41 protein-coding genes and 3 pseudogenes are annotated in these 46888 nt (G+C 72.1%); 37 read left to right on the top strand and 7 right to left on the bottom strand.

The features are described 5' to 3' along the window. The 3 genes from ABD323_RS16505 to ABD323_RS16495 form a co-directional block, all read left to right on the top strand. Positions 1-769: ACT domain-containing protein (locus ABD323_RS16505; RefSeq protein ID WP_344442351.1), on the top strand; the 769-nt coding region annotated here is incomplete at its 5' end. A gap of 89 nt (positions 770-858) precedes the next feature. After that, positions 859-2424: a signal recognition particle protein gene (ffh, locus tag ABD323_RS16500; RefSeq protein WP_344442350.1), complete on the top strand. Its 1566-nt coding sequence runs from the start codon at positions 859-861 to the stop codon at positions 2422-2424. Positions 2425-2586: 162 nt separating this feature from the next. Further along, on the top strand, positions 2587-3111 hold the full coding sequence (locus ABD323_RS16495) for a GNAT family N-acetyltransferase (RefSeq protein ID WP_344442349.1): 525 nt from the start codon (positions 2587-2589) through the stop codon (positions 3109-3111). A 93-nt stretch (positions 3112-3204) separates the two neighbouring features. On the opposite strand, the gene ABD323_RS16490 is transcribed toward ABD323_RS16495, so the two are convergent. Next, a complete protein-coding gene (locus ABD323_RS16490; protein ID WP_344442348.1) occupies positions 3205-4029 on the bottom strand; it encodes a class I SAM-dependent methyltransferase in 825 nt (274 codons plus the stop codon). Positions 4030-4228: 199 nt separating this feature from the next. Between ABD323_RS16490 and proS the strand changes: the two genes are divergently transcribed. From proS to ABD323_RS16375, 23 genes and pseudogenes are all read left to right on the top strand, one after another. Next, the gene (gene proS, locus ABD323_RS16485) at positions 4229-5641 is read left to right on the top strand and encodes a proline--tRNA ligase (protein WP_344442347.1); all 1413 of its coding nucleotides are present in this window, start codon (positions 4229-4231) and stop codon (positions 5639-5641) included. Between the two features lie 303 nt (positions 5642-5944). Continuing rightward, positions 5945-6568, top strand: coding sequence for a hypothetical protein (locus ABD323_RS16480; RefSeq protein WP_425556023.1), 624 nt, complete (start codon positions 5945-5947; stop codon positions 6566-6568). Positions 6569-6801: 233 nt separating this feature from the next. Then, complete coding sequence (rpsP, locus tag ABD323_RS16475) at positions 6802-7233, top strand: 30S ribosomal protein S16 (protein WP_344442345.1); 432 nt, start codon at positions 6802-6804, stop codon at positions 7231-7233. A gap of 2 nt (positions 7234-7235) precedes the next feature. Further along, entirely contained in the window at positions 7236-7475 is a 240-nt protein-coding gene (locus tag ABD323_RS16470; RefSeq protein ID WP_344442344.1) for an RNA-binding protein, read from the top strand. Between the two features lie 88 nt (positions 7476-7563). After that, the gene (gene rimM, locus ABD323_RS16465; protein ID WP_344442343.1) at positions 7564-8112 is read left to right on the top strand and encodes a ribosome maturation factor RimM; all 549 of its coding nucleotides are present in this window, start codon (positions 7564-7566) and stop codon (positions 8110-8112) included. An 83-nt stretch (positions 8113-8195) separates the two neighbouring features. Then, positions 8196-9014, top strand: a complete 819-nt coding sequence (gene trmD, locus ABD323_RS16460; RefSeq protein ID WP_344442342.1) for a tRNA (guanosine(37)-N1)-methyltransferase TrmD — start codon at positions 8196-8198, stop codon at positions 9012-9014. A 153-nt stretch (positions 9015-9167) separates the two neighbouring features. Beyond that, positions 9168-9518: a 50S ribosomal protein L19 gene (gene rplS / locus ABD323_RS16455; protein ID WP_035846055.1), complete on the top strand. Its 351-nt coding sequence runs from the start codon at positions 9168-9170 to the stop codon at positions 9516-9518. A 65-nt stretch (positions 9519-9583) separates the two neighbouring features. After that, positions 9584-10495: a signal peptidase I gene (lepB, locus tag ABD323_RS16450; RefSeq protein WP_344442340.1), complete on the top strand. Its 912-nt coding sequence runs from the start codon at positions 9584-9586 to the stop codon at positions 10493-10495. Then, positions 10479-11525, top strand: a complete 1047-nt coding sequence (lepB, locus tag ABD323_RS16445; RefSeq protein ID WP_344442339.1) for a signal peptidase I — start codon at positions 10479-10481, stop codon at positions 11523-11525. Before lepB (ABD323_RS16450) ends, lepB (ABD323_RS16445) begins: the two co-directional genes overlap by 17 nt. A gap of 240 nt (positions 11526-11765) precedes the next feature. Continuing rightward, positions 11766-12857 (top strand): signal peptidase I, encoded by a 1092-nt coding sequence (gene lepB, locus ABD323_RS16440; protein ID WP_344442338.1) that lies wholly within the window; start codon positions 11766-11768, stop codon positions 12855-12857. Between the two features lie 163 nt (positions 12858-13020). Beyond that, entirely contained in the window at positions 13021-13791 is a 771-nt protein-coding gene (lepB, locus tag ABD323_RS16435) for a signal peptidase I (protein ID WP_344442337.1), read from the top strand. A gap of 94 nt (positions 13792-13885) precedes the next feature. Continuing rightward, positions 13886-14371 carry an NUDIX hydrolase gene (locus ABD323_RS16430; RefSeq protein ID WP_344442356.1) on the top strand — a complete coding sequence of 162 codons (486 nt, stop codon included), beginning with the start codon at positions 13886-13888 and terminating at the stop codon, positions 14369-14371. Positions 14372-14428: 57 nt separating this feature from the next. Continuing rightward, positions 14429-14755 carry a DUF2469 domain-containing protein gene (locus ABD323_RS16425; protein ID WP_184935368.1) on the top strand — a complete coding sequence of 109 codons (327 nt, stop codon included), beginning with the start codon at positions 14429-14431 and terminating at the stop codon, positions 14753-14755. 456 nt (positions 14756-15211) lie between these two features. Continuing rightward, positions 15212-15655 (top strand): YraN family protein, encoded by a 444-nt coding sequence (locus ABD323_RS16420; protein ID WP_344442355.1) that lies wholly within the window; start codon positions 15212-15214, stop codon positions 15653-15655. A gap of 1 nt (position 15656) precedes the next feature. Then, positions 15657-16631: pseudogene (locus tag ABD323_RS16415) on the top strand (YifB family Mg chelatase-like AAA ATPase); the annotation flags it as partial. A 187-nt stretch (positions 16632-16818) separates the two neighbouring features. Next, entirely contained in the window at positions 16819-17952 is a 1134-nt protein-coding gene (locus ABD323_RS16410; protein WP_344442335.1) for a site-specific integrase, read from the top strand. Beyond that, positions 17949-20561: a tyrosine-type recombinase/integrase gene (locus ABD323_RS16405; protein WP_344442334.1), complete on the top strand. Its 2613-nt coding sequence runs from the start codon at positions 17949-17951 to the stop codon at positions 20559-20561. The genes ABD323_RS16410 and ABD323_RS16405 overlap by 4 nt, the downstream gene beginning before the upstream one ends. Continuing rightward, on the top strand, positions 20558-21166 hold the full coding sequence (locus tag ABD323_RS16400) for a DUF6262 family protein (protein ID WP_344442332.1): 609 nt from the start codon (positions 20558-20560) through the stop codon (positions 21164-21166). Before ABD323_RS16405 ends, ABD323_RS16400 begins: the two co-directional genes overlap by 4 nt. A 182-nt stretch (positions 21167-21348) precedes the next feature. Continuing rightward, positions 21349-21930 (top strand): hypothetical protein, encoded by a 582-nt coding sequence (locus ABD323_RS16395; protein WP_344442331.1) that lies wholly within the window; start codon positions 21349-21351, stop codon positions 21928-21930. A 110-nt stretch (positions 21931-22040) separates the two neighbouring features. Further along, positions 22041-22688 (top strand): annotated as a pseudogene (locus ABD323_RS16390) (ATP-binding protein); the annotation flags it as partial. 42 nt (positions 22689-22730) lie between these two features. After that, positions 22731-23903, top strand: coding sequence for a DNA-processing protein DprA (gene dprA / locus ABD323_RS16385; RefSeq protein WP_344442330.1), 1173 nt, complete (start codon positions 22731-22733; stop codon positions 23901-23903). An 820-nt stretch (positions 23904-24723) separates the two neighbouring features. Then, complete coding sequence (gene whiG / locus ABD323_RS16380) at positions 24724-25524, top strand: RNA polymerase sigma factor WhiG (RefSeq protein ID WP_344442329.1); 801 nt, start codon at positions 24724-24726, stop codon at positions 25522-25524. A gap of 105 nt (positions 25525-25629) precedes the next feature. Further along, complete coding sequence (locus ABD323_RS16375) at positions 25630-26214, top strand: TetR/AcrR family transcriptional regulator (RefSeq protein WP_344442354.1); 585 nt, start codon at positions 25630-25632, stop codon at positions 26212-26214. Positions 26215-26411: 197 nt separating this feature from the next. Here the strand turns inward: ABD323_RS16375 and ABD323_RS16370 are convergent. Next, positions 26412-26927, bottom strand: a pseudogene (locus ABD323_RS16370) (peptidoglycan DD-metalloendopeptidase family protein); the annotation flags it as partial. A 520-nt stretch (positions 26928-27447) separates the two neighbouring features. On the opposite strand from ABD323_RS16370, the gene rpsB reads away from it, so the two are divergent. The 6 genes from rpsB to rlmN all read left to right on the top strand — a co-directional run bounded on the left by rpsB (position 27448) and on the right by rlmN (position 33057). After that, positions 27448-28359 (top strand): 30S ribosomal protein S2, encoded by a 912-nt coding sequence (rpsB, locus tag ABD323_RS16365; RefSeq protein ID WP_344442328.1) that lies wholly within the window; start codon positions 27448-27450, stop codon positions 28357-28359. Positions 28360-28489: 130 nt separating this feature from the next. Beyond that, positions 28490-29326: a translation elongation factor Ts gene (gene tsf / locus ABD323_RS16360; protein ID WP_344442327.1), complete on the top strand. Its 837-nt coding sequence runs from the start codon at positions 28490-28492 to the stop codon at positions 29324-29326. Positions 29327-29528: 202 nt separating this feature from the next. After that, positions 29529-30293 (top strand): UMP kinase, encoded by a 765-nt coding sequence (gene pyrH, locus ABD323_RS16355; RefSeq protein ID WP_344442326.1) that lies wholly within the window; start codon positions 29529-29531, stop codon positions 30291-30293. A gap of 75 nt (positions 30294-30368) precedes the next feature. Next, positions 30369-30926: a ribosome recycling factor gene (gene frr, locus ABD323_RS16350; protein ID WP_344442325.1), complete on the top strand. Its 558-nt coding sequence runs from the start codon at positions 30369-30371 to the stop codon at positions 30924-30926. Then, the gene (locus ABD323_RS16345; RefSeq protein WP_344442324.1) at positions 30926-31885 is read left to right on the top strand and encodes a phosphatidate cytidylyltransferase; all 960 of its coding nucleotides are present in this window, start codon (positions 30926-30928) and stop codon (positions 31883-31885) included. Before frr ends, ABD323_RS16345 begins: the two co-directional genes overlap by 1 nt. Before the next feature lie 71 nt (positions 31886-31956). Then, positions 31957-33057 (top strand): dual-specificity RNA methyltransferase RlmN, encoded by a 1101-nt coding sequence (gene rlmN / locus ABD323_RS16340; protein WP_344442323.1) that lies wholly within the window; start codon positions 31957-31959, stop codon positions 33055-33057. A 93-nt stretch (positions 33058-33150) separates the two neighbouring features. On the opposite strand, the gene ABD323_RS16335 is transcribed toward rlmN, so the two are convergent. The 4 genes from ABD323_RS16335 to ABD323_RS16320 form a co-directional block, all read right to left on the bottom strand. Continuing rightward, positions 33151-34308, bottom strand: coding sequence for a hypothetical protein (locus tag ABD323_RS16335; RefSeq protein WP_344442322.1), 1158 nt, complete (start codon positions 34306-34308; stop codon positions 33151-33153). A gap of 11 nt (positions 34309-34319) precedes the next feature. Continuing rightward, the gene (locus ABD323_RS16330) at positions 34320-35045 is read right to left on the bottom strand and encodes an ABC transporter ATP-binding protein (protein ID WP_344442320.1); all 726 of its coding nucleotides are present in this window, start codon (positions 35043-35045) and stop codon (positions 34320-34322) included. Positions 35046-35335: 290 nt separating this feature from the next. Continuing rightward, positions 35336-36730: an aspartate aminotransferase family protein gene (locus ABD323_RS16325; RefSeq protein WP_344442319.1), complete on the bottom strand. Its 1395-nt coding sequence runs from the start codon at positions 36728-36730 to the stop codon at positions 35336-35338. Then, positions 36727-37200, bottom strand: a complete 474-nt coding sequence (locus ABD323_RS16320; RefSeq protein WP_344442317.1) for an Lrp/AsnC family transcriptional regulator — start codon at positions 37198-37200, stop codon at positions 36727-36729. The genes ABD323_RS16325 and ABD323_RS16320 overlap by 4 nt, the downstream gene beginning before the upstream one ends. A gap of 332 nt (positions 37201-37532) precedes the next feature. On the opposite strand from ABD323_RS16320, the gene ABD323_RS16315 reads away from it, so the two are divergent. Continuing rightward, on the top strand, positions 37533-38978 hold the full coding sequence (locus ABD323_RS16315) for a gamma-aminobutyraldehyde dehydrogenase (RefSeq protein ID WP_344442316.1): 1446 nt from the start codon (positions 37533-37535) through the stop codon (positions 38976-38978). 161 nt (positions 38979-39139) lie between these two features. Continuing rightward, entirely contained in the window at positions 39140-40498 is a 1359-nt protein-coding gene (locus ABD323_RS16310) for an aspartate aminotransferase family protein (RefSeq protein WP_344442315.1), read from the top strand. 59 nt (positions 40499-40557) lie between these two features. Here the strand turns inward: ABD323_RS16310 and ABD323_RS16305 are convergent, their stop codons facing one another. After that, complete coding sequence (locus ABD323_RS16305; RefSeq protein WP_486327151.1) at positions 40558-42201, bottom strand: PucR family transcriptional regulator; 1644 nt, start codon at positions 42199-42201, stop codon at positions 40558-40560. 226 nt (positions 42202-42427) lie between these two features. Between ABD323_RS16305 and ABD323_RS16300 the strand changes: the two genes are divergently transcribed. From ABD323_RS16300 to ABD323_RS16290, 3 genes are all read left to right on the top strand, one after another. Then, positions 42428-43948, top strand: a complete 1521-nt coding sequence (locus ABD323_RS16300; RefSeq protein WP_344442353.1) for a gamma-aminobutyraldehyde dehydrogenase — start codon at positions 42428-42430, stop codon at positions 43946-43948. A gap of 133 nt (positions 43949-44081) precedes the next feature. After that, entirely contained in the window at positions 44082-44540 is a 459-nt protein-coding gene (locus ABD323_RS16295) for a hypothetical protein (protein WP_344442313.1), read from the top strand. A 226-nt stretch (positions 44541-44766) separates the two neighbouring features. Then, positions 44767-46320, top strand: a complete 1554-nt coding sequence (locus ABD323_RS16290) for a CoA-acylating methylmalonate-semialdehyde dehydrogenase (RefSeq protein ID WP_425556020.1) — start codon at positions 44767-44769, stop codon at positions 46318-46320. The last annotated feature ends 568 nt before the right edge of the window (positions 46321-46888 follow it).

Raw genomic sequence — 46888 nt, 5'->3', positions numbered from 1 at the left:
CACCTGGCGGGCCTCGCTGGTGGCCGGCCTGGTCGAGCGGGTGGCCGCCGTGCTGGCCGGCGCCGCCGCCCCGGGGGCGGTGGCGCCGGTGACCTTCACGGTGGACGAGGAGCGGCTCGCGGTGGAGGCGGCCCGCACCGGGGAGCCGGCCCTGTCGCTGCGCGCCGTGCTCGCCCCGGAAGCCCACGACCCGGCGGCCGGCGAGCCGATGGGCGTGGAGCTGGCGCTCGCCCTGGTGGACCGTCCGGGCCTGCTGGGCACGGTCGCCGGGGTGCTGGCGCTCAACCGGCTCACCGTGCGCTCGCTGACCCTGCGCGAGCTGGACCCGATCGGCGCGGGCCCGGTGCTGCTGCTCTCCTGGCGGGTGGCGGCCGAGTTCGGCGAGCTGCCGCAGGCGTCCCGGCTGCGCGCGGACCTGCGCCGCGCCCTGGACGGCTCGCTGGACACCGGGCGCAAGCTCGCCGAGCGGGACGCGGCCGCCCCGCGCCGGCGCGGGATCGCCACCCCGCCGCCGGTGGTCTCGGTGGCGCCGGGCGGCGCCTCGGCCAGCGCCACCGTGCTGGAGGTGCGCGCCCACGACGCCCCCGGCCTGCTGCACCGGATCGGCCGGGCGCTGGACGCGGCGGGGGTGCGGGTGCGCACCGCGCACGTCAGCACGCTGGGCGCGGAGGCCGTGGACGCCTTCTACCTGACCGACGCGGCCGGGCTGGCGCTGGCCCCGGAGCGGGCCCTGGAGGTGGCCGCGGCGGTGCGCAGCACCCTGGGCTGACCGCGGTGGAGACCCGCACGTGGCCGGGCGGATACCCTGGTGGGCGACGACCGTACTCATACCGATGCCGCAAGGGACCCGCGACCGACGTGTTCGACACTCTTTCCGACCGCCTCGCAGCGACGTTCAAGAACCTCCGGGGCAAGGGCCGCCTCAGCGAGGCGGACATCGACGCCACCGCCCGTGAGATCCGCATCGCCCTGCTGGAGGCGGATGTCGCGCTGCCGGTGGTGCGGGCCTTCATCAAGCAGGTCAAGGACCGGGCGCTGGGGTCCGAGGTCTCCGGCGCGCTGAACCCGGCGCAGCAGATCGTCAAGATCGTCAACGAGGAGCTCGTCAACATCCTCGGTGGCGAGACCCGCCGGCTGCGGTACGCCAAGACCGGCCCCACGGTGATCATGCTGGCCGGTCTGCAGGGTGCGGGCAAGACCACCCTGGCCGGCAAGCTCGGCCACTGGCTGAAGACCCAGAAGCACACCCCGCTGCTGGTCGCCTGCGACCTGCAGCGCCCCAACGCGGTCACCCAGCTGAACGTGGTGGCCGACCGGGCGGGCGTGGCCTTCTACGGTCCCGAGCCGGGCAACGGCGTCGGTGACCCGGTCAAGGTCGCCCGGGACGCGATCGAGTACGCCAAGCAGAAGCAGTACGACGTCGTCATCGTCGACACCGCCGGCCGCCTGGGCATCGACGCCGAGCTGATGCAGCAGGCCGCCGACATCCGGGCCGCGGTCAACCCGGACGAGGTCCTGTTCGTCGTCGACGCGATGATCGGCCAGGACGCGGTCACCACCGCGCAGGCCTTCCTCGAGGGCGTCGACTTCACCGGTGTGGTGCTCTCCAAGCTCGACGGCGACGCCCGCGGTGGTGCGGCCCTGTCGGTCGCGCACGTCACCGGCCGGCAGATCATGTTCGCCTCCAACGGCGAGAAGGTCGACGACTTCGACGCCTTCCACCCCGACCGGATGGCCTCGCGCATCCTGGGCATGGGTGACGTGCTCTCGCTGATCGAGAAGGCCGAGCAGACCTTCTCGCAGGCCGAGGCCGAGAAGATGGCCGCCAAGCTGCAGGGCGGCGGCAAGGACTTCACGCTCGACGACTTCCTGTCGCAGCTGGAGCAGGTCCAGAAGATGGGCTCGATCTCCAAGCTGCTCGGCATGCTCCCGGGCATGGGCCAGATCCGCGAGCAGATCAACAACATCGACGACAAGGACGTCAACCGCGTCGGCGCGATCATCAAGTCGATGACCCCGGCCGAGCGGACCGACCCCAAGATCATCAACGGCTCGCGCCGGCTGCGGATCGCCAAGGGTTCGGGCACCGGCGTCGGCGAGGTCAACAACCTGGTCGAGCGGTTCTTCGACGCCCGCAAGATGATGACCGCGATGGCCTCCGGCAAGGGCATCCCCGGGATGCCGGGCATGCCGGGCATGGGCGGCGGCAAGAAGTCGACGAAGAAGGCCCCGGCCGCCAAGGGCCGCAAGAAGTCCGGCAACCCGCTGAAGCGGGCCCAGGAGGAGGCGGCGGCCGCCGAGCGCCGCGCGCTGGGCCCGGGCGCGGCCGAGCAGGCCCCCGCCCAGGGCGGCGCCTTCGGGCTCGGCGCCGGCCGTGGGCCGGCCGACTTCGAGCTCCCCAAGGAGTTCAAGGACCTGCTCTGACCGGTCCTGGCGGCGCTGCGCGGCGCCGCGCAGCGCGCGATCCGGCGACGGCCCGTCGCCCCGGCTCACCGGGGTGGCGGGCCGTCGCCGTGCCGGCGCGGGCCCGCGCCCGCCGTGGCGCCGCCTTGGCGGGGCGTTCGCGTCATGCCCGATGATGTCCGGATGACGCGAGTGACCATCCGTGCCCCCCGGCCCAGTGACGCCGGACCGTACGCCGAGGCGGTACAGCGCTCCGCCGCGCACATCCGTCCGTGGAACCCGGTCGAGCCGGACGGTCTGCCCGACCTGATGCAGCGTCAGGGTCCGGGGCTGCGCAGCTTCCTGATCGTCGACCTGGCCAGTGGCGGGCTGGTCGGCAAGTGCAACGTGGCCAACATCGTGATGGGCCGGTACTGCAACGCCGCGCTCGGCTACGACAGCTACGTGCCGTTCCACGGCACCGGGCGGATGACCGAGGGGATGCGGCTGGTGGTCGGGCGCTGCTTCGCCGACCAGACGGCCGGCGGGCTGGGCCTGCACCGGCTGGAGATCAACGTCCAGCCGGAGAACGAGCGTTCGATCGCGATGGCCAGGCGCCTGGGCTTCCGGCACGAGGGCTTCACGCCCCGGATGCTCTTCCTCGGCGGCGCCTGGCGCGACCACGAGCGGTTCGCCCTGACGGCGGAGGAGTGGCCGGCTCCGCAGTAGTCGCAGCGTTGTTGACGGAAGGTCGTATTCGGTCCGCAGGGTGCCTGCGCGCCCGGCGCCGGCCCGGCCCGGCCCGGGCCGGCGCACCGGTGCTCAGCGCGGGCCCGGCCGGCGCGGCCGGTCGGCCAGCAGGTACCGGAAGACGTTGGTCATCCGCACCGTGCCGTCCGAGTGGGTGAACGGGTGCAGCGCCTCGATCACTTCCTTGGTCACCGGCACTTCACCCGAGTAGCCGATCGCCGCGTCGTAGCACCCGGTGGAGAGCAGCCCGCGCACCGCGCTCTCCAGGTCCGGGTAGGCGAACGGGCAGCTCACCCGGCCGCTGCCGGCCGGCCGCAGACCGGCGGTGGCGAGGAGCTCCTCCAGCGCGCCCGGCCGGCTCAGCGCGAACGGGTCGGGCGCCGGGCGCGGGCCGCTGCGCCGCCGGGCCACCTCGAGGACCGCCGCGCTCTCGCAGCGCTCGGGCGGGCCCCAGCCGGCCAGCACCACCTGTCCGCCCGGCAGCGTCAGCCGGGCCGCCTCGCGCACCGTGCGGCGCGGGTCGGCGCAGAGCCGCGAGGGGTCGAAGACGGTGACCAGCGCGTGGGCCGTCGGGGGCGCCGGCAGCGGGCCGGCCCCGACCGCGCCGACCCGCAGTCCGCGGGCCCGGGCCAGCTCGCGCAGCTCCTCGCGGGGCTCCACCCCGGCGACCTGCGCCCCGCGGGCGGCGGCCAGCAGCAGGGCCAGGCCCGAGCGGCAGCCCAGGCCCAGCAGGCTGGTGGCCGGCCCCACCTCCAGCCGCTCGTGGACCGCCTCGTAGAGCGGTACGAGCATGCGCTCCTGGATCTCCGCCCAGTCGCGCGCCCGGGCGCCGGCCCGGGGCGTGACCAGCCCCGGTTCGGTGTCCGGAGCCTGGACTGTGCCGTGCGCTGAAGCCATCCTGTGGCCTCCCATCGGGTCCGTGGACGTACCGCGAATGCTCCCCCCGACTCTTCCGCCCCGCCTCCAGCGAACAGCGGCCCGGGCGCGCCGTCCAGACGGAGTGCACCGGAGCATCCGCGCGGGGCGGGCGTGCGCCCCCCACTCGCCCCTTACCGCCGATTCACACTCGGCAGGGCGGGCACCGTACGATTCGCCCATGGCTAAGGCTCCCGTTCTCACCCCCCAGGCGGACGACTTCCCGCGCTGGTACCAGGATCTGATCAACAAGGCCGAGCTGGCCGACAACGGTCCGGTGCGCGGCACCATGGTGATCCGACCGTACGGCTACGGCCTGTGGGAGCGGATGCAGCAGGAGATGGACGCGCGGATCAAGAAGGCCGGCGCGCAGAACGCCTACTTCCCGATGTTCATCCCGCAGTCCTACCTGACCAAGGAGGCCGAGCACGTCGAGGGCTTCGCCCCCGAGCTCGCGGTGGTCACCCACGGCGGCGGCAAGGAACTGGAGGAGCCGGTCGTCGTGCGGCCGACCTCCGAGACGATCATCAACGAGTACTTCTCCAAGTGGGTGCAGAGCCACCGCGACCTGCCCCTGCTGATCAACCAGTGGGCCAACGTGGTCCGTTGGGAGCTGCGCCCGCGCGTCTTCCTGCGCACCACCGAGTTCCTCTGGCAGGAGGGCCACACCGCGCACGCGACCTACGAGGACGCCCGCGCCTACGCCTCGATGATCCACACGGACGTCTACGGCGACTTCATGACCAACATCCTGGGCATCGACGTGGTGCTCGGCCGCAAGACCGCCAAGGAGCGGTTCGCGGGCGCCATCAACACCCTCACCCTCGAGGGCATGATGGGCGACGGCAAGGCGCTGCAGATGGGCACCAGCCACGAGCTGGGCCAGAACTTCGCCAAGGCCTTCAACACCACCTACCAGCTGCAGGGCGCCGAGCGCGAGCACGTCTGGCAGACCTCCTGGGGCGTCTCCACCCGGATGGTCGGCGGCCTGATCATGTCGCACGGCGACGACAACGGCCTGCGGGTGCCGCCGCGGCTGGCGGCCACCCAGGCCGTCGTGCTGGCGATCAAGGGCGACGACGCGGTGATCGCCAAGGTCCGCGAGATCGGCGCCCAGCTGGAGGCGGCCGGCATCCGCGCCGTGGTGGACGACCGCACCGACACCCCGTTCGGCCGCCGCGCGGTCGACTGGGAGCTCAAGGGCGTCCCGGTGCGGATCGAGGTGGGCCCGCGCGACCTGGAGAACGGCACCGCGATGCTGGCCCGCCGGATCCCCGGCGGCAAGGAGCCGGTGGCGATCGACGGACTGGCCGCGCTGCTGCCGGGCATCCTCGAGGAGGACCAGGCGCTGCTGCTGCGCCAGTCCCGCGAGCGCCGCGAGTCGCGCACGGTGGACGTGAAGACCATCGACGAGGCCGTCGAGGCCGCCGCCACCGGATGGGGCCGGATCTCCTGGGCCGACCTCGGTCCGGAGGGCGAGGCCAAGCTCGCGGAACAGAGCGTCTCGGTGCGTTGCATCATCGCCGCGGACGGTTCGGTGCCGGCCTCCGACGATCAGGACGGCAATATCGCGATTGTCGCCCGCGCGTACTGATTACCCCGCCGAGTCGCCTGCCGAGTAACCAGTAGGTGACAGCATCTCGCCTACTGGCCAGTCAACTCCCAGTGCGGGCGAACTAGCGGTACGGTGTACGGCCCGTGGCCCTGTCAACTCGACGGGTCCCGGGCCGGATGCCTTGGCACGGCAATTCGCCGTGCCCCGGAACGGTCGCCCCGGCGAGGAACGACGGGTGCAGACACCGAGGGGGTTGGTCTTGCGTCAGATATCGAACGCTCAAAACAGCCATTGTCACGCGCAGCTGGGAGTTTGCCGGGAATTCCCGATGGACTCCCAAGAATGGAACGCCGGAACCTACTCCCTCGTTGGCATAGCGTGAGCACGACACAGCCCCTCGTCCTCGCGGCCGAACTGGCCGCCGCCTGGAGCGACATCCAGGCCCACCATCGCGACCTGCCCGACCTCGCCTCACCCGAGGCGTTGATCGGCGAGTCGTCCTCGGCCTGCGGCACCCGGCTCGGCTTCGAGCGGCTGCTGCACGAGGCCGCCCACGGTCTGGCCGCCGCCCGCGAGATCCGGGACACCTCCCGGGCCGGGCGCTACCACAACCGCCGCTTCCTGCTGCTCGCCTCCGAGCTCGGACTGGCGCACCCGGTCGAGCCGCATGCCAGCAGCGGCTTCTCGCAGGTGACGATGCTCACCGAGACCGAGGAGCGCTACGCGGCGACCATCGAGCGGCTCGAGCGCGCGCTCGGCGCCCACCAGCAGGCGGTCGCCGGCTCCGTCGACGGCGGCGTCCTGCGGGCCTTCCGCGGGCCGGCCGCCCGGCACGGCTCGTCGGGCGGCGGGGTCCGGGTGAAGGCGGTCTGCGGCTGCGGACGCAACGTCCGGGTCGTGCCGTCGGTGCTCGCGCAGGCCTCGATCGTCTGCGGCGCCTGCCAGCAGCCGTTCAAGATTGCGTGACCGGGCGCGTTCCGAAGCGGGGCTCCGCCCGCCGCGGCAGTGCTTCCTCCCCCGGCCGGGTCCGCCCGGTTCGGGGGAGCCGCACGTCGTGTGGCACAATCGATAGCTGATACCCGGCAGCCGAGCAGGACCCCTCTCTCCTACGGCTGGCGTGTCATTCGAACGGCTGACCCCGCAACCCCACGCGGGAGCGCGGCCGCTCACCCACGTCAACTCCTGGAGAATCCACTCCCGTGGCAGTCAAGATCAAGCTCAAGCGTCTCGGTAAGATCCGCTCCCCTCACTACCGCATCGTCGTCGCCGACTCGCGCACCAAGCGTGACGGCCGCGCGATCGAGGAGATCGGCATCTACCAGCCGACGTACAACCCCTCGAAGATCGAGGTCGACACCGACCGCGCCCAGTACTGGCTGTCCGTCGGCGCCCAGCCGACCGAGCCGGTCCTCGCGATCCTCAAGCTGACCGGTGACTGGCAGAAGTTCAAGGGCCTGCCCGCCCCGGCGCCGCTGCTCGTCGCCGAGCCCAAGGTCGAGGACTTCTCGCACCTGTTCGCGAAGGCCGTCGCCGGCTTCGAGGACGCCACCACCGGTGTCGCCATCACCCCGAAGGCCAAGAAGTCGGACAAGGCCGAGGCCGAGGCCGACGCCGCTTCCACCGAGGCCTGACCGTGATCGAGGACGCCCTCGATCACCTGGTGAAGGGCATTGTCGAGCACCCCGACGAGGTGCAGGTGCGCTCGCGCAACCTGCGTCGGGGCAACACCATCGAGGTGCGGGTGCACCCCGATGACCTCGGCAAGGTGATCGGCCGTGGCGGCCGCACCGCGCGTGCACTGCGCACCGTGGTGGGCGCGCTCGGCGGCCGCAACATCCGGGTCGACCTGGTCGACGTGGACAGCATCCGCTGACGATCACCGTCGTCTGCTCGGGACCGGCCGGGACGCGTGAAGCGTCCCGGCCGGTTCTTTTTCCTTTACTAGCGCTCAGGAGTGCACCGTGCAGCTCGTCGTCGGCCGGATCGGTCGCGCCCACGGCATCAAGGGGGACGTCTTCGTCGAGGTCCGCACCGACGAGCCGGAACTGCGGCTCGGCCCCGGCGCGGTCCTGCTCACCGACCCGTCCTCGGCCGGCCCGCTGACCGTCGAGTCGGGCAAGGTGCACAGCGGCCGGCTGCTGATCCGCTTCGCCGGGGTCAAGGACCGCACCGACGCCGAGGCGCTGCGCAACACCATGCTGATCGCCGAGGTCGACCCCGAGGAACGGCCCGAGGACGAGGACGAGTACTACGACCACCAGCTGATCGGCCTGGACGTGGTGCTGCTGGACGGCACCCTGATCGGCGAGCTCACCGAGGTCGTCCACCTGCCCTACCAGGACCTGCTCACGGTGACCCGGCCGGACGGCACCGAGGTGTTGATCCCCTTCGTCTCCAAGATCGTGCCGACCATCGACCTGGAGAACCAGCGGGCGGTCATCGACCCGCCCGGCGGCCTGATCGACCCGACCGAGGCCGAGAGCGACGGCGGACCGGAGACCTCGCGGTGACCGGCCTGCCCGAGGCGTCCGCGCCGGCCCCGTCCGCGCCCGAGGGGTCCCGGGGATCCCAGGGCCCCCAGGGGAGCGACGGGATGCGGATCGACGTCGTCACGATCTTCCCCGAGTACCTGGAGCCGCTGAACGTCTCGCTGGTCGGCAAGGCCCGCGCCCGCGGCCAGCTCGACGTCCACCTGCACGACCTGCGGTCCTGGACCCACGACGTGCACCGCACCGTGGACGACACCCCGTACGGCGGCGGCCCCGGCATGGTGATGAAGCCCGAGCCGTGGGGCGAGGCGCTGGACGCGGTGCTGGCGGCCGGCCCGGCCGGTCAGGTGCCGACCCTGGTGGTGCCCACCCCCAGCGGCGTGCCGTTCACCCAGGAGCTCGCCCAGGAGCTCGCCGGCCGCCCCTGGCTCGCCTTCGCGCCGGCCCGTTACGAGGGCATCGACCGCCGGGTGATCGAGGAGGCCGCCACCCGGATGCCGGTGGTCGAGGCCTCGATCGGGGACTACGTGCTGGCCGGCGGCGAGGTCGCCGTGCTGGTGATGGTCGAGGCGATCGCCCGGCTGCTGCCCGGCGTGCTCGGCAACGCCGAGTCGCACCGCGACGACTCCTTCGCCCCCGGCGCGATGGCCGACCTGCTGGAGGGCCCGGTCTACACCAAGCCCGCGGAGTGGCGCGGGCGGGAGGTCCCCGAGGTGCTGCTCAGCGGCAACCACGGGAAGATCGCGCGCTGGCGGCGCGAGCAGGCCTTCGCGCGCACCCTGGGCCACCGGCCCGACCTGGTGGCCCGCTGGCAGGACGGCGCCTTCGACAAGAAGGACCGCGAGGCGCTGAGCATCCTGGGCCTGCTCTGGGACCGGGAACTCGGCCGATTTCGGTCGAGCGCCGACCCTGTGGAAGAATAGGCGGCTGTTGTCTGTCGCTGGGACCCCCTCGGGGGTCCGGTGGCCGGGTGCCCCCGCCACGGGGGGTTCACCGCCGGTCGATGCGACCCGCAGCACACCCCATTGTGACGAACTTTCCGTGGGCGGCCCGTGGCGCCTGCGATGGAGAACATCATGAGCAACAAGCTCGCTGCCGTCGACGCGCCTTCGCTGCGCACCGACATCCCGGCCTTCCGCGCCGGTGACACCCTGAAGGTCCACGTCCGGGTCATCGAGGGCAACCGCTCCCGTGTCCAGGTCTTCCAGGGCGTCGTGATCCGCCGCCACGGTGCGGGCATCGGTGAGACCTTCACCGTCCGCAAGGTGAGCTTCAACGTCGGCGTGGAGCGCACCTTCCCGGTGCACACCCCGATCGTCGAGAAGATCGAGGTCGTCACCCGCGGTGACGTCCGTCGCGCCAAGCTGTACTACCTCCGTGACCTGCGCGGCAAGGCCGCGAAGATCAAGGAGAAGCGCGACCGCTGATCCGCTGCCCCCGGCTTCGGCCGGGGGTGCGGCACGCTCAGGTGGGAGGGCTAAGCTCAGCCCCGATGAGCACGTACGAACCGATCGCGGACCGCGACGGCACCACCGCACCCACGGGTGCGGGACCGCCGTCGCGGTCCGCGGCCGTTTCCGGGCCGGAGCCGGCGGGCGGGCCGGGGGCCGAGGACGCCCCCGAGGACAGCCCCGGCGCCGAGCCCCCGGTCGCGGATCCGGCGCGGCCGCCGGCCGGGGAAGGGACCGACCAGGGCTGGCGGGTCCGGGACCTGGTGAAGATCGGCGCGCTCTGCCTGCTGACGCTCTTCCTGGTCAACGCCTTCGTCGCCCAGCCGTTCGTGGTCCCCTCGGCCTCGATGGAGAACGCCCTGCGCCCCGGTGACCGGCTGCTGGTCGACAAGCTGGCCTACCAGTTCGGCGGCTCGGTCGAGCGCGGCGACGTGGTGGTCTTCGACGGCACCGACTCCTTCGTCCCGGGCGGCGACACCGCGCCGGGCCTGGGCGAGGACCTGCACAGACTCGGCTCGGCGCTCGGGCTGGCCCCCTCCAACGGCACGGTCTTCGTGAAGCGGGTGATCGGCGTGGGGGGCGACCGGGTCACCTACCGGGCCGGCGACCAGCACCTGACCGTCAACGGCGTCCCGCTGGCCGAGTCGGACTACCTCTTCCCCGGCGAGGCGCCCTCCACGGTCGGCTTCGACGTGCTGGTGCCGGCCGGCAAGCTCTGGGTGATGGGGGACCACCGCGCCGACTCCAGCGACTCGCGCGACCACCTCGGCGACCCGGGCGGCGGCTTCGTGCCCGAGCGCAAGGTGATCGGCCGGGCGGACTGGGTGGTCTTCCCGGTCGGCCACTGGAGCAGCCTGGAGCGGCCGGCCGGCTTCGCCGCCGTCGCGTCGGCCACGCCGGCCACCGCCGCGGCCGCGGCAGGGGGGACCGGTGGGCATGGGCACCAGGGGTAGGAGCGGTGGGCCCGGTCCGTCGGCGGCCGCCCCGCGCGGCGGTCCGCTGCTGGACGAGCCGGCCGGCGGACCCGGCGGCGAAGGGGCCGGTCGCGGGCGGGCGGAGCGCCGCCGGACGGCCAAGCGGGCCGCCCGCAAGGGCCGCCGCTCGCTCCTGCGCGAGGTGCCGCTGATCGCCGTGGTGGCGCTGCTGATCGCCCTGACGCTGAAGACCTTCTTCGTCCAGGTCTTCGTGATCCCCTCGGGCTCGATGGAGCAGACCATCCGGATCGGCGACCGGGTGCTCGTCGACAAGCTCACTCCCTGGTTCGGCAGCGAGCCGCAGCGCGGCGACGTGGTGGTCTTCAAGGACCCGGGCGGCTGGCTGGAGAACGAGCCCCACAGCACCGGCGACGGACCGCTCGCCAAGGGCTTCAAGCAGGTCTTCAGCTACGTCGGGCTGCTGCCCTCGGAGAACGAGCAGGACCTGATCAAGCGGGTCGTCGGAGTGGGCGGCGACACCGTGGCCTGCTGCGACGACCGCGGGCGGATCACCGTCAACGGCAAGCCGATCGAGGAGCCGTACCTGGCGCCCGGCAACCCGCCCTCGCGCAGCCCCTTCCAGGTGACCGTGCCGCCCGGCCGGCTCTGGGTGATGGGCGACCACCGCGACCTGTCCGCCGACTCGCGGTACCACATGGACAAGCCGGGGCAGGGGACGGTGCCGCTCTCCGACGTGGTCGGCCGGGCGTTCCTGATCGGCTGGCCGCTGGACCGCTTCCAGTGGCTCGACCGGCCGACCACCACGGCCACCACCGCTGCCACCACCGCCACCACCGCCACGAGCGCCGCCGCGCTGCTGCCCGCGGATCCGGGCGAGGAGCCGCAATCCGTCGACTTCAGGCCGGATCCGCTGGAACCCTCACTCGTTATGGGGGTGTTGGGTGTCTCCCCGGCCCTGCTGCGGCGGTGGTACGGGACGCGGCCGGCCGGTCCACCACCGGCCCGCCGGCGGTGGCGGGCCGCCCGACGCGGCGCGGGAGCGGACTGACGGTCCGTCCGGCTCCTGCGCCGCCGTGTGGGAACCCCCGGGCGCACGGCCCGGGGTGATAGAGAAGTGCAGAGCGCCCGCGCACCGACGCGGGCCGGTTCCAGGCTGTGCTGGTGTCAGGGTGTCCCGTTGCGGGCACTCCTGAGGCGGGTTCACGGTTGATCACAGAGCGTGGTGCCCGCTGTGCGGCACTGGTCAGCGCGGACGAGGAAGTCGTCCGCACAGCAGGGAGGAGATGTCGTGGGGGATCTGGTGATCGGTGCCCGCGGTGCCGGCGAGCCCGAGGGCTCCGGCAGCCGTACGGCCCAGTCCACCGAGTCCGCACAGCCTTCGGAGCCCGCCGATGACGGCTCCGGCGGTCAGGGTGGTCATGGTGCCGGCGGCCCGGCCGGCGGAGGTCCCGCAGGCGCGGGCGGTGCCGGCGGCCCGGGTGGGTCGGACGGTTCCGGTCCGCACGACGGCCTGGGCGGACCGGGTGACGACATGATGTCGCACGCGGTGCCGCCAGTACCGGACGAGGTCCAGGAGAAGCCCTCCGGCGAGCGCAAACCGCGCTCGTTCTGGAAGGAACTGCCGATCCTGATCGGCATCGCGCTGGTCCTGGCGCTGGTCATCAAGACCTTCTTCGTCCAGGCCTTCTCGATTCCCTCGGAGTCGATGCAGAACACCCTCCAGGTCGGGGACCGGGTCCTGGTCGACAAGCTGACCCCCTGGTTCGGCGCCGAGCCCGACCGCGGCGACGTGGTCGTCTTCCACGACCCGGGCGGCTGGCTGGCCGGCGAGGGGAGCCAGCAGAGCTCGAACGCGGTGGTCCGGGGCTTCCAGGACGTCCTGAGCTTCATCGGCCTGATGCCCTCGGCGAACGAGAAGGACCTGATCAAGCGGGTCATCGGGATCGCCGGCGACACCGTCGAGTGCCAGGGCAACGGCCCGCTCAAGGTCAACGGCGTCGCGCTGAACGAACCCTACGTCTACACCGGCGAGACGCCGCCCAACCCGTGCGGCACCAAGCCGTTCGGCCCGATCAAGGTGCCGCCGAAGAGCATCTGGGTGATGGGCGACCACCGGGACGACTCGCTCGACTCGCGCTACCACATGGACCAGCCGGGCGGCGGCAGCGTCCCGGTCTCCGACGTGGTCGGGCGGGCCTTCGTGGTGGCCTGGCCGGTGAACCACTGGGCGACCCTGCCGGTGCCTTCCACCTTCGATCAGAAGGGCCTCTCCGCGGCCGGGCTGGTGCCGCCGGCGCTCGGCCTGGTCGGCACCCTGCCGGTCGCCTGGTGGCTGCGCCGCCGTCGCGGACCGGCCGGGGACCCGGAGCAGCAGGACTGACCGGCTGTCGTGGTGGGCCCAGGCTCTTGCGCGGGCCGTGGTACCGACGAGTAATCTGCTCGGACGTGCCACGGCCCGCCGCCGTGTCCGGCCCCTCGCACCCAGGACGGTCCCGATGAGCAGGCTCACCGAAGATTCCACCGGTCCCGCTTCTGGTTCCGGCGTGCCTGCCGCTCCCGCTCCTGCGCCCGCTGTGGCGGCGGGTGGCCCGGCCGGGCGCTCGCGGGGCGGGCGGCTGGGCGGCGTGCTGCAGGCGGTGCTGCTCGTCGTGGGCCTGGGGCTGCTGGTGGGCGGCTTCGGCCTGGCCGCCGTGGACTACCGGCCCTACTCGGTGCCGACCGGGTCGATGGCGCCGACCATCGCCGCCGGGGACACCGTCCTGGCCCGCAAGGTCGACGGCGGCGCGGTGGGGCGCGGTGACATCGTGGTCTTCCGCGACCAGGCCTGGGGCGGCGAGACGCTGGTCAAGCGGGTCGTGGGCGTCGGCGGCGACACGGTGGTCTGCTGCGACGCCCAGCACCGCCTCACGGTCAACGGGACCTCGATCGACGAGCCCTACCTGGCCCCGAGCACGGTGCCGGTCTCACCGTTCTCGGCCGTGGTGCCGGCCGGGCGGCTCTTCCTGCTCGGTGACAACCGGATCGGCTCGCAGGACTCCCGGGTGCACCTGGACCAGGTCGCCGGCACCGTACCGGCCACCGACGTGATCGCCCGGGTGGAGGCGGTCGCGCTCCCCTCGGACCACACCCGGCTGGTCGGGCGTACGGTGGCCTTCGACGGCCTGGGCGGGCCCGCGGCGAGCCGGCCCGGACCCCTGGAGCCGGCGGTGTGGGCCTCGGTGGGCGGCGCGGTGCTGATCGTGCTGACCGCCTCGGTCGCCTCGCTGGCGTCGCTGGTCAGGCGCCGGCGGGTGCGGATGCGGCCCACCGGCTGACGGCGGGCCGCCGACCGGCCCGCGCGATGGGGTCGGCGTAGGGAGACGACCGGTACCCGGGGCGGGTGCCGGGCAGGACGGGGGAGTGAGCACGATGGTGGTACGCGAGCGCAAGGCCGCGCGGGTGCTGTTGCTGGACCGGTCCGACCGGCTGCTGCTGTTCCGCGGCTTCGATCCGGCCGAGCCGGAGCGGACCTGGTGGGTGGCCCCGGGCGGCGGACTCGATCCGGGTGAGGACCCGCGACAGGCCGCGCTGCGCGAGCTGCGCGAGGAGACCGGACTGACCGAGGCCGAGGTGGAGCTGGGGCCGGTGGTCGCCGAGAACCTGGCCGTCTTCTCCTTCGACGGACGCCACTACGAGCAGCAGCAGTGGTTCTACCTGGCCCGCACCGTGCGGGACCGGACCCACCTGGACAGCTCGGGATGCGAGCCGGGCGAGCGCGATCAGCTGACCGAGGCGCGCTGGTGGAGCGTGGCGGAGCTGCGGGGCACGACCGAGCAGCTCTACCCGCAGGGCCTGGCCGACCTGGTCGCCGGGCTGCTGAAGGACGGGCCACCAGTCCTTCCGGTCCGGCTCTGAGGACAGGCCCCGTGGTCCACAATGGGGAAGGACCTGACGAGCTGAGGGGACGCCTGGATGAGTGCGGAAGATCTCGAGAAGTACGAGACCGAGATGGAGCTCAAGCTCTACCGGGAGTACAAGGACGTCGTCGGGCTCTTCAAGTACGTGATCGAGACCGAGCGCCGGTTCTACCTCACCAACGACTACGAGCTCCAGGTGCACTCGGTGCAGGGCGAGGTCTTCTTCGAGGTCTCGATGGCCGACGCCTGGGTCTGGGACATGTACCGTCCGGCCCGGTTCGTGCGCAAGGTGCGGGTGCTGACCTTCAAGGACGTGAACATCGAGGAGCTCGCGAAGAGCGACCTCGAGCTGCCCTCCGACGAGGCGGGGTTCGGCAACTGACCGTGACATCGGGGCCGGGCTGACAATCGGCTTGCTCTCTCCCTCGTGTGGGTGAGCTGGTTGTCCACAATCCCCTGGTTGTCCACAGCTTGACGATGGCCGCTGGGCACGGCCCTGCTCCGCTGGCAGCCTCCGTGTCCGGAGGTGATCGGCATGCAGCACGCACCCGACCCGAACGTTCCCCGCACGTCCCAGGTGGCCGACCGACCTGGGGCCGATCCCCGATCGCTCGACCCGCCCGCGCTCGACCCGCCCGCGCTCGATCCGGCCGAGCCCGACCCGCCTCAGCTCGACGCGCCTCAGCTCGACCGGGCCGATTCCGACCCGTCCGACTCCGACCCGTCCGACTTCGAGCCGTCCGACTTCGACCCGGCGGGGTCCGATCCGCAGGGGGCCGCCCGGCCCGCGGCGGACCCGCGGCCGCCCGGTCGTGGCCCGCGCGGCGCTCCGCGCGTGGTGGCCGCGCCCCGCGCCGGCCCGGCCCCCAACGCCCACACCGCCCTGGGCCGCTACGGCGAGGAGGTCGCCGCCCGTCGGCTCGGTCAGGACGGCCTGCGGGTCCTGGAGCGCAACTGGCGCTGCCGGGAGGGCGAGCTGGACATCATCGCCCTGGACGGCGACACGGTGGCCGTCTGCGAGGTCAAGACCCGCTCCGAGCACGGCTTCCAGCAGCCCGCGGAGGCGGTCGGCCAGGTCAAGGCGGACCGGTTGCGGCGGCTCGCCGAGCGCTGGCTGACCGAGCGCTGGCCGGTGCACTTCGCCCGGTTGGCCCAGGGGGCCGGCCCACCGCCCGGCGCGGCGGTCCCGCTGCCCCCGGGCGGGGTGCGGATCGACCTGGTCTCGGTGGTCAGCCGGGCCAGGGGCGCCGCACTGGTCGAGCACCTGCGGGGGGTGCTCTGAGATGGCCTTCGCCCGTACCTGCTCGGTGGCCCTGGTCGGGGTGGACGGCGTGGTCGTCGAGGTGCAGGCCGACCTCGAACCGGGCGTCGCCGCCTTCACCCTCGTCGGCCTGCCCGACAAGGCGCTCAGCGAGGCGCGCGACCGGGTCCGCGCCGCCATCGTGAACAGCGGCGAGAGCTGGCCGCAGCGCAAGCTCACCGTCGGGCTCAGCCCGGCCTCCGTGCCCAAGAGCGGCAGCGGATTCGACCTCGCGGTGGCCTGCGCGGTGCTGGCCGCGGCCGAGCGCCTGCCACCGCCCGCCATCGCGGACCTGCTGATCATCGGTGAGCTGGGGCTGGACGGCCGGGTCCGCCCGGTGCGCGGGGTGCTGCCCTCGGTGCTGGCCGCCGCGGACGCCGGCTACCGGCAGGTGGTCGTCGCCGAGCAGACCGCGGCCGAGGCGGCCCTGGTCCCCGGCATCTCGGTGCTGGGCATCCGCAGCCTGCGCCAGCTGATCGCGCTGCTCACCGACGCGCCGGTACCCGACGAGCCGCCGGACCCGGTCGCCGGCACGCCCGACCCGCTGATGGCCGGACTGCTGCTGCCGGGAACCGCCGTGCGCGGCACGGCCGCCGACCCGCGGTTCGCCCCCGACCTGGCCGATGTGGCCGGGCAGTACGAGGCCCGCCAGGCGCTGGAGATCGCGGCCGCGGGCGGTCACCACGTCTACCTCAAGGGCCCGCCGGGCGCCGGCAAGACGATGCTGGCCGAGCGGCTGCCGGGTCTGCTGCCACCGCTGACCCAGACCGAGGCACTGGAGGTCACCGCGGTGCACTCGGTCGCCGGCCTGCTGCCGGCCGGGCGGCCGCTGGTCGACACCCCGCCCTACTGCGCGCCGCACCACTCCACGACCATGCCCGCGATCGTCGGCGGCGGCAGTGGCCTGCCCCGGCCGGGCGCGGTCTCGCTGGCCCACCGGGGAGTCCTGTTCCTCGACTTTACCGATCACGCATGGGGTGACCAGGTCACACGTCTGGGTGCTTCGTAGCCGCTTCGCGTTCGGCTTTACCGAGCGTGGGCAGTTCGTCGGTCGCGTGGTTCGTGGCGTGATGAGGTGCTCAGTGCGAAGCGGAATGGTTCTGAACGATCTCCGCGTCCAGTCGTTGAAGCGGGCTGGTGGCGGGTTGTCGTACACGGTGGTCTGGCCGGACGGGTCGGTGGAGGAGGAAGCCGACAGCTACCTGCGCATGTTCGAGGGATCGGGCACGCAGAAGACGTACGCCTACGCCCTGGTTGATCACCTGCGGTGGCGGGTCCGCGAAGGGGTGACGACCGAGAGCGTGACGTTCCTGGATCTCCAGCGCTACATGGGGGCGGTCGGTGCTTACGTCCCGATGCCCTTCGGCCGGCCGTGGCGGGTGCCGCCGCAGCGACCCTACGGCCAGTCGGCTCTGGACGTGGCGGCGGCCTGTCTCAAGGGCTTCTACCTGCACCAGTTCGCCAGGACCGGCACCAACTCGGAACTGCGGGCCGCGCTGGATGTGAGCCGGATCCCGACTCAGCGGGACCGAAGCCGGGCCTTCCTGGGACACACGCTGACCTCGATGCCAGCCAATCCGCTGGCGACCGGCAAGAACAAGGGCCGCCGTCGGCACCCGAAGATGCTGCCGGAGGGCACCCGCCCGAGCCTGCTGAAGGCGGTGAACACCGCCCGCGACGCCATGGTGGTGACCTGGCTATCGGACACCAGCCTGCGGATCGGCGGCCTGACCGGGCTACACCTGGTCGACCTCCACCTGCGCGAGAACGCCGCCTGCCAGGAGTGCCGAGACCCGCACCTGCATGTCTGCCACCGACCGGGAAACCCGAACCGGTCCGCCGCGAAGATCAAACCGGACTGGCGGATGATCGACGGCGTCATCACCGGCGGCGAGATCTACCGCGTCAGCCCCGCCATGATCAGCACCTACTTCACCTACATGACCACCGAGTACGCCAAGGTCGCCACAGGCCACGGCATGCTGCTGATCCAGCTCGCGGGACCCAGTCGGGGCGAACCCTGGAGCGCGGACGCGGCCCGCGGGATGCTCAAGCGGGCCGGCCGGCGGGCGGACCTGCCGGGCCGGATCCTGCCGAAGGCGTTCCGCCACCAGTTCACCAACGACGTCCTGGACGCCAGCGACGGCGACCCCTTCGTGGCCAAGGCGGTGGGCAACTGGGCGTCGGCCAAGATGGTCGACGAGGTCTACGGGCATCCCGACCTGCACTCCCCGCAGTTCAGCAGGGCCCTGGAGGCTGTCTGGGGTGAGGACCAGTGACGATCGCGCTTCAGCCGCTGCCGCTGGTCGCCTCCGGCAGCAGCACCACGCGCACCGCCGGGGACCGGCTGGAGATCCTTACCGCCCTGATGGCGGCCCCCGACTTCGACCCGATCTTCCGCGGCGACGTCATCCAGATCCCCGGCGACCACCCCGTCTACGGCTGGGTCTGCAGGGTCACGGAATGCGAGCGTTCCTCCGAGGACACCAGTGACTACTGCCAGAGCCACCGGACCCAGTGGTCCGCGATGATGAAAGAGGGCAAGACCCTCGCGGACTTCCTGCGAGTGGCCGAGCCGCTGAAGCCCCGGTCTTGGCACAGCCCGCCGCCCTGCATCATCTGCCCCGAGGTGCCGGCCTGGGCCAGCAATGGGCTGTGTTTCCTGCACAAGACGCGCTGGGTGAAGTACACGTACTACCAGCGGCACACGCACGGGCGAACCCCGGACCTCGACGCATGGATCGCCAGGCAGCCCCCGCTGCCCGGCTTCGGGGACTGCCACGTCGTCAGCTGCCCGGACAGGGCCCATCATCCGTTGGGATTGTGTCACCGGCACCTGACCCGCTACGAGCGAGACGGCCGCCCGGGGCGGGCCACCCTGCCCAAGGCCTGGGCAGTGCGGAAGTGGCGGGCGGCGATCCCCGTCGAGTACGAGGACCCGAAGGCGTTCGACCGGTGGTGTCTGGAGACCGGCACCGCCCGGCGCTCGAACGGGAAGGTGTCGCTTCTGGGCTTGCGGCCGCTGGTCAAGGCCGAGGTCCAGTGGACGATGTTCCGGCACTGCAACGAGCCGAGCGGCGAAGGCCGCTGGCCGCTGCTCTGGATCGAGAACCTTCTCGACCTCTGCCGCAGCCAGAAGGTCGACTCCCTGGCCGACCTGGACCTCACCGCCTGCCCGCGGTTCCCGAGCCAGGTCGCCAACCGGATGCTCGTCTACCTGCGGTTGGTCTACTTCTCCCGCCAGGACACCAAGGACGCCGGCTACATCGAGACCGACCACTTCGGAATCCGCTACCGCAATGCTTCGAGCCTGTTCGACCTGACCGACATCTCCCAGCGGTGGCTTCGCGACATGCTCTGGGACTTCCTCGCCGCGCGGCTGTCCACGAGCCCGGGCCGCAGCCGCAACCCGATCGACGAGGTGCGGCGAGGCATGGTCGAGCTGTCCGCATTCCTCGAGGCCCGGGCGCCGGGCGGGGGCCACGACCCAACTGTCCTGACGGCCGACCACATGACCGACTACGTCGCGGACCACCGCCACCGCGGGGAGAAGGGGCTCCCCTCCCTGGGCATCTACACGACCGGCCGGGGACTTCGCCGAGGTCGCGGCGGAGAGCCCGTGACGTTGAACAAGGACAGCGTCGCCCGGAACCTGGGCGCCGCCCGGCGGGTCCTGCGCGACCGGCTCGACACTGGAGACGTTGAGCGGATCGGTCTGGACCGCGGGTTCGTCATCGCGATCCCGCACGGTCACGCAAGCAGCCGGCGCCGTCGGCCCTTCGCGGACGACGCCGCCCGGGCGCTCGCGAACGAGGAGAACCTTCAGCAGCTGGCCGGTCACGACCCGGACGACCGGGGACTGCGTGACCAATGGGAAACCCTGGTATTCACCGGACGCCGCTGCCGAGAGGTGCTGGAACTCCGCCTCGACTGCCTGGGCCGGTTCAACAACCTTCCGGTCCTCTGGCACGACCAAACCAAGGTCGGCAACTACGACGAGGCCATCAGAATCCCCGAGCGGCTCTACGAGCGGCTTCGCGAACGCCAGAACAAGACGGTCGCCCGATTCGAGCAGCGCTTCGGGCGCCCGCCCACCGCTCTGGAGCGGACCCGGATCGCACTGTTCCCGCGCAGAAGCGCCAACCGACAGATGCTCCACGGCGTCAGTTACGCCTGGTTCCATGGCTTCTTCCACGCCTGGGTCAACAGCCTGGCCATCGGGCGGGCAGTTCCGCATCAGGCTCGCCACACGCTGGCGACCAACCTCCTGCGCAACGGCGCCAACCTCTCCCAGGTCAAGCGCTACCTCGGCCAGGTCTCCGACAGCATGGCCGAGCACTACATCCACATCGCCAGCACCGACCCGAAGCTGACCGACGCGCTCAACGCCGTCTGGGTCGCTGGCCCCGGCGCCGCCGAGCCCGGCCTGGTGCTGTCCTCCGGCGAGCCCATGACCCGCGAACACGCCCAGGCCCTGGCCATCGACCTCACCCGGCGCTCGACGCCGGCCGAAGGCGGGTTCTGCACCTTCCAACCCGTTGTCAATGGCGACGCCTGCCCCTGGAACCTGGACTGCCACAACTGCGACAAGTTCGTCCTCTCCGGCGCCGACCTCGTCTACTGGCACCGCAAGCGCGAGCAGTGGCGCATGCTCGCCGAACGAGCCCCCGACCCCGCCACTGCCGACTTCCTCCATGACGCCTTCGAACCCACGGCCCGAGCCATTGACGGCTTGGAGAAGGCACTGGCCGCCGTCGACCTCCTCGACGAGGCCCTCACCCTGGACCTGCGTCGACCGCAGGACTACTTCGGCCGCATCTGGGCCACTGCGTTCCGCGCCCAGGAGCTCGCCAGCCACGACGCCCGGACCGATGAGGAGGCCGCGTGAGACCTGAGAGTACGGCGGCGGCCATCGTGGCCCGTCGACGCCAGAGCCAGGACAAGCTCGACCAGGTTGCCACCGCGATCGGCCAGCTCCGTCGGGAACGCGGTCGCCTGACCGTCCGCGCCATTGCTCAGCGCGCAGGCGTGTCCGCCACGTTCCTCTACGAGAACGCCGACGCCCGCGCCCTCGTCCAGAACGCGGTCACTGACAGCCGCAGCCGCCACGACCACCAGGCCCAGCGGCAGCACGACCAGATCGAGGCAACCTGGCGCGAGCGCGCTCTGAACGCCGAGGCCGAGCTCACCCGCGCCCAGAAGGAGGTCCTGGCCCAGCGGCAGCGGATCGGCGAGCTCATGGGCCAGATCCGGGACTTCGACCAGATGGCCCCCGGCGAGTCAATTCAGACACTGACCACCGAGAACACCACCCTCAAGCATCGCGTCCAGCAGCTCACCCGAGAGCACCGCACGCTGCAGGAACGCCTTGAGGGAGCTCGTTCCAACCTTCGCTTCGCCGACAAGCGCATCGCCAACCTCGAAGTCCAGGTTCTCGAGGCTTCCCGCCAATCAGGAGGTGGACAGGGGGCTTCCTCACCCGGGCAGACCTAAGCGGATCGCGACGCCGGAGTTTGTCCCCGAGGCTGGCCTAGACGAGAGGAAGATCTCGGGATCGCCTGTCCACTAGAAGGACTGTCATGCTTCCGGCTCCAGACCTCAATGAAGTTGTGCACCGGCTGAGACGTGTCCCATTGGATCCGTGGGGGCCCGATGGAGTTCGCTACGTCTGCTTCTTGTTCTGGGACTATCGCGGCTACCGCCATCTCACGAACCAGATCGCTGGAGAGGCGTGGAGCCGGTGGCACCATTCAAGCGGTGACTTCTGGGACCTCTTCCTCGCGGGCTGTTATGCCTATGGCTCCGACGACTACTACGGGGACCGGGGACTGCCGCTCACCCCTGGAACGGAGTACAACGAGGACTGGCGGACCACAGGAGGGCAGTACGCCTTCCCGCAGATGCTCTGGAGCGAACGGCAGTCGAACAAGCTCGCGCGAGAGCTAAGTGCTGAGGCGCGTCGGGCCGGGGCCCCCGCATGGGACCTGAGTGGGCCGCTGGAACTGGTCGCTGTCGGTGCCCGACGGGACGGAGAGGAAGTCGACATCGACTGGGCCAGCCTCCGTTCAGCACCGGTCTCGACGAGCGCACTGGGTGCCGCGGTCAGCGATTACACAGAAGCGCACATCGGCATGAACGCGGACATCCTGCCTGGTGATCTTCCGGTTCCGGGGAGCTTTGAGGACTGCCTGCCACGCGAGATCTGGTGGGAGCTCGTCAAGAAGGTTGGTCTACTCAAGTTCCTCTTCCACCACTGACGGGTGTCGGACCGCACCACTTCGAGAGCCGCACGCGTCCCGGACACCCACGCGACGCATCGTCGCAGTTCAGGACCATCACGCGCACTCTGACGTTCGGAAAAGACAGCGAGGCACCGGAGTTCCCCAGCCGGGTGCTGGACGCGCTGCGCCAGCCGCTGGAGTCGGGCGAGGTGGTCATCGCCCGCTCCGCGGGCTCGCTCCGACTCCCCGCCAGTTTCCTGCTCTGCCTGGCGGCCAACCCCTGTCCCTGCGGGCGCTACTCCCGCCGCGGCGAGGGGTGCGAGTGCACGCCGGCCATGGTGAGCCGGTACCAGGGGCGGCTCTCGGGGCCGCTGTTGGACCGGGTGGACCTGCGGGTCCAGGTCGACCCGGTGACCCGGGCCGAACTGCTGGAGCGCGACAGTCCGGCCGAGAGCACCGCGGTGGTGGCGGCCCGGGTCAGGGCCGCGCGGGAGCGGGCCGCGACGCGCCTGGCGGGGACGCCCTGGCGCACCAACGCGCAGGTGCCCGGCCGTGAGCTGCGCTCCCGGTGGCGTCCCGAGGAGGGCGCGCTGGCGGAGGCGGAGCGCGAGATGGAGCGCGGACTGCTCACGGCGCGCGGGCTGGACCGGGTGCTGCGGGTGGCGTGGACCGTCGCCGACCTGGCCGGGCGCGCCGAGCCGGGCCGACTCGAGCTGCGCACCGCACTGACGCTGCGTCGCGGCTTCCCCACCGGGACGGCCCTCCTCGGCCCGGCCCCCGGCGCCCGGTCCTGACGCCCCCTCACCCACCACCCCTGCTCAACTCCGGAGGAGTTCATGGAAGCTACGCAGACCGTGCTGGACCTCGGCACCGCGCTGACCCGGCCGTCCGAGGGCGAGCAGGAACGCCTGGCCCGCGCCGCGCTCACCCGGCTCGTCGAACCGGGCAACCCCGCGATCGGCCGCTGGCTGCTCACCGGCTCGGCCCGGGCGCTGATCCAGCGGGTGCGCGGCGGCGCCGAGCACCCGGAGCTGAGGCTCGATCAGGCCCGCCTCGCGGCGATGCGCGAGCGCCTCACGACCGTCGACCCGCACGCCGACCTCGAACGGATCCGCTCGGTGGGCGGGCGCTTCCTGATCCCCTCGGACCCGGAGTGGCCGAGCCAACTCGCGGACCTGGCGGCCACCGCCCCGGTCGGGCTCTGGGTCCTGGGCACCGGTTCACTGCGACTGCTGGCGCTGCGCTCGGTGGCGATCGTCGGCGCCCGGGCCTGCACCGCCTACGGGGCGCACGTCGCGGGCGAGCTCGCCGCCCAACTCGCCGAGCGCGGCTGGGTGGTCTTCTCCGGCGCGGCCTACGGGGTTGACGCGGCGGCCCACCGGGGCGCGCTGGCGGTCGGCGGCATGACAGTGGGCGTGCTGGCCTGTGGCGTGGACGTCGCCTACCCGCGCGGCAACAGCGAGCTGATCGGCCGGATCCGCGGGCAGGGCCAGCTCGTCAGCGAACTCCCACCGGGTGAGCACCCGAACCGCTTCCGGTTCGTCCTGCGCAACCGGGTGCTGGCGGCGCTGACCCGCGGCACAGTGGTGGTCGAGGCCGCCCTGCGCAGCGGTGCGTTGAGCACGGCCCGGCGCGCGCTGGAGCTGAACCGTCAGACGATGGGTGTCTGCGGACCCGTCACCTCCGAGCTCTCCGCGGGCGTCCACGCCCTGCTGCGCTCCGGTGGCGCCACCCTGGTCACCGATGCCGCCGAGATCGTGGAGCAGGTCGGTGCGATCGGCGAAGACCTCGCGCCGCTGCGCACCTGTGCGGCCCGGCCACGTGACCTGTTGGGCCCGGCGGCCGCCCAGGTGCTGGAGGCGATCCCGGCGGGGCACGCGGGCGCGGGCGTCGGCTCGCTGGCCGTGCGCACCGGATTCTCGCCCGACAGTGTCCTCAAGCAGCTCTACGAGTTGTGCTCGCTGGGCTTCGTCCAGCGAGTGGGATCGCACTGGAGGGTGATCCCCTGACCGGTGCCGTCACAGCGCACGCCGGTGGAGCGCCGACCCGGGCTCGGGCGCTCACCCGCGTGGGTGGCGTCCCGGTTGCGCCGGACGACCGCTCCCGGTGTCCCGACCGGCGCGAAGGCGCCGATCAGGGCGCGTGCGTTCCCGCTACGGAGTGAACGCCACCGGAACGAGCGACGGCCGAGTGGTGGTAGCACAGCGCAGCGACTTGGTCACGCTACGCTCGCTATGGCTTCCCTATCAGCACATGACTCGGCAGAACGGCTCAGACCCACGTATGCCCACACACATTCCCGGACACAGGGCGACCAGTGCCGGTCGGCCCTTGGGGGGCTCCGGTACCGAACCGCGTTCCGGCAACGACGCGCAATCCTCCGTGCCGCCCTCGGCGACCGGTCTGTCGAGCGCCACGTCCGCGAGCCTGCCGCTGACGCCGTACCCGCGCAGCCGCGCGGGCGGTGCCGCGTCCGCCGCCGGACCGCCGGGTCCGGCGGGCCGCGGGGCGAAGGTCAGACCCGTCAAGCCGGTCGGGCTGGTCTCGGTGCCCCCACCCACCCGCGGTCCGACCTCGGCCGCGCCCGCCGCCCCGACCCCGGGGGCGCTGACTCCCGGACCATCGACCCCCGGACCGTCGACCCCCGCCGCGCCGGCCGCCGTGCCCGGCCCCAGCCCGGCCCCCACGGGCACGTCCGGTCCCTGCGGCCCCGCTGCTCCACCTGCCCCCGCCGGCACCCCGGCATCCGCGCCCGCCCCGCCGCTCCCCACGACCGGCGCGCCGGCGGCCCCCGCGTCCACGCCGGGCGACCCCGTCACCCCCGCCGCCGTGCCGGGCGCGGCCACACCCGCGGCGCCCCGGGAGGCGCAGCGCAGTGCCCTTGACTCGCTGTGGCGGTCCTACAAGAGCACCGGTGACCCCAAGCTGCGCGAGCAGTTGATCCTTCACTACTCCCCCCTGGTCAAGTACGTCGCCGGACGGGTCGGGGTGGGCCTGCCCGCCAACGTCGAGCAGGCCGACTTCGTCTCCTCGGGTGTGTTCGGTCTGATCGACGCGATCGAGAAGTTCGACCCCGACCGGGCGATCAAGTTCGAGACCTATGCGATCAGTCGGATCCGCGGGGCGATCATCGACGAGCTGCGGGCCCTCGACTGGATCCCGCGCTCGGTCCGGCAGAAGGCCAAGGCCGTCGAGCGGACGTACGCGGCGTTGGAGGCCCGGCTGCGGCGCACCCCGCACGAGCCCGAGGTCGCCGCCGAGATGGGCATCGCGCTCGAGGACCTGCACGCGATTTTCAGCCAACTCTCGCTCGCCAACGTGGTCGCCCTGGACGAGCTGCTCCATCCGGGTGGCGAGGGCGGTGACCACCTCAGTCTCATGGACACCCTGGAGGACACCGGAGCCGCCAACCCGGTCGAGGTGGCCGAGGACCGCGAACTGCGCAAGCTGCTGGCCGGGGCCATCAACACGCTCCCCGAGCGCGAGAAGACGGTGGTCACGCTCTACTACTACGAGGGCCTGACGCTGGCGGAGATCGGCCAGGTCCTGGGTGTCACCGAGAGCAGGGTCAGTCAGATCCACACGAAGTCCGTCCTGCAGTTGCGGGCGAAGCTGTCCGACCTCCGCTGAGCCCCGCGTCCGGTGGCCGTGACCCGTGCCCGGACGCGTGCCACCGTTCCGGCCGAGCCGGCCGCTCCGTACAGTGGCAGGGTGCCGAAGATCCGAGCCGCCACCTTGGTCGAGCATCGCCAGCTGCAGCGCGCAGCCCTTCTCGATGCCGCGCGCTCCCTGCTGGCCGAGGGCGGGATGGAGGCCCTCACCTTCCCCGCGCTGGCCGGGCGGACCGGGCTGGCCCGCTCCTCGGTCTACGAGTACTTCCGCTCGCGCGCCGACGTCGTGGAGCAGCTCTGCGAGGTCGACTTCCCGCTCTGGGCGGCCGAGATCGAGGCCGGGATGGCCGCCTGCGACACCGCGGCGAGCCGCCTGGAGGCCTACATCCGCGGACAACTGACGCTCGCCGGCGACCCGCGGCACCGGGCCGTGGCCGCCATCCCCGCCCTGGAACTGGACGACGCGGCCCGCGAACGCATCCGCACCGCCCACGCCGAGCTGGTGGGCCTGGTGGTCAGCGCCCTCGACGAACTCGGCCAGCAGGAGCCCCGGCTGACCGCGGCGCTCCTGCAGGGCGTCGTGGAGGCTGCGGTGCGGCGCTCCGAGGGAGCCCCGCCCCACCAGCGCCGGCGGATCGCGGACGCGGCCGTCGCACTGGCCCTGCACGGACTGGCCCCCGACCCGCAGGGGTCGACGCCCGCCGGGTGACCACTGGGCGCGGTGGCGGCGGCACCCGTGCCGATGACCGAGCCGCCAGTGGTGGCCGCGCCGCCGGTGGTGACCGAGCCGGTGGCGGCTGCGCGCATCGGCAGCAGGCGGGCCCGCCCGGCGCCGAGCAGGGCGAGCGGGTCGAGGTAGTGGTCGCCGCGCAGGAGCCCCCAGTGCAGGCAGCCGGCCGCACAGTGCCCGGCGCCCGCTGCCAGTGGACCGAGCGGCTCGCCGGCCGCGACCGCCCGGCCCACCTGCACGGTCGCGGCCACCGGCAGGTAGGTGGTGCGCAGTGGGGGAGTGCCGGTGCCGGGGTGGAGGACCGTCACCACCGGCCGCCCGGCGACCGTGCCGGAGAAGGCGATGACGCCCGCCGCCGCGGCGCGGGCCTGCTCGCCAAGCACACCGGCCAGGTCGACACCACGGTGGCCGGCGGCCCAGGGGGCGGGCGGCGCGTCGAAGCGGCGCAGCACTCCGCCCGGTCCACCGATCGGCCAGGCCCGCCCGGGCCCGGACCCCGCGGCGGGCAGGGCCCACCCGCGCGGTGCGGCCCGGGCCGGCGCGGCCGCGGCGAGGACGAGCAGCACGGCGGCCAGCCAGCAGGCCGCCAGCGCCGCGCAGCGGGTCGGAGCCGCCCGGCGGGGAGGCGTCGTCCGGTGGGGCGGCGTGGCCGCGGGAGCGGCTGCGGGAAGGGGGAACGGGCGTGGTCTCATGACCGAGAGGGTCCGCCCGGTCGCCCGCCCCGGGCGAGCCCCTTTCCGGTTCCTGTGGACAACCCGGCCCCTGGGGACAGATCGTTCACCCGTACGAGTGCACAGGCGTACGAACGGATGACGGGCGGTGCGTCCGTCCGGGCCCGGGGGTGATCGGCGCTGATCATCCGTGATCAGCCCGCTGCCGCTCCACCGCGCAGAGTCGCCGGTCGCGCGGCGCTTCCCGTACACTTCACACGCGACCTGTCCATCAGGTCGACTTCGCACGCCCCGCCACCCGCGATCCCGTGAGGGGACCGGTGCCCTCGAGGCCCTGTCCGCCACCGTCGCGCGGTGCGAGTGCCGCTCGGTCCAGCCGAGCCCGTCGCGGTTTCCGCCGCCCGGGCCGGTCGGCTCGGCACGTCGGGGCGTCAGGCGTGACGGTCACCCGACCGGCACGGACAACCGAGCTGACCCGGTCGTTGCCGAGTGCCGTCAGGCAGCAACGACGAGCCGGGCGTAACACCCGAGGAGCACGGCCATGGCCGTCGTCACGATGCGGGAGCTGCTGGAAAGCGGCGTCCACTTCGGTCACCAGACCCGCCGCTGGAACCCCAAGATGCGCCGCTTCATCATCACGGAGCGCAACGGCATCTACATCATCGACCTGCTGCAGTCGCTGAACTACATCGACCGCGCGTTCGAGTTCGTCAAGGAGACCGTTGCCCACGGCGGCAGCGTCCTCTTCGTCGGCACCAAGAAGCAGGCGCAGGAGGCCATTGCCGAGCAGGCCGGCCGCGTGGGCATGCCCTACGTCAACCAGCGCTGGCTCGGCGGCATGCTGACCAACTTCCAGACCGTCTACAAGCGCCTTCAGCGGATGAAGGAGCTCGGCGAGATCGACTTCACGGATGTGGCCGGTTCCGGTCTCACCAAGAAGGAGCTCCTGGTCCTCGAGCGCGAGCACACCAAGCTCGAGAAGACCCTCGGCGGTATCCGCGACATGCAGCGCGTGCCCAGCGCCGTCTGGATCGTGGACACCAAGAAGGAGCACATCGCGGTCGGTGAGGCCCGGAAGCTCAACATCCCGGTCGTCGCCATCCTGGACACCAACTGCGACCCCGACGAGGTCGACTACAAGATCCCGGGCAACGACGACGCGATCCGCTCCGTCACGCTGCTGACCCGTGTGATCGCCGACGCCGTCGCCGAGGGCCTCAAGGCCCGTGCCGGTGTCGCCAAGGGCGACGTCAAGGCCGAGCCGGGTGCCGACCAGCCGCTGGCCGACTGGGAGCAGGACCTCCTGGCCGGCGACAAGGCGGCCGACGAGGCCCCCGCCGCTGAGGCCGCTGCCGAGGCCCCCGCCGCCGAGGCCGAGGTCGTCGAGGCTCCGGCCGCTGAGGCCGCTGCCGAGGTCGTCGAGGCTCCGGCCGCCGAGGCCGAGCAGGCCTGACGTACCGAGAGTGAGGGGTGCTCGTCGGTCACCACCGGCGGGCGCCCCTCTCTCCACGTGCCGGGACAGCTCCACCAGCTCCGGCGCACCCACCCCGCAGACACGCGAGACGCGAGAAGAGATTCACACCATGGCGAACATCTCCGCCGCGGACGTCAAGAAGCTCCGTGAGCTCACCGGCGCCGGCATGATGGACTGCAAGAAGGCGCTCGACGAGGCCGAGGGCGATGTCGAGAAGGCTCTCGAGATCATCCGTATCAAGGGCCTGAAGGGCGTCGCCAAGCGCGAGGGCCGCACCGCCGAGAACGGCGCCGTCGTCGCCGTCATCGCCGAGGACTCGGCTTCTGGCGTCCTGGTCGAGCTCAAGTGCGAGACCGACTTCGTCGCCAAGAGCGAGAAGTTCGTCGCGGTCGCCGACGCGATCGCCGCGCACATCGCCAAGGCCGCCCCGGCCGACCTCGAGGCCGCGCTGGCCTCCGAGATCGAGGCCGGCAAGACCGTCCAGCAGTTCGTGGACGAGGCCAACGCCAACCTGGGCGAGAAGATCGTCCTGGACCGTTTCGCCCAGTTCGCCGACGGCTACGTCGCGGTCTACCTGCACCGCACCTCCCCCGACCTCCCGCCGCAGGTCGGCGTCCTGGTCGAGCTGGACAAGCCGAACGCCGACGTCGCCAAGGACGTCGCGCAGCACATCGCCGCCTTCGCGCCGAAGTTCCTCTCCCGCGAGGAGATCCCGGCCGAGGTGCTGGAGAACGAGCGCCGCGTCGCCGAGGCCACCGCTCGCGAGGAGGGCAAGCCGGAGGCTTCCCTGCCGAAGATCGTCGAGGGTCGCGTCACCGGCTTCGTCAAGGAGTCCGCGGTTCTGGAGCAGGCCTTCGCCAAGGACAACAAGAAGTCCGTCGCCAAGGTTCTCGAGGAGAACGGCGTCGCCCTCAAGCGCTTCGCCCGCTTCCGCGTCGGCGCCTGAGCGACGTTCACCCGGTTCCCGCCTAAGGTAGGAACCGCCGCCGCAACTGCCAGCCAGTGAGTCGGCACCAGAACGACGAGGAGGCCATTGCCGTGCAGGACACCGTACCGGTTCCCGCGGCAGTGGCCTCCTCGCGTGTACGTGCAGGTCTGGGCTCCGCATACCCGGCCCTGTGAACCAGCAGGTGCAGAAGGAGAAGTCCATGCAGGAGACGCAGGAGTCCCCCCAGTCCACGCGGGAGGGCGGGCGTCGTCGGGTTCTGCTCAAGCTGTCGGGTGAGGCGTTCGCCGGCGGTGGCGCCCTCGGCGTCGATCCCGACGTGGTCCACAAGATCGCCCGTGAGATCGCCACCGTGGTCCGGCAGGGCACCGAGGTCGCGGTGGTCATCGGCGGCGGCAACTTCTTCCGCGGCGCCGAGCTGCAGGTCCGCGGCATGGACCGGGCCCGCTCGGACTACATGGGCATGCTCGGCACGGTCATGAACTGCCTGGCGCTGCAGGACTTCCTGATGAAGGAAGGGATCGAGACCCGGGTCCAGACCGCCATCACGATGGGTCAGGTCGCCGAGCCGTACCTGCCGCTGCGCGCGATCCGGCACCTGGAGAAGGGCCGCGTGGTGATCTTCGGCGCGGGGATGGGCATGCCCTACTTCTCCACCGACACCACCGCCGTGCAGCGCGCCCTGGAGATCCACGCCGAGGTGCTGCTGATGGGCAAGAACGGCGTGGACGGCGTCTACGACTCCGACCCCAAGACCAACCCGGACGCGGTGCGGTTCGACGCACTGGAGTACGCCGAGGTGATCGCGCGCGACCTCAAGGTCGCCGACCTGACCGCGATCACGCTGTGCAAGGACAACGGCCTGCCGATCCTGGTCTTCGAGCTGCTCGCGGAGGGCAATATCGCCCGCGCGGTGAAGAGTGAGAAGATCGGCACACTCATCAGCCAGGATTCCGTCCGGGCCTGAGCAGCAATCAGCCGAGCCCCGCGGGACGGCGGGGCATTTCAGTACGCCACGAGGCAACCGGACAGGGAGCAGACTGTGATCGAAGAGACCCTTCTCGAGGCCGAGGAGAAGATGGAGAAGGCCGTCGCGGTCGCCAAGGACGACTTCGCCGCCATCCGCACCGGCCGGGCCCACCCGGCGATGTTCAACAAGATCGTCGCGATGTACTACGACGCTCCGACGCCGATCAACCAGCTCGCCTCGTTCTCCGTTCCGGAGCCGCGGATGGCGGTCATCACGCCGTTCGACAAGAGCGCGCTGCGCAACATCGAGCAGGCGATCCGCGACTCCGACCTGGGCGTCAACCCGTCCAACGACGGCTCCATCATCCGGGTGACGTTCCCGCAGCTGACGGAGGAGCGCCGCAAGGAGTACATCAAGGTCGCCCGCGGCAAGGGCGAGGACGCCAAGATCTCGATCCGCACCATCCGCCGCAAGGCCAAGGACGCCCTGGACAAGGCGGTCAAGGACGGCGACATCGGTGAGGACGAGGGCCGTCGCGCCGAGAAGGAGCTCGACGACACCACCGCGCGGTACGTCACGCAGGTGGACGAGCTGCTCAAGCACAAGGAAGCCGAGCTCCTCGAAGTCTGATGAACGACGCCCCGAACGCCCCAGGCTCTAGGGGCACATCCCCGCTGACCCCCGAGACGCCGCACCAACTGGTGGCGGACCGGGGGTCCCGACCACCAGGGCAGGAGACACCGGTGGCCCAGCCCGAGCCGCAGCAGCCCCGCAAACAGCGCGGCGGCCGCAACCTTCCCGCGGCGATAGGGGTGGGTGTCGGCCTCGGCGTGGTGATCATCGCCTCCCTCCTCGTGGTGAAGGTGCTCTTCCTGGCCGTCGTCCTGGCCGCGATCTCGGTGGGCAGCTGGGAGCTGACCAGCCGGCTGGCCGAGCGCAAGGGCATCACCGTCCCGCAACTGCCGCTCCTGCTGGGCGGCGTGGCGATGCTGACCACCGCTTACTGGATCGGTCCGCAGGGCGCCGCGGCGGCGCTGGCGCTGACCGCGCTGGCGCTGATGATCCTGCGGATGAGCACGCCGCCGGAGAACTACCTGCGGGACATAACGACGGGCGTCTTCACGGCCTTCTACGTCCCGTTCCTGGCGAGCTTCGTGGCGCTGATGCTCGCCGCGCACGACGGTCCGCAGCGGATCGTGCTCTTCCTGGTGGTCACCATCTGCAGTGACACCGGCGCCTACGCGGTGGGCTACAAGTTCGGCCGCACCAAGCTCGCCCCGACGATCAGCCCGGGCAAGACCCGCGAGGGCCTGGCCGGCGGGATCGGCCTGTCGATGCTCGCCGGGGCCCTGCTGATGCAGTGGATCATCGACGACGGGCACTGGTGGCAGGGTCTGATCCTGGGCGGCTGCGCGGCGGTCATCGCCACCCTCGGCGACCTCGTCGAGTCGATGATCAAGCGTGACCTGGGCATCAAGGACATGGGGACCCTGCTGCCCGGCCACGGCGGGATCATGGACCGGCTGGACTCGCTGCTGCCGACCGCCCCGGTGGTCTGGCTGCTGCTGGCGGCGTTCGTCGGCAGCTGAGCCGGCACCGCCCCGCGAGCCCCGGACGCCCGGCGTCCGGGGCTCGACGCATCTGCGACACTGGATGAACCATGCCTGTACCCGGAGAACTCACCTTTGTCGCGCCGCGAGGTGCCAAGCCCCCGCGACACCTCGCCGACCTCAGTCCCGCCGAGCGCAAGGCGGCCGTCGCCGAGCTGGGCGAGCAGCCGTTCCGCGCCAAGCAGCTGTCCAACCACTACTTCGGCCGGCTCTCCGACGACCCGGCCTCCTGGACGGACATCCCGGCGGCGGGCCGCGAGAAGCTGGCCACCGAGCTGCTGCCCGACCTGATGTCGGTGGTGCGGCACGTCTCGTGCGACGAGGACACCACCCGCAAGACGCTCTGGAAGCTCTTCGACGGCACCCTCGTCGAGTCCGTGCTGATGCGCTACCCCGACCGGGTGACGATGTGCATCAGCTCGCAGGCCGGCTGCGGCATGAACTGCCCCTTCTGCGCCACCGGCCAGGCCGGGCTGACCCGCAACCTCTCGACCGCCGAGATCGTCGAGCAGATCGCCGCCGGGATGCGTGCGCTCAAGGCCGGTGAGATCCCCGGCGGCGAGGCGCGGCTGAGCAACGTGGTCTTCATGGGGATGGGCGAGCCGCTGGCGAACTACAACCGCGTGCTGGCCTCGATCCGCCGCCTGACCGACCCGGCGCCGGACGGCTTCGGCCTCTCCCAGCGTGGCATCACGGTCTCCACGGTCGGCCTGGTGCCGGCCATGAACCGGCTGGCGGACGAGGGCCTGAGCTGCCGGCTGGCGCTGTCGCTGCACGCCCCCGACGACGAGCTGCGCGACGAGCTGGTGCCGGTGAACACCCGGTGGAAGGTCGCCGAGGTGCTGGACGCCGCCTGGAACTACGCCGAGAAGTCGGGCCGGCGGATCTCCATCGAGTACGCGCTGATCAAGGACATCAACGACCAGGCCTGGCGTGCCGACCTGCTCGGCCGGCTGATCCGCAACCACCGGGTGCACGTCAACCTGATCCCGCTGAACCCGACGCCCGGCTCCAAGTGGACCGCCTCGCGTCCCGAGGACGAGCGGGAGTTCGTGCGCCGACTGGAGTCGCACGGCGTGCCGACCACCGTCCGCGACACCCGCGGCCAGGAGATCGACGGGGCCTGCGGGCAGCTGGCCGCCGCGGGCTGAGCCGTCCGGGCCCGTCCGCCGGTGCGGGCGGGCCCGTCCACGCCCTCCCGGCGGCCCGTCAGGGTTCGTCGCCAGGCCCGACCGGGGAGTCCGTCAGGTCAGGATCCCGGCCGCCAGGGCCGCGGTGAGCCCGCCGGTGAGGAGCAGCACGGTGCCGCCGACCGCCCAGCGCAGGAAGGCGGCGCCGAAGAGCAGTCGCGGCGAGGCGCCGAGCCGCAGCAGCCCGAAGCCGACGGAGCGCCGGGTGGCGCGGAGCTCGGTGAGCCGGGCCAGCGCCGCCGCGACGGCGCAGCCGGTGATCAGCAGCGCCTCGGTGGCGGGTACCGGCCCGGTGCCGGCCGCTCCCGGGGCCACCCAGTGCCGCACCGAGGTCAGCACCACCGCGACCGTGAAGGCCAGCACGGCCAGCGGCGCGCTGAGCCGGCGCGCCATGCCCGTCAGCCCCCGGCCGGCCAGCAGCCGCCGGGCGCCCGGCCAGCCCAGCGCCAGCAGCCGGCCGGCGCAGGCCAGCAGCGGCCCGGTGAGCAGGGCCAGACCCAGTGCGGCGGCTGCCCAGCCGGCCAGCAGGACGGCGCTGGTGTGGCCGAGGTCGGCGGGCAGCGCCAGCGGGCGGGGGTCGCCGGCCGCGTCCGGTCGCAGCGCGTAGAGCTCGGTCAGGGTGCCGCCGAGGGCGAGCAGGCCGGCCGCCGTGCCGCGCAGGACCCCGAAGCGCCGCGCCCGCACCGGCTCCGGTGTGCCCGGCAGTGCCTCGCGGGCCGGCAGGGCCAGCGCCGCGGCGAGACCGCCGGTGAGCGGCAGCAGGGCCAGCAGGGCCACCGGGGCGGCGAGCGGCAGCGGCACGCCCATGCCCAGCTCGGGGGCGAGCGAGCCGGAGGCGATGTCGTTGCGCAGCACCAGGAAGACCAGCAGGGTGACCAGCCCGCCGGCGGTGCAGGCGAGGGCGATCTCGCCGGCGATCAGCAGCCGGATCCGGGCGGGGCCGGCGCCGGCGGCGGTCAGCCCGGCCATCCGCTCGGGCCGCTGGGCGGGCAGCGCGCGGGCCGCCACGGCCGCGAACCAGGCGATCGCCAGCAGCGGCGGCAGGCACCAGAACAGTCGCTCCAGCGCGGTGCCGTGGCCGGGCGGGTCGCTCAGTGCCCGGCCCAGGGCCCGCAGCAGGAAGGCGGCGACCATGGCCGCCGCGGTGGCGGTGAGCAGCCAGCGGCCCAGGTCGACGACCCGGTACCCCCTGGCCAGCCGGAGATAGAACACCTGGATTTCCTTCAGTGCGCGGCGGGTACGGCCGCGGTGCGCCGCACGGGTGCGGCCGGGGCCGGGGTGCGGCCGTCGACCAGCGCCACCGTCCGGTCCGCGAAGCGGGCGAGCTCGGGGTCGTGGGTGGCCAGCACCAGGGTGAGGCGGTGGGAGCGGGCCGCGCTGGTCAGTATCCGCAGCACCTGGTCCTGGGTCTCGCGGTGCAGCGGCGCGGTCGGGTCGTCGGCGAAGACCACCCGGGGGAGCGGGGCCAGCGCCCGTGCCACCGCGATCCGCTGGCGCTGGCTCTGCAGCAGCTCCACCGAGCGGCGCCGGGCGCAGTCGGTGACGTCCAGGCGCTCCAGCCAGTCGTCGGCGGCGCTGTAGGCGGCCCGGTGGCCGGCCCCGGCCAGCAGCAGCGGCAGGGCGACGTTCTCCCGGGCCGTCAGCTCCGGTACCAGCTGCGGCTCGGAGCCGACGAAGCCGAACCGGTCGCGGCGCAGCTTCTCCCGGCCGGCCCGGCTCAGGGTGTGCACGGGCTGGCTGTTGAACCAGACCTCGCCGGAGTCCACCGGCAGCAGCGCGCTGAGGCAGCCGAGCAGGGTGGACTTGCCGCAGCCGCGCGGACCGGTGACGGCGAGCACCTCGCCCTCGCGCACGGCGATCGAGACGTCGCGCAGCGCCGGGGTGCCGTGGTGGGACTTGACGATCCCCCGGGCCCACAGCACGTCGTTGTCAGGCGGGGCCGCTGACATGAGTTCCTCCGCCGGTCCTGGGTGGGCTCTGCACGGGTGCAGCTGATGACAGTCGTCAGATTAGAACGACAAGGTCGCGTTGCGGTTGCGGCACACCACGTTCGGGCTCCACAAACCCGGACGAACCATCAGAAGATCAGCCTGGCTGAGCGAAGATCGGTGATCCCGCGGCGGCGCCGGTGCGCCGGTGGGCGCCAACGCCGCAGGGCGGCCCCGGCGGCCTCTGAGGAGAAGGCCGGTGGGACCGCCCTGCGGCGGAGGGTGGGACGGAAAGCCGATGGGTCAGCCGGTCAGATCTTCGCCCACGCGTCGGTCAGGCTGGTCCGCAGGATCTGCTCGATCTCGTCGAAGGTCGACTGGTCGGAGATCAGCGGCGGGGCCAGCTGGATGACCGGGTCGCCACGGTCGTCGGCGCGGCAGTACAGGCCGTTGTCGAAGAGGGCCTTCGACAGGAAGCCGTAGAGCACGCGCTCCACCTCGTCGTCGTTGAACGACTCCTTGGTGACCTTGTCCTTGACGAGCTCGATGCCGTAGAAGTACCCGTTGCCGCGCACGTCGCCGACGATCGGCAGGTCGCGCAGCTTGTCCAGGGTGCCCAGGAAGTTGGCCTCGTTGTCGAGGACCTTCTGGTTGAGGCCCTCGCGCTCGAAGATGTCGAGGTTGGCCAGCGCCACCGCGGAGGAGACCGGGTGGCCACCGAAGGTGTAGCCGTGCAGGAAGGTGTTGTCACCCTTGTAGAACGGCTCCGCCAGGCGGTCCGAGATGATGGTGGCGCCGATCGGGGAGTAGCCCGAGGTCATGCCCTTGGCGCAGGTGATCATGTCGGGCTGGTAGCCGAACTTGTCGGCGCCGAACATGGTGCCCAGGCGGCCGAAGGCGCAGATGACCTCGTCCGAGACGAGCAGCACGTCGTGCCGGTCGCAGATCTCGCGCAGGCGCTGGAAGTACCCGGGCGGCGGCGGGAAGCAGCCGCCGGCGTTCTGCACCGGCTCGACGAAGACGGCGGCCACGGTCTCGGCGCCCTCGTTGAGGATGGCGACCTCGATCTCGTCCGCGCACCAGCGGCCGTAGGCCTCCGGGTCCACCGTGCCGTCGGGGCCCTGGAGGAAGGCCGGGGCGCGGTAGATGTTGGTGTTCGGGGCCTTGTGGGTGCCCGGCACCAGCGGCTCGAACGGGGCCTTGAGACCCGGCAGGCCGGTGATGGACAGGGCGCCCTGCGGAGTGCCGTGGTAGGCGACCGCGCGGGAGATGACCTTGTACTTGGTCGGCTTGCCGGTCAGCTTGAAGTACTGCTTGGCGAGCTTCCAGGCGGTCTCGACGGCCTCGCCACCACCGGTGGAGAAGAAGACCTTGTTCAGGTCGCCCGGCGCGTAGTTGGCCAGCCGCTCGGCCAGCTCGACGGCCTTGGGGTGGGCGTAGCTCCAGACGGGGAAGAAGGCGAGCTCCTTGGCCTGCTTGGCAGCGGCCTCGGCCAGCTCCTCGCGGCCGTGGCCGGCCTGCACCACGAACAGGCCGGCGAGCCCGTCGAGGTACTTCTTGCCGTTGGAGTCCCAGATGTAGGTGCCCTCGCCCTTGACGATGGTGGGGACGGGGGACTTCTCGTACGACGACATGCGGGTGAAGTGCATCCACAGGTGGTCGTAGGCGGTCTTCGAAAGGTCCTTCGGTGCCGGGTCGGCGGTCATCGGGTGCCCCAGGTGTAGGTCTGTTTCCGGAGCTTCAGGTAAACGAAGCTCTCGGTCCTCCGCACGCCGGGAAGCGCACGGATTCGCTTGTTGATCATTTCCAGCAGGTGCTCGTCGTCCTCGCACACCAGCTCGGCCAGCAGGTCGAACGAGCCCGCGGTGCAGACCACGTAGTCGACCTCGTCCATGGCGGCCAGTGCGTCGGCGATGGGCTCGATGTCACCTTCGGCCGTGATGCCGACCATCGCCTGCCGGCTGAACCCGACGGTGAGCGGGTCGGTGACGGCGACGATCTGCATCACGCCCTGGTCGAGCAGCTTCTGGACCCGCTGCCGGACCGCGGCCTCGGAGAGGCCGACGGCCTTGCCGATGGTCGCGTACGCGCGGCGGCCGTCCTCCTGCAGCTGCTCGATGATCGCCTTGGAGACGGAGTCGAGAGGAACGCTGCTGTTCCGATCGCGGTTGGCCACGCGGCCACTGTGCCCGATCGCAGGAGTGTTCGCAAGTGCCGGTGCTACTGATTTCGTCGTGATGATCCGAAATCGATGCGGATTTCATTGTGCGAGAGACAGGGGTCTGCCGATAACGGCAAGAGAGGGGCTACCCTGGCGGAGTCACGCGCGCGCGTCCCGCTGGGGCGTACGCTCCCCACCAGTGGACCATCGCGCCTTCCGGCGGGCCACCGGACTCCGATCACCCGGCGTCCTACCGGACTTCGGTCCGGATCGCCCACCCGGTCCACCGGCACCGCCCCACGACGGATCGGCCGCCCTCGCGCCGACCGCAACCCGAGGAGAGAGTCGTGAGCGACCTTCGTACGCTGCGCAACTACATCAACGGCGAGTTCGTCGACGCGGCGGACGGCCGCACGCTGGAGGTGGTCGACCCGACCACCGGCCAGGCGTACGCGACCTCCCCGCTGTCGGGCGCGGCCGACGTCGACGCCGCGATGGCCTCGGCCGCCGCCGCCTTCGAGACCTGGCGCGACGCCACCCCCTCCACCCGGCAGAAGCTGCTGCTGAAGATCGCCGACGCGGTCGAGGCACGGGCCGACGAGCTGGTGGACGCCGAGTGTCGCAACACCGGCAAGCCGCGCGGGCTGACCCGCTCCGAGGAGATCGGCCCGATGGCCGACCAGATCCGCTTCTTCGCCGGCGCCGCCCGCCTGCTCGAGGGCAAGGCCGCGGGCGAGTACATGGAGGGCATGACCTCGATCGTCCGGCGCGAGCCGGTCGGCGTCTGCGCCCAGGTCGCGCCGTGGAACTACCCGATGATGATGGCCGTCTGGAAGTTCGCCCCGGCGATCGCGGCCGGCAACACCGTGGTGCTCAAGCCCTCCGACACCACCCCGGCCTCCACCGTGCTGCTCGCCGAGATCGTCGGCGGCGTCCTGGCCGAGCTCGAACTGCCGGCCGGCGTCTTCAACGTGATCTGCGGTGACCGCGAGAGCGGCCGCCTGATGGTCGAGCACGCCACCCCGGCGATGGCCTCCATCACCGGCTCGGTGCGGGCCGGCATCCAGGTGGCGGCCAGCGCCGCCAAGGACGTCAAGCGGGTGCACCTCGAGCTCGGCGGCAAGGCCCCGGTCGTGGTCTTCGAGGACGCCGACATCGCCGAGGCCGTCGAGGGCATCTCGGTGGCGGGCTTCTTCAACGCCGGCCAGGACTGCACCGCCGCCACCCGCGTGCTGGTGCACGAGTCGATCCACGACGCCTTCGTCACCGCGCTGGCCAAGGCCGCGGCCGAGACGAAGACCGGCGGGGTGGACGAGGAGGACGTGCTCTACGGCCCGCTGAACAACGCCAACCAGCTCGCCCAGGTGACCGGCTTCATCGACCGCCTGCCCGGGCACGCCAAGGTTGAGGCCGGTGGCCACCGGGTCGGCGAGGTCGGCTACTTCTACGCCCCCACCGTGGTCTCCGGGCTGCAGCAGGACGACGAGATCATCCAGAACGAGGTCTTCGGCCCGGTCATCACCGTGCAGAGGTTCACCGACGAGGACCAGGCCGTCGGTTACGCCAACGGGGTGGAGTTCGCGCTGGCCTCCTCCGTCTGGACCAAGGACCACGCCCGCGCCATGCGGATGTCGCGCCGGCTGGACTTCGGCTGCGTCTGGATCAACACCCACATCCCGCTGGTCGCCGAGATGCCGCACGGCGGGTTCAAGAAGTCCGGCTACGGCAAGGACCTCTCCTCCTACGGCTTCGAGGACTACACCCGGATCAAGCACGTCATGACCGCGATCTGACGCACCGCGATCTGACGCACCGCGATCCACCCGTGGAACACGGGGGACGGGCCCGGGGGGACACCTCCCGGGCCCGTCCCTTTGCAGGCTGTCGGCGTTGGCGGTGACCGCCTGACAAGATGACGCTGCACGTCAGCGGGCCCCTTGCCTACGCTGACGGCATGAGCATCCCCACTGCCGATCCCGCCGCCGGGCAGGCCGTCAAGGCCGCCGACCGCGCGCACGTCTTCCACTCGTGGTCCGCCCAGGCCCTGATCGACCCCCTCGCGGTGGCCGGCGCCGAGGGCTCGTACTTCTGGGACTACGAGGGCAACCGCTACCTCGACTTCTCCTCGCAGCTGGTGAACACCAACATCGGCCACCAGCACCCCAAGGTGGTCGCCGCGATCCAGGAGCAGGCCGGCAGGCTCTGCACCCTGGCGCCGGGCTTCGCCGTCGAGGCGCGCAGCGAGGCGGCCCGACTGATCGCCGAGCGCACCCCCGGGGACCTCGACAAGATCTTCTTCACCAACGGCGGCGCCGAGGCCAACGAGAACGCGATCCGGATGGCCCGGCTGCACACCGGCCGTCAGAAGATCATGTCCACCTACCGCTCGTACCACGGAGCCACCGCCAACGCGATCGCCCTGACCGGCGACCCGCGCCGCTGGCCCAGCGAGACCGGCACCTCCGGCGTCGTGCACTTCTGGGGCCCCTACACCTACCGCTCCTCCTTCCACGCCGAGAACGAGGCGCAGGAGTGCGAGCGGGCGCTGGCCCACCTCGAGCAGACGATCGCCTTCGAGGGCCCGCAGACGATCGCCGCGATCATCCTGGAGACCGTGGTCGGCACCGCCGGCATCCTGGTCCCGCCGCCCGGCTACCTGGCCGGCGTGCGGGAGATCTGCGACCGCTACGGGATCGTCTTCATCCTGGACGAGGTGATGGCCGGCTTCGGCCGCACCGGCGCCTGGTTCGCCGCCGACCACTGGAACGTCACCCCGGACCTGCTCACCTTCGCCAAGGGCGTGAACTCCGGCTACGTGCCGCTGGGCGGAGTGGCGATCAGCGCCGAGATCGCCGCGACCTTCGCCGAGCGCCCCTTCCCCGGCGGCCTCACCTACTCCGGCCACCCGCTGGCCTGCGCCTCCGCGGTGGCGACCATCACCGCGATGGCCGAGGAGGGCATCGTCGAGCACGCCCGGCACATCGGTGAGACGGTGCTCGGCCCGGGCCTGCGGGAGCTGGCGGAGCGTCACCCCTCGGTGGGCGAGGTGCGCGGGCTCGGCGTCTTCTGGGCGCTGGACCTGGTCCGCGACCGGGCCACCCGCGAGCCGCTGGTGCCCTACAACGCGGCCGGCGCCGCGGGCGCGCCGATCGCCGAGCTGGCGGCCGCGTGCAAGAAGCGCGGGCTGTGGCCGTTCACCAACATGAACCGCTTCCACGTGGTGCCGCCGTGCACCGTCAGCGAGGAGGAGGCCCGCACCGGCCTCGCCGTGCTCGACGAGGCGCTCACCCTGGCCGACGCGCACACCGTCTGACCGCTCCCGCCCCCCACCGGCGCCGACCGGGACCGGCTGCCGACGAGGCGCCGGTCCGGTCAGCGCCGGACCGCGTCCAGCGCCAGCAGGGCCACGTGCAGCGACAGGCAGGACTCCACCTGGTCCAGGTCCACCGCCAGGATCCGCTCGACCTTGCGGAGCCGGTCGTAGAAGCTCGGCCGCGACAGGTGCGCCGCATCCGCCGCGGCCGACTTGTTGCGGCCCTGCTCCAGGTAGACCCGCAGCAGCTGCACCAGCTGCGAGCCCTGCTCGGCGTCGTGCGCCAGCAGCGGGCCCAGCTCCCGTTCCACGTAGGTCTGCAGCCGGGCGTCGTCGCGCAGCAGGTGCAGCAGCCCGCGCAGCCGCACGTCCGGCAGCCGGTAGTACGCGGCCGCCCGGGTGCCCGGTGCGTCGTGCAGGGCCGCGTCCGCCACCTGGGTGGCCTCCATCAGGGTGCGCCGGGCGTCGCGCACCGAACCCACCGAGGAGCCGACCGCCACCACCGGCTCCAGGTGCTCCTTGCCGCTGTCGGCGGCCAGCCGGCGCAGCGCCGCCGCGAAGGCCTCCAGCGCCGCGTGCTCCTCCTGCTGCGAGCCCAGCGCGATCAGCAGGCCCACGCCCTCGTCGTCGAGCGCGCCGACCAGCGCCGAGAGCCGGCTGGCGCGGGCGGCGGTGGCCGCCAGTTCGGTGAAGTCGCGCAGCCGGGCCTGCGCCTCCAACGCCGCCGGCAGCGCCCCGCCCCGGCGGCGCAGCACCACCCCGACCAGCCGCCGGCTCTCCAGCGGCACGCCCAGGGCCTGGGCGCGCAGCGCGACCTCACTGACCGTCAGGGCGTGGGTCAGGATGCCCGACAGCAGGGTGCGGTGGGTCTGCCGCTCCAGGCTCTCGCGGTCGCGCACCAGCAGCCGGTTCAGCGCCAGGGTCGCCGCGCCGCGCTCCAGCAGCATCTGGCACGGGTGGGCGGCCTGGTCCGGCAGCTCACCGGGCTCGTCGACCAGCACCAGGCGCCCCCAGTCCTCGCCGCGCGCCCCCACCGTGGTCACCAGCCAGCCGCTGCGCGGGTCGTGCCCGGTGCGCCCCGGCGGGCGCACCGCCCGCGAGCGGCGCTCCCACTGGTCCAGCAGCTCGTCCTCGGTGCGGCCGGCCGGATCGTGCGCCAGCACCTGGTGGCTGAGGTTCTCCAGGACGACCGGGGCCCCCGCCATCCGGGCGATCTGCCGCAGCACCTCGCCCGGCTCGGCGCCCTCGACGGCCAGCTCGTTGAAGACCTGGTGCACGGCCTCCGAGGCCCGCAGCTGCTCCAGCTGCGCGTTCACCACCAGGGCGTGCACCGCCTCGGTCACCGCGACGAAGCGCAGCTCGCGGCGGAGCACGATCAGCGGCAGGCCGCGCTGCTCGGCGGCGTGCACCAGGGCGCGCGGCAGCGAGTCGAAGTAGCGCCGGCCGAACTCCACCACCAGGCCGACCGCGCCGACCTCCACCAGCTCGCGGACGTAGCGGGCCAGCCCCTCGCGGTCCTCCGGCAGCGCGATGCCGGTGGTCAGCACCAGCTCGCCGCCCTGCAGCACGCCGGCCACGTCCGGCAGCTCGCTCACGTGCACCCAGCGCACCGGCCGTTCCAGCCGGTCGCCGCCCGCCACGACCTGCGGCAGGCCACGGCGCATCACGTCGAGATCGAGTACACGGGCGACGGTGGGCAGCACGGTGGGCCTCCTGATCGGCGGGGCGGACAGCCAGGGGAGCAGGGTGTCAGGTGAATCATGCAGCCCCATGACGACCTGTTGCCCTCCCGGGGCCCTGGCACTCTGTAAGGCCCTTGCCGGCTCGGCTGTCGGAGTGAGCCTTGCCCGGTTCCTCGGCCAGCGGGCATCGTCGGCGGTTCCGAGCAGGTGGAATGGACATATGGAGGAGAACCAGCCCGTGGCATCCATGGACCTGAGCAGTTTCGAGGACGGCGCCCAGTACATCGACGGCAAGCTGACCGGTGGCAGCGGCTTCGAGCCCTTCGACGTCGTCAACCCGGCTGACGGGAGCACGGTCCAGCGGGTGCGGCTCGCCTCCACCGAGGATGTCGACGCCGCCGTCGCGGCCGCGCGGACCGCGCTGCCGGGCTGGTCGCGGGCCACCCCCGGCGAGCGCAGCGAGGTGCTGCTGCGGCTGAGCGCGATCCTGACCGAGCACGCCGAGGACTTCGCGGCGGTGGAGACCGCCCAGACCGGGAAGCCGATCCGGCTCTCCACCGAGTTCGACGTGCCCGGCACGATCGACAACACCGCCTTCTTCGCGGGGGCGGCCCGCAACCTGGAGGGCAAGGCGGCCGGCGAGTACTCGGCCGACCACACGTCCTACGTGCGGCGTGAGGCGATCGGCGTGGTCGGCTCGATCTCGCCGTGGAACTACCCCCTGCAGATGGCGGCCTGGAAGATCCTGCCGGCCATCGCGGCGGGCAACACGATCGTCCTCAAGCCCGCCGAGCTGACCCCGCTCACCTCGGTGATGTTCGCCCGGGCCTGCACCCTGGCCGGCGTGCCGGACGGCGTGGTCAACGTGATCACCGGTGCCGGGCGGAGCGCCGGCGAGCACCTGGTGGGGCACCCCGACGTCGCCATGGTCTCCTTCACCGGCTCCACCCCGGTCGGCAAGCGGGTCGCCGAGGTCGCCACCGCCACCGTCAAGCGCACCCACCTGGAACTGGGCGGCAAGGCGCCGTTCGTGGTCTTCGACGACGCCGACCTGGACGCCGCCGTGCACGGCGCGGTGGCCGCCTCGCTGATCAACAGCGGCCAGGACTGCACAGCCGCCACCCGCGCCTACGTCCAGCGGCCGCTCTACGACGCCTTCGTGGCCGGGGTCGCGGAGCTGTACGCGAGCGTCCGGCTGGGCGACCCGCGCAACCCGCGGACCGACCTGGGCCCGCTGGTCTCCTACACCCACCGCGACCGGGTGGCCGGCTTCGTCGAGCGGGCCCGCGGCTACGGGGCCACCGTGGTCACCGGCGGCGCCACCGGAAGCACCGGTCACGACGGCACCGACCTGACCCGCGGCGCCTACTACCTGCCCACGCTGATCACCGGTGCGGCCCAGGACAGCGAGGTGGTGCAGGGCGAGATCTTCGGTCCGGTGCTGGTGGTGCTGCCCTTCGACAGCGACGACGAGGGCCTGCGGCTGGCCAACGACACCCCCTACGGCCTGGCCGCCTCGGCCTGGACCCGGGACGTGCACCGCTCGCTGCGCGCCACCCGGGAGATCGCGGCCGGCTGCGTCTGGGTCAACGACCACATCCCGATCATCAGCGAGATGCCGCACGGCGGCTACAAGTCCTCCGGCTACGGCAAGGACATGTCCCAGTACTCGATGGACGAGTACACCCAGCTCAAGCACGTCATGTTCGACACCACGGCGGTGGCCCGCAAGGACTGGCACCGCACGGTGTTCGGCGACCGCGGCTGACGCGCGGCGGCCGGCGGGCCGCGAAGCGCTCCGACGGGTGGCGGCGAAGTGTGTAAGAGGGCGCCGGCCGGCTCCTCTCTCTCAGGACGGCGGCGGGCGACGCCCGCCGCGCGAGACGAGTGGAGGACGGACCGTGCAGAGCACCGGACCCACCAGGGCGGTGGCCTGGCTGGCCGCCGCCGCCCCCGACCCGGACGCCTGCCGGCGCGAGTGGCAGCGCTCGGGCGCCGGCGTGACCCTGCTGCCGGCGGGCCGGCTGTGGGACGTCCTGCTCGTCCCCGGGAGCCTGGGCCGGCCGGCCCTGCAGGTGATGGAGCGGCTGCCCCGGGGCGGGCCGGTGCTCTGGGACCCGGGCGACGACAGCCTCGGCTTCCTCGTGCCGGCCGGTACCGCCGCGCACTGGGTCGGCACCGGCGTCCGCGGCGCGGGCGCCGGGTCCTGGGTGGCCGTGCCGCACCCCGAGCGCCGCGGCCCGGGGCTGCGCTGGCTGCTGGCGCCGGACGGCTCGGGCCGGCTCACCGACCCCGTGGTGCTGGAGCTCGCCCTGCACGAGGCGGCCGGTCGCCTCGGCGGCCCGGTCGAGCACCCGTGAGGTGCGGGGAGCCTGCTGGGACGGCCCCCGGGGCCGCCGGCCGACGGGGTGTAAGGCCGAATGGGGTATCCCCGTCAGTGTGCTCGTTGAGCGGGCGGGGTCGGGCGACCAGACTGGAGCATGAGCGCGGTAGCCCCGTGATCCCCTCGTCCGGCCACACCCCGGACGGTGCCCGCACAAGGGTCCGGCGGCAGGTGAGCCGCCCGTGACTTGGAGGCAGACGACCTTGAGCAAGCCCACTGAGAGCCCGATCGAGCTGACGAAGCACGTCATCCACTGGATCGACGGCGCCCCGGTACCGACCGCCGGTGTCGCTCCCCGCCGTGGCGACATCTTCGACCCGGCCACCGGACGAGTGGCCGGCCAGGTGGACTTCGCGGAGATCGCCGAGGTCGACCAGGCGGTCGCCGCCGCGTCCGCCGCCTTCGGGGAGTGGCGGCACGCCTCGATCGCCAAGCGCACCGCCGTGCTCTTCAACTTCCGCGAGCTGTTCAACGCCCGCAAGGACGAGCTGGCCTCGATCATCGTCTCCGAGCACGGCAAGGTGCACTCGGACGCGCTGGGCGAGTTGGCCCGCGGCCAGGAGGTCGTGGAGTACGCCTGCGGCATCCCGCAGCTGATCAAGGGCGGCTTCACCGAGCAGGCCTCCACCGGCATCGACGTCTACTCGATCCGCCAGCCGCTCGGGCCGGTGGCCATCATCTCGCCGTTCAACTTCCCGGCCATGGTGCCGATGTGGTTCTTCCCGATCGCCATCGCGGCCGGCAACACGGTGATCCTCAAGCCGTCGGAGAAGGACCCGTCCGCGGCGAACTTCATCGCGCAGATGTGGAAGGAGGCCGGGCTGCCGGACGGCGTCTTCAACGTCGTGCACGGTGACAAGGCCGCCGTCGACCGCCTGCTCGAGCACCCCGACGTCAAGTCGGTCAGCTTCGTCGGCTCCACCCCGATCGCCCGCTACGTCTACGAGACCGGCACCCGGTACGGCAAGCGGGTGCAGGCGCTGGGCGGCGCGAAGAACCACATGCTGGTCCTGCCCGACGCCGACCTCGACCTGAGCGCCGACGCCGCGATCAACGCCGGCTTCGGTGCGGCCGGCGAGCGCTGCATGGCCGTCTCGGTCCTGGTCGCCGTCGACCCGATCGGCGACGAGCTGGTCGAGAAGATCAAGCAGCGGATGGCCGTCCTGAAGGTCGGCCCGGGCTGCAACGGCGACTCGGAGATGGGCCCGCTGGTCACCGGCCAGCACCGCGACAAGGTGACCTCCTACGTCGAGTCCGGTGTCGCGGACGGCGCGGAGCTGGCGGTGGACGGCCGCAAGCACCCGATCGCCGCCGAGGACACCAGCGGTGACACGACGGCGGACGGCTTCTGGCTCGGCCCGACGCTCTTCGACCACGTGAAGCCCGGCATGTCCGTCTACAACGACGAGATCTTCGGCCCGGTCCTCTCGGTCGTGCGCGTCGGCTCGTACCAGGAGGGGCTGGAGCTGATCAACGCCAACCCCTACGGCAACGGCACGGCGATCTTCACCAACGACGGTGGCGCCGCGCGGCGCTTCCAGCACGAGGTGGAGGTCGGCATGGTCGGCATCAACGTGCCGATCCCGGTGCCGGTGGCCTACTACTCCTTCGGTGGCTGGAAGGCCTCGCTCTTCGGCGACGCCCACGCGTACGGCCCGGACGGCGTGCAGTTCTTCACCCGCGGCAAGGCGGTCACCCAGCGCTGGCTCGACCCCTCGCACGGGGGCATCAACCTCGGCTTCCCGACCAACGACTAGGACCCCCCCAGCGGCTGGGAACGCCTGCGGACCACCCCGGTCCCGGCGCCCGGTCGGTCCGCCCCGCCGGTCGGCCCACCTCCTCGGAGGGGGCCGGCCGGCGGCGTTTGCACGACGGGCCGCCAGGGCGTAGCGTGTCCTAGTCGCTCGGCTGGGAGCACCGGACACGCATCTGCGCGGACGGTCCCGGGGCGGCCACTCATCGAAACACCTCTCCGTACGAAGCCCGGGCTTTCGGCGTGCGATTTCCGCATGTCGTCAGAGGCCGGTGCTTTGTGTTGTGCCGGTATTTCGGGGAGTGGGCCGGATTCGCTTTTCGGAGCGGGGTTGGGCTAAAGTTCAACTCGTCGGACAGGCCGTCAGGTCGGTTACGGCGAAGGCCACTTGAGGCCGAAGCGGTGCGGAGGGCCTGGTAGGGTCGGAAACACCGAAAGCGAGTCGGAAAGCGCCGAAGAGCGGGTCTGATAAGCTGAATGAAGAACGAAACGAACGCCCGGAGAGCTTGCGAGAGCGGCTTGAAGGAAGTGTCCGTTCCTTGAGAACTCAACAGCGTGCCAAAAGTCAACGC

The sequence above is a fragment of the Kitasatospora nipponensis genome (assembly GCF_039528135.1).
Classification (GTDB): Bacteria; Actinomycetota; Actinomycetes; order Streptomycetales; family Streptomycetaceae; genus Kitasatospora; species Kitasatospora nipponensis.
Note: the sequence above shows the minus strand (reverse complement) of the source record. Positions and strands in the feature narration are given on the sequence as shown.

What these genes read in the sequence shown, in the direction of transcription:
- ABD323_RS16330 (WP_344442320.1), bottom strand. Translation starts at nt 35,045, where the DNA reads ATGTCAGCGGCCCCGCCTGACAACGACGTGCTGTGGGCCCGGGGGATC.
- ABD323_RS16310 (WP_344442315.1), top strand. Translation starts at nt 39,140, where the DNA reads ATGAGCATCCCCACTGCCGATCCCGCCGCCGGGCAGGCCGTCAAGGCC.
- ABD323_RS16345 (WP_344442324.1), top strand. Translation starts at nt 30,926, where the DNA reads ATGAACGACGCCCCGAACGCCCCAGGCTCTAGGGGCACATCCCCGCTG.
- pyrH (WP_344442326.1), top strand. Translation starts at nt 29,529, where the DNA reads ATGCAGGAGACGCAGGAGTCCCCCCAGTCCACGCGGGAGGGCGGGCGT.
- rplS (WP_035846055.1), top strand. Translation starts at nt 9,168, where the DNA reads ATGAGCAACAAGCTCGCTGCCGTCGACGCGCCTTCGCTGCGCACCGAC.
- proS (WP_344442347.1), top strand. Translation starts at nt 4,229, where the DNA reads ATGGCTAAGGCTCCCGTTCTCACCCCCCAGGCGGACGACTTCCCGCGC.
- dprA (WP_344442330.1), top strand. Translation starts at nt 22,731, where the DNA reads ATGGAAGCTACGCAGACCGTGCTGGACCTCGGCACCGCGCTGACCCGG.
- rpsB (WP_344442328.1), top strand. Translation starts at nt 27,448, where the DNA reads ATGGCCGTCGTCACGATGCGGGAGCTGCTGGAAAGCGGCGTCCACTTC.
- rlmN (WP_344442323.1), top strand. Translation starts at nt 31,957, where the DNA reads ATGCCTGTACCCGGAGAACTCACCTTTGTCGCGCCGCGAGGTGCCAAG.
- ABD323_RS16325 (WP_344442319.1), bottom strand. Translation starts at nt 36,730, where the DNA reads ATGACCGCCGACCCGGCACCGAAGGACCTTTCGAAGACCGCCTACGAC.
- ABD323_RS16490 (WP_344442348.1), bottom strand. Translation starts at nt 4,029, where the DNA reads ATGGCTTCAGCGCACGGCACAGTCCAGGCTCCGGACACCGAACCGGGG.
- ABD323_RS16495 (WP_344442349.1), top strand. Translation starts at nt 2,587, where the DNA reads ATGACGCGAGTGACCATCCGTGCCCCCCGGCCCAGTGACGCCGGACCG.
- tsf (WP_344442327.1), top strand. Translation starts at nt 28,490, where the DNA reads ATGGCGAACATCTCCGCCGCGGACGTCAAGAAGCTCCGTGAGCTCACC.
- ABD323_RS16425 (WP_184935368.1), top strand. Translation starts at nt 14,429, where the DNA reads ATGAGTGCGGAAGATCTCGAGAAGTACGAGACCGAGATGGAGCTCAAG.
- trmD (WP_344442342.1), top strand. Translation starts at nt 8,196, where the DNA reads ATGCGGATCGACGTCGTCACGATCTTCCCCGAGTACCTGGAGCCGCTG.
- ABD323_RS16430 (WP_344442356.1), top strand. Translation starts at nt 13,886, where the DNA reads ATGGTGGTACGCGAGCGCAAGGCCGCGCGGGTGCTGTTGCTGGACCGG.
- ABD323_RS16480 (WP_425556023.1), top strand. Translation starts at nt 5,945, where the DNA reads ATGGAACGCCGGAACCTACTCCCTCGTTGGCATAGCGTGAGCACGACA.
- lepB (WP_344442339.1), top strand. Translation starts at nt 10,479, where the DNA reads ATGGGCACCAGGGGTAGGAGCGGTGGGCCCGGTCCGTCGGCGGCCGCC.
- ABD323_RS16300 (WP_344442353.1), top strand. Translation starts at nt 42,428, where the DNA reads ATGGACCTGAGCAGTTTCGAGGACGGCGCCCAGTACATCGACGGCAAG.
- lepB (WP_344442340.1), top strand. Translation starts at nt 9,584, where the DNA reads ATGAGCACGTACGAACCGATCGCGGACCGCGACGGCACCACCGCACCC.